The sequence below is a fragment of the Pseudomonas sp. BC42 genome (assembly GCF_021560055.1).
Classification (GTDB): Bacteria; Pseudomonadota; Gammaproteobacteria; order Pseudomonadales; family Pseudomonadaceae; genus Aquipseudomonas.
On record NZ_CP091067.1, the window covers coordinates 960,095 to 1,016,664 of the forward strand.

Annotated in this window: 48 protein-coding genes and 4 tRNA genes (1 of these 52 cut by a window edge); 25 read left to right on the top strand and 27 right to left on the bottom strand. The window is 62.5% G+C overall.

The genetic code is table 11. The annotated features are described in order from the left end of the window. Positions 1-61: 61 nt before the first annotated feature. Positions 62-340 carry a 30S ribosomal protein S20 gene (rpsT, locus tag L1O02_RS04500; protein ID WP_016967023.1) on the bottom strand — a complete coding sequence of 93 codons (279 nt, stop codon included), beginning with the start codon at positions 338-340 and terminating at the stop codon, positions 62-64. A gap of 251 nt (positions 341-591) precedes the next feature. Between rpsT and murJ the strand changes: the two genes are divergently transcribed. From murJ to ispH, 6 genes are all read left to right on the top strand, one after another. After that, the gene (murJ, locus tag L1O02_RS04505) at positions 592-2,130 is read left to right on the top strand and encodes a murein biosynthesis integral membrane protein MurJ (RefSeq protein ID WP_060841166.1); all 1,539 of its coding nucleotides are present in this window, start codon (positions 592-594) and stop codon (positions 2,128-2,130) included. 129 nt (positions 2,131-2,259) lie between these two features. Further along, entirely contained in the window at positions 2,260-3,204 is a 945-nt protein-coding gene (ribF, locus tag L1O02_RS04510; RefSeq protein WP_060841165.1) for a bifunctional riboflavin kinase/FAD synthetase, read from the top strand. A 13-nt stretch (positions 3,205-3,217) separates the two neighbouring features. Next, positions 3,218-6,049: an isoleucine--tRNA ligase gene (gene ileS, locus L1O02_RS04515; protein ID WP_060844675.1), complete on the top strand. Its 2,832-nt coding sequence runs from the start codon at positions 3,218-3,220 to the stop codon at positions 6,047-6,049. Beyond that, positions 6,042-6,554: a signal peptidase II gene (lspA, locus tag L1O02_RS04520; protein WP_016964296.1), complete on the top strand. Its 513-nt coding sequence runs from the start codon at positions 6,042-6,044 to the stop codon at positions 6,552-6,554. The genes ileS and lspA overlap by 8 nt, the downstream gene beginning before the upstream one ends. Then, positions 6,547-6,999: an FKBP-type peptidyl-prolyl cis-trans isomerase gene (fkpB, locus tag L1O02_RS04525; protein ID WP_060841163.1), complete on the top strand. Its 453-nt coding sequence runs from the start codon at positions 6,547-6,549 to the stop codon at positions 6,997-6,999. Before lspA ends, fkpB begins: the two co-directional genes overlap by 8 nt. A 103-nt stretch (positions 7,000-7,102) precedes the next feature. Next, on the top strand, positions 7,103-8,050 hold the full coding sequence (gene ispH / locus L1O02_RS04530; protein ID WP_108546214.1) for a 4-hydroxy-3-methylbut-2-enyl diphosphate reductase: 948 nt from the start codon (positions 7,103-7,105) through the stop codon (positions 8,048-8,050). On the opposite strand, the gene L1O02_RS04535 is transcribed toward ispH, so the two are convergent. Then, complete coding sequence (locus L1O02_RS04535) at positions 8,051-8,575, bottom strand: GspH/FimT family protein (RefSeq protein WP_060841161.1); 525 nt, start codon at positions 8,573-8,575, stop codon at positions 8,051-8,053. A gap of 401 nt (positions 8,576-8,976) precedes the next feature. On the opposite strand from L1O02_RS04535, the gene pilV reads away from it, so the two are divergent. Genes pilV through thiO form a run of 6 tightly spaced genes read left to right on the top strand, consistent with a single transcriptional unit; the run spans position 8,977 to position 12,639 of the window. Beyond that, on the top strand, positions 8,977-9,420 hold the full coding sequence (gene pilV / locus L1O02_RS04540; protein WP_108546215.1) for a type IV pilus modification protein PilV: 444 nt from the start codon (positions 8,977-8,979) through the stop codon (positions 9,418-9,420). Then, positions 9,417-10,127, top strand: coding sequence for a prepilin-type N-terminal cleavage/methylation domain-containing protein (locus L1O02_RS04545; RefSeq protein WP_108546216.1), 711 nt, complete (start codon positions 9,417-9,419; stop codon positions 10,125-10,127). The genes pilV and L1O02_RS04545 overlap by 4 nt, the downstream gene beginning before the upstream one ends. Beyond that, a complete protein-coding gene (locus tag L1O02_RS04550) occupies positions 10,127-10,609 on the top strand; it encodes a PilX N-terminal domain-containing pilus assembly protein (protein ID WP_232513182.1) in 483 nt (160 codons plus the stop codon). The genes L1O02_RS04545 and L1O02_RS04550 overlap by 1 nt, the downstream gene beginning before the upstream one ends. Then, positions 10,596-11,066 (top strand): hypothetical protein, encoded by a 471-nt coding sequence (locus L1O02_RS04555; protein ID WP_108546217.1) that lies wholly within the window; start codon positions 10,596-10,598, stop codon positions 11,064-11,066. The genes L1O02_RS04550 and L1O02_RS04555 overlap by 14 nt, the downstream gene beginning before the upstream one ends. A gap of 15 nt (positions 11,067-11,081) precedes the next feature. Then, on the top strand, positions 11,082-11,483 hold the full coding sequence (locus L1O02_RS04560) for a type IV pilin protein (protein WP_108546218.1): 402 nt from the start codon (positions 11,082-11,084) through the stop codon (positions 11,481-11,483). A gap of 55 nt (positions 11,484-11,538) precedes the next feature. Next, positions 11,539-12,639 (top strand): glycine oxidase ThiO, encoded by a 1,101-nt coding sequence (thiO, locus tag L1O02_RS04565; protein WP_108546219.1) that lies wholly within the window; start codon positions 11,539-11,541, stop codon positions 12,637-12,639. Here the strand turns inward: thiO and L1O02_RS04570 are convergent. The 3 genes from L1O02_RS04570 to L1O02_RS04580 all read right to left on the bottom strand — a co-directional run bounded on the left by L1O02_RS04570 (position 12,636) and on the right by L1O02_RS04580 (position 15,603). Further along, the gene (locus L1O02_RS04570; protein WP_108546220.1) at positions 12,636-13,964 is read right to left on the bottom strand and encodes a sigma-54 dependent transcriptional regulator; all 1,329 of its coding nucleotides are present in this window, start codon (positions 13,962-13,964) and stop codon (positions 12,636-12,638) included. The two genes, thiO and L1O02_RS04570, sit on opposite strands and share 4 nt — an antisense overlap. A gap of 255 nt (positions 13,965-14,219) precedes the next feature. Next, positions 14,220-14,453, bottom strand: a complete 234-nt coding sequence (locus L1O02_RS04575) for a PP0621 family protein (RefSeq protein ID WP_060841153.1) — start codon at positions 14,451-14,453, stop codon at positions 14,220-14,222. Positions 14,454-14,580: 127 nt separating this feature from the next. Continuing rightward, complete coding sequence (locus L1O02_RS04580; RefSeq protein ID WP_060841152.1) at positions 14,581-15,603, bottom strand: outer membrane protein assembly factor BamD; 1,023 nt, start codon at positions 15,601-15,603, stop codon at positions 14,581-14,583. Between the two features lie 150 nt (positions 15,604-15,753). On the opposite strand from L1O02_RS04580, the gene rluD reads away from it, so the two are divergent. From rluD to L1O02_RS04615, 7 genes are all read left to right on the top strand, one after another. Beyond that, a complete protein-coding gene (gene rluD, locus L1O02_RS04585; protein WP_016964308.1) occupies positions 15,754-16,716 on the top strand; it encodes a 23S rRNA pseudouridine(1911/1915/1917) synthase RluD in 963 nt (320 codons plus the stop codon). Beyond that, the gene (pgeF, locus tag L1O02_RS04590; protein ID WP_060841151.1) at positions 16,713-17,438 is read left to right on the top strand and encodes a peptidoglycan editing factor PgeF; all 726 of its coding nucleotides are present in this window, start codon (positions 16,713-16,715) and stop codon (positions 17,436-17,438) included. Before rluD ends, pgeF begins: the two co-directional genes overlap by 4 nt. A gap of 130 nt (positions 17,439-17,568) precedes the next feature. Continuing rightward, positions 17,569-20,133, top strand: a complete 2,565-nt coding sequence (clpB, locus tag L1O02_RS04595) for an ATP-dependent chaperone ClpB (protein ID WP_060841150.1) — start codon at positions 17,569-17,571, stop codon at positions 20,131-20,133. Positions 20,134-20,428: 295 nt separating this feature from the next. Continuing rightward, positions 20,429-20,504: transfer RNA gene (locus tag L1O02_RS04600), tRNA-Asn, on the top strand. Between the two features lie 9 nt (positions 20,505-20,513). After that, positions 20,514-20,590: transfer RNA gene (locus L1O02_RS04605), tRNA-Pro, on the top strand. A 5-nt stretch (positions 20,591-20,595) separates the two neighbouring features. Continuing rightward, positions 20,596-20,671: transfer RNA gene (locus tag L1O02_RS04610), tRNA-Lys, on the top strand. Between the two features lie 93 nt (positions 20,672-20,764). Beyond that, a tRNA-Pro gene (locus L1O02_RS04615) sits at positions 20,765-20,841 on the top strand. Positions 20,842-20,937: 96 nt separating this feature from the next. Here the strand turns inward: L1O02_RS04615 and L1O02_RS04620 are convergent. Both L1O02_RS04620 and L1O02_RS04625 read right to left on the bottom strand, forming a co-directional pair. Then, on the bottom strand, positions 20,938-24,588 hold the full coding sequence (locus L1O02_RS04620) for a transporter substrate-binding domain-containing protein (protein ID WP_348636705.1): 3,651 nt from the start codon (positions 24,586-24,588) through the stop codon (positions 20,938-20,940). A gap of 122 nt (positions 24,589-24,710) precedes the next feature. Next, entirely contained in the window at positions 24,711-25,886 is a 1,176-nt protein-coding gene (locus tag L1O02_RS04625; RefSeq protein ID WP_060841149.1) for an EAL domain-containing response regulator, read from the bottom strand. A 319-nt stretch (positions 25,887-26,205) separates the two neighbouring features. On the opposite strand from L1O02_RS04625, the gene L1O02_RS04630 reads away from it, so the two are divergent. Further along, positions 26,206-26,835, top strand: a complete 630-nt coding sequence (locus tag L1O02_RS04630) for a response regulator transcription factor (RefSeq protein WP_060841148.1) — start codon at positions 26,206-26,208, stop codon at positions 26,833-26,835. Between the two features lie 315 nt (positions 26,836-27,150). On the opposite strand, the gene L1O02_RS04635 is transcribed toward L1O02_RS04630, so the two are convergent. The 4 genes from L1O02_RS04635 to L1O02_RS04650 form a co-directional block, all read right to left on the bottom strand. Further along, entirely contained in the window at positions 27,151-28,362 is a 1,212-nt protein-coding gene (locus L1O02_RS04635) for a M24 family metallopeptidase (RefSeq protein ID WP_235759615.1), read from the bottom strand. 238 nt (positions 28,363-28,600) lie between these two features. After that, positions 28,601-29,899 carry an NAD(P)/FAD-dependent oxidoreductase gene (locus tag L1O02_RS04640; protein WP_060841146.1) on the bottom strand — a complete coding sequence of 433 codons (1,299 nt, stop codon included), beginning with the start codon at positions 29,897-29,899 and terminating at the stop codon, positions 28,601-28,603. Positions 29,900-29,959: 60 nt separating this feature from the next. Next, positions 29,960-30,133, bottom strand: coding sequence for a DUF3094 family protein (locus L1O02_RS04645; RefSeq protein WP_060841145.1), 174 nt, complete (start codon positions 30,131-30,133; stop codon positions 29,960-29,962). A 188-nt stretch (positions 30,134-30,321) separates the two neighbouring features. Continuing rightward, positions 30,322-30,951 carry a DUF1780 domain-containing protein gene (locus tag L1O02_RS04650; RefSeq protein WP_060841144.1) on the bottom strand — a complete coding sequence of 210 codons (630 nt, stop codon included), beginning with the start codon at positions 30,949-30,951 and terminating at the stop codon, positions 30,322-30,324. 146 nt (positions 30,952-31,097) lie between these two features. Between L1O02_RS04650 and L1O02_RS04655 the strand changes: the two genes are divergently transcribed. The 3 genes from L1O02_RS04655 to L1O02_RS04665 all read left to right on the top strand — a co-directional run bounded on the left by L1O02_RS04655 (position 31,098) and on the right by L1O02_RS04665 (position 32,530). After that, on the top strand, positions 31,098-31,565 hold the full coding sequence (locus tag L1O02_RS04655) for an FAD/FMN-containing dehydrogenase (RefSeq protein WP_235759617.1): 468 nt from the start codon (positions 31,098-31,100) through the stop codon (positions 31,563-31,565). Further along, positions 31,562-32,251: an energy-coupling factor ABC transporter permease gene (locus L1O02_RS04660; protein ID WP_235759619.1), complete on the top strand. Its 690-nt coding sequence runs from the start codon at positions 31,562-31,564 to the stop codon at positions 32,249-32,251. The genes L1O02_RS04655 and L1O02_RS04660 overlap by 4 nt, the downstream gene beginning before the upstream one ends. A gap of 63 nt (positions 32,252-32,314) precedes the next feature. Beyond that, positions 32,315-32,530: a hypothetical protein gene (locus L1O02_RS04665; RefSeq protein WP_016968161.1), complete on the top strand. Its 216-nt coding sequence runs from the start codon at positions 32,315-32,317 to the stop codon at positions 32,528-32,530. Between the two features lie 19 nt (positions 32,531-32,549). Here the strand turns inward: L1O02_RS04665 and yacG are convergent, their stop codons facing one another. Genes yacG through L1O02_RS04685 form a run of 4 tightly spaced genes read right to left on the bottom strand, consistent with a single transcriptional unit; the run spans position 32,550 to position 35,462 of the window. Next, complete coding sequence (gene yacG, locus L1O02_RS04670) at positions 32,550-32,753, bottom strand: DNA gyrase inhibitor YacG (RefSeq protein ID WP_060841142.1); 204 nt, start codon at positions 32,751-32,753, stop codon at positions 32,550-32,552. Next, complete coding sequence (gene coaE, locus L1O02_RS04675) at positions 32,750-33,373, bottom strand: dephospho-CoA kinase (protein ID WP_060841141.1); 624 nt, start codon at positions 33,371-33,373, stop codon at positions 32,750-32,752. Before coaE ends, yacG begins: the two co-directional genes overlap by 4 nt. Beyond that, entirely contained in the window at positions 33,370-34,242 is an 873-nt protein-coding gene (locus L1O02_RS04680; protein WP_235759621.1) for an A24 family peptidase, read from the bottom strand. Before L1O02_RS04680 ends, coaE begins: the two co-directional genes overlap by 4 nt. 2 nt (positions 34,243-34,244) lie before the next feature. Further along, complete coding sequence (locus tag L1O02_RS04685; RefSeq protein WP_235759623.1) at positions 34,245-35,462, bottom strand: type II secretion system F family protein; 1,218 nt, start codon at positions 35,460-35,462, stop codon at positions 34,245-34,247. A 321-nt stretch (positions 35,463-35,783) separates the two neighbouring features. On the opposite strand from L1O02_RS04685, the gene L1O02_RS04690 reads away from it, so the two are divergent. Further along, positions 35,784-36,200 (top strand): pilin, encoded by a 417-nt coding sequence (locus tag L1O02_RS04690; RefSeq protein WP_235759625.1) that lies wholly within the window; start codon positions 35,784-35,786, stop codon positions 36,198-36,200. A 241-nt stretch (positions 36,201-36,441) separates the two neighbouring features. Beyond that, on the top strand, positions 36,442-36,798 hold the full coding sequence (locus tag L1O02_RS04695) for a BON domain-containing protein (RefSeq protein WP_060841137.1): 357 nt from the start codon (positions 36,442-36,444) through the stop codon (positions 36,796-36,798). Between the two features lie 190 nt (positions 36,799-36,988). On the opposite strand, the gene L1O02_RS04700 is transcribed toward L1O02_RS04695, so the two are convergent. From L1O02_RS04700 to L1O02_RS04755, 12 genes are all read right to left on the bottom strand, one after another. Continuing rightward, positions 36,989-39,907: a DUF748 domain-containing protein gene (locus L1O02_RS04700; RefSeq protein ID WP_060844662.1), complete on the bottom strand. Its 2,919-nt coding sequence runs from the start codon at positions 39,905-39,907 to the stop codon at positions 36,989-36,991. 105 nt (positions 39,908-40,012) lie between these two features. After that, on the bottom strand, positions 40,013-41,029 hold the full coding sequence (locus L1O02_RS04705) for a class I SAM-dependent methyltransferase (protein WP_060841135.1): 1,017 nt from the start codon (positions 41,027-41,029) through the stop codon (positions 40,013-40,015). A 144-nt stretch (positions 41,030-41,173) separates the two neighbouring features. Continuing rightward, on the bottom strand, positions 41,174-42,352 hold the full coding sequence (locus L1O02_RS04710; RefSeq protein ID WP_235759627.1) for an acetyl-CoA C-acetyltransferase: 1,179 nt from the start codon (positions 42,350-42,352) through the stop codon (positions 41,174-41,176). A 161-nt stretch (positions 42,353-42,513) separates the two neighbouring features. Further along, complete coding sequence (locus tag L1O02_RS04715; protein WP_108546548.1) at positions 42,514-43,380, bottom strand: oxygenase MpaB family protein; 867 nt, start codon at positions 43,378-43,380, stop codon at positions 42,514-42,516. Between the two features lie 52 nt (positions 43,381-43,432). Continuing rightward, on the bottom strand, positions 43,433-45,370 hold the full coding sequence (acs, locus tag L1O02_RS04720; RefSeq protein WP_129406805.1) for an acetate--CoA ligase: 1,938 nt from the start codon (positions 45,368-45,370) through the stop codon (positions 43,433-43,435). A gap of 117 nt (positions 45,371-45,487) precedes the next feature. Beyond that, positions 45,488-47,152 carry a glucose-6-phosphate isomerase gene (pgi, locus tag L1O02_RS04725; protein ID WP_060841131.1) on the bottom strand — a complete coding sequence of 555 codons (1,665 nt, stop codon included), beginning with the start codon at positions 47,150-47,152 and terminating at the stop codon, positions 45,488-45,490. Positions 47,153-47,622: 470 nt separating this feature from the next. Next, the gene (gene panC, locus L1O02_RS04730; RefSeq protein WP_129406806.1) at positions 47,623-48,483 is read right to left on the bottom strand and encodes a pantoate--beta-alanine ligase; all 861 of its coding nucleotides are present in this window, start codon (positions 48,481-48,483) and stop codon (positions 47,623-47,625) included. Continuing rightward, positions 48,480-49,280 (bottom strand): 3-methyl-2-oxobutanoate hydroxymethyltransferase, encoded by an 801-nt coding sequence (gene panB, locus L1O02_RS04735; RefSeq protein ID WP_060841129.1) that lies wholly within the window; start codon positions 49,278-49,280, stop codon positions 48,480-48,482. Before panB ends, panC begins: the two co-directional genes overlap by 4 nt. A gap of 395 nt (positions 49,281-49,675) precedes the next feature. Continuing rightward, positions 49,676-50,155 (bottom strand): 2-amino-4-hydroxy-6-hydroxymethyldihydropteridine diphosphokinase, encoded by a 480-nt coding sequence (gene folK, locus L1O02_RS04740; RefSeq protein ID WP_060841128.1) that lies wholly within the window; start codon positions 50,153-50,155, stop codon positions 49,676-49,678. Between the two features lie 3 nt (positions 50,156-50,158). Then, entirely contained in the window at positions 50,159-51,556 is a 1,398-nt protein-coding gene (locus L1O02_RS04745) for a polynucleotide adenylyltransferase PcnB (protein WP_060841127.1), read from the bottom strand. Between the two features lie 745 nt (positions 51,557-52,301). Further along, entirely contained in the window at positions 52,302-53,729 is a 1,428-nt protein-coding gene (locus tag L1O02_RS04750) for a sigma-54 dependent transcriptional regulator (RefSeq protein WP_060844656.1), read from the bottom strand. A gap of 22 nt (positions 53,730-53,751) precedes the next feature. Then, positions 53,752-56,570, bottom strand: partial view of a sensor histidine kinase gene (locus L1O02_RS04755; RefSeq protein ID WP_161799193.1) — the 3' portion only. 136 nt of this gene lie beyond the right edge of the window; 2,819 of the gene's 2,955 nt are visible here — the last part of the coding sequence; its start codon lies beyond the right edge, outside the window — the gene reads right to left on this strand; it ends in the stop codon at positions 53,752-53,754.

Below are 56,570 nucleotides of genomic sequence, written 5' to 3' on the forward strand. Positions count from 1 at the left end.
GTGATAAATGGCAGGCAATAAAAAACCGACCCTTGGGTCGGTTTTTTAACAAGCGCGTCGCTTAGGCTGCAGCAGCAAGGTTCAGAGCCTTGATGTGGCCATTCAGACGACCTTTATGGCGAGCAGCTTTGTTCTTGTGGATGATACCCTTATCGGCCATGCGGTCGATAACTGGCACGGCCAGAACATAAGCAGCTTGCGCTTTAGCGGCGTCTTTGGCGTCGATGGCCTTAACTACGTTCTTGATGTAGGTACGAACCATGGAACGCAGGCTGGCGTTGTGGCTGCGACGCTTCTCAGCCTGTTTTGCACGTTTTTTGGCGGAAGGTGTGTTGGCCACCGTCGAGCTCCTCGAAAGACTTTTTGGGAAATAGCAAACAAAATAGGCCGCGAATCATGCCGATGAGTTGAAGTCTTGTCAAGGGCGGGTGATACGTTCCGCTGAGTGGTCGATCTGAAGAGGCGGGATATTTATTTCCGGCGCTTGACCTGTAAACTCGCGAGCTTTGGCTCTGTGCTGTTGCGGCGCGGAGTATCGCATAAGTGGGCGTCTTTTCGCCTGCTGTTTATCTACAGGCAAACAACCTTTTCATGAACCTGCTCAAGTCATTGGCCGCGGTCAGCTCTATCACGATGCTTTCCCGGGTGCTGGGGTTTGTCCGCGATACCATCATCGCGCGCACCTTCGGCGCCGGGATGGCGACGGATGCTTTCTTCATCGCCTTCAAACTGCCCAACCTGCTGCGACGGATCTTTGCCGAGGGCGCCTTTTCCCAGGCCTTCGTACCGATCCTCGCGGAGTACAAGAGTCAGCAGGGCGAGGAGGCGACCCGCACCTTTATCGCCTATGTCTCGGGGTTGCTGACCCTGGTCCTGGCGCTGGTCACGGCCCTGGGCATCATTGCCGCGCCCTGGGTGATCTGGGCCACGGCGCCGGGTTTCGTCGATTCGCCGGAAAAATTCGCCCTGACCTCCGATCTGTTGCGGGTGACCTTTCCTTATATATTGCTGATTTCGCTGTCCTCGCTGGCCGGGGCGATTCTCAATACCTGGAATCGCTTCTCGGTGCCGGCCTTCGTGCCGACGCTGCTCAATGTCAGCATGATCATCTTTGCGCTGTTCCTGACCCCGTATTTCGATCCGCCCGTGATGGCGCTGGGTTGGGCGGTACTGGCCGGTGGCCTGGCGCAACTGCTCTACCAACTGCCGCACCTGAAGAAGATCGGCATGCTGGTGCTGCCACGCCTGAATCTGCGGGACACCGGTGTCTGGCGGGTGATGAAACAGATGCTGCCGGCGATTCTCGGGGTGTCCGTCAGTCAGATCTCGCTGATCATCAACACCATCTTTGCCTCGTTCCTGGTGGCCGGCTCCGTGTCCTGGATGTATTACGCCGACCGGCTCATGGAGCTGCCGTCCGGCGTGCTGGGGGTCGCCTTGGGGACCATTCTGCTGCCGACCCTGGCCAAGACCTACGCCAGCAAGGATCGTCATGAGTACTCGCGGATCCTCGATTGGGGGTTGCGCCTGTGTTTCATCCTGGTGCTGCCGTGCTCCCTGGCCCTGGGCATACTGGCCGAGCCGCTGACGGTCTCGCTGTTCCAATATGGTGAGTTCAGCGCCTTTGATGCCTCCATGACCCAGCGTGCGCTGGTGGCTTATGCCGTGGGTTTGCTGGGGATCATCGTGATCAAGGTGCTGGCGCCGGGCTTTTATGCGCAGCAGAACATCCGTACGCCGGTGAAAATCGCCATTTTCACCCTGGTCGTCACCCAGTTGCTCAACCTGGCGTTTATCGGCCCCTTGAAGCATGCCGGCCTGGCCCTGGCCATCAGTGCTGGAGCCTGTATCAACGCGGGTCTTTTGTTTTATCAGCTGCGCAAGCAGCAGATGTTCCAGCCGCAGCCGGGCTGGGGGCGCTTTGCGCTGAAGTTGCTGGTGGCTGTGGCGGTCATGTCCGGTGTGCTTCTGGGGTTGCTGCACTTCATGCCGGCCTGGGACCAGGGGCTTATGCTTGCGCGTTTCCTGCGTCTGGGGGTTCTGGTGGTGGCTGGCGTGGTGGCCTATTTCGGCATGCTGGCCCTGTTGGGCTTCCGTTTGCGCGACTTCAATCGCAAAGCCTTGAACTGATGACGCTTTAATGGTCGGGGCAGGGCGGGCACCGGTTTTGTCGGTTCGATCACTTTGGGTTACGGTGTTGCCTGTCGTCGGCCGCCGGGTGTGGTTATAATCGGCCACTTTATGAGCAAGAAGCGCGTTATGCAGCTGGTTCGAGGCCTCCACAATCTGCGCCCCCAGCATCGGGGCTGCGTCGCCACTATTGGCAACTTTGACGGTGTTCACCGTGGTCACCAGGCTATTCTGGGGCGACTGCGTGAGCGTGCGCTTGAGTTGGGTGTGCCCAGCTGCGTGGTGATCTTCGAGCCGCAGCCGCGGGAGTTTTTCTCCCCGGAGACCGCCCCGGCCCGCCTGGCCCGCTTGCGCGACAAGCTGCAGTTGCTGGCTCAGGCAGGTGTCGATCGGGTCCTGTGCCTGGCCTTCAACCAGCGCCTGAGCAAGCTTGGCGCCAGCGAGTTCGTTGAGCGGATCCTGGTGGACGGCCTGGGTGTGCAGCACCTGGAAGTGGGGGACGATTTCCGCTTCGGCTGCGACCGGGTTGGCGATTTCGAGTTCCTGCAACAGGCCGGAGCCACCCACGGATTTACCGTGGAAGCCGCGCAGACCGTTGAGCTGGATGGCTTGCGCGTCAGCAGCACCCAGGTCCGCAATGCCCTGGCCGCTGCCGACTTTGATCTGGCCGAGCGGCTGCTCGGCCGACCGTACCGGATTGCCGGACGGGTCCTGCACGGGCAGAAGCTGGCGCGCCAGTTGGGTACGCCCACTGCCAACGTGCAATTGAAACGCCGCCGCGTGCCGCTGTCCGGGGTCTACCTGGTGAGCGTCGATATCGATGGCAAGACCTGGCCCGGTGTCGCCAATATTGGCGTGCGGCCCACGGTTGCAGGTGATGGCAAGGCCCACCTGGAAGTTCATCTTTTAGATTTTGCCGGCGATCTGTATGACCGGCGTTTGACGGTGGTTTTCCACCACAAGCTGCGTGAAGAGCAGCGTTTCGCCTCCCTGGAGGCGTTGAAGACGGCGATCAATGCGGATGTTGCCGCCGCCCGTGCCCAAGTGGCACGTATCCATAGCGCCAATCGCTAATGAAGAGCCTTAAATGACCGACTATAAAGCCACGTTAAACCTTCCGGACACCGCCTTCCCAATGAAGGCCGGCCTGCCTCAGCGCGAACCACAGATTCTGCAGCGTTGGGACAGCATTGGCCTGTACGGAAAGTTGCGCGAGATTGGCAAGGATCGTCCCAAGTTCGTCCTGCACGACGGTCCTCCCTATGCCAACGGCTCGATTCACATCGGTCATGCGGTCAACAAGATTCTCAAGGACATGATCATCCGCTCGAAAACCCTGGCGGGTTTCGACGCGCCTTATGTTCCGGGTTGGGACTGCCACGGCCTGCCGATCGAGCACAAGGTCGAGGTGACTCACGGCAAGAACCTGTCTTCGGACCAGACTCGCGAGCTGTGCCGCGCCTACGCGTCGGAGCAGATCGAAGGGCAGAAGGCCGAGTTCATCCGCCTGGGCGTGCTGGGTGACTGGGCCAACCCGTACAAGACCATGAACTTCGCCAACGAGGCCGGGGAGATCCGTGCCCTGGCGGAAATGGTCAAGGGTGGCTTCGTGTTCAAGGGCCTGAAGCCGGTGAACTGGTGCTTCGACTGCGGTTCGGCCCTGGCCGAGGCGGAAGTCGAGTATCAGGACAAGAAGTCCGCCACCATCGACGTGGCCTTCCCGATTGCCGACGAAGCCAAGCTGGCTGGCGCCTTCGGCCTGGCCAAGCTGGCCAAGCCCGCCGCCATCGTGATCTGGACCACCACCCCATGGACCATCCCGGCCAACCAGGCGCTGAACGTCCATCCGGAGTTCAACTACGCCCTGGTGGATGCCGGCGAGCGCCTGCTGGTCCTGGCCGAAGAACTGGTGGAGTCCTGCCTGGCTCGCTACAACCTGGAAGGCTCGGTGATCGCCACCGCCCCGGGTTCGGCCCTGGAACTGATCAATTTCCGTCACCCGTTCTATGATCGCCTGTCGCCGGTGTACCTGGCCGAGTACGTGGAACTGGGCGCCGGTACCGGCGTGGTTCACTCCTCGCCTGCCTACGGTGAAGACGACTTCGTGACCTGCAAGCGCTACGGCATGGTCAACGACGACATCCTCAACCCGGTACAGAGCAACGGTGTCTACGCGTCGTCGCTGGAGTTCTTCGGCGGCCAGTTCATCTGGAAGGCCAACCCGGCCATCGTCGACAAGCTGAGCGAAGTCGGCGCGCTGCTGCACACCGAAACCATCAGCCACAGCTACATGCACTGCTGGCGTCACAAGACCCCGCTGATCTATCGCGCCACCGCGCAATGGTTCGTCGGCATGGACAAGCAGCCGGAAGCCGGCGGCACCCTGCGTCAGCGCGCCCTGCAAGCCATCGAGGACACCCAGTTCGTCCCGGCCTGGGGCCAGGCGCGCCTGCACTCGATGATCGCCAACCGTCCGGACTGGTGCATCTCCCGCCAGCGCAACTGGGGCGTGCCGATTCCGTTCTTCCTGCACAAGGAAAGCGGCGAACTGCACCCACGTACCGTCGAGCTGATGGAAGAGGTGGCCAAGCGCGTCGAACAGCAAGGCATCGAAGCCTGGTTCAAGATGGACGCCACTGAACTGCTGGGCGACGAAGCCAGCCAGTACGACAAGATCAGCGACACCCTGGACGTCTGGTTCGATTCCGGCACCACCCACTGGCACGTGCTGCGCGGTTCGCACCCGATGGGCCATGAAAGCGGCCCGCGTGCCGACCTGTACCTGGAAGGTTCCGACCAGCACCGCGGCTGGTTCCACTCGTCCCTGCTCACCGGTTGCGCCATCGACAACCACGCGCCGTATCGCGAACTGCTGACCCACGGTTTCACCGTGGACGAGAACGGCCGCAAGATGTCCAAGTCCCTGGGCAACGTGATCGCCCCGCAGAAGGTCAACGACACCTTGGGCGCCGACATCATGCGCCTGTGGGTTTCGGCCACCGACTACTCCGGCGAGATGGCGGTTTCCGATCAGATCCTGCAGCGCAGCGCCGACGCCTACCGGCGTATCCGTAACACCGCGCGCTTCCTGCTCTCCAACCTGAGCGGCTTCAACCCGGCCACCGACCTGCTGCCGGCTGAAGACATGCTGGCCCTGGACCGTTGGGCCGTGGACCGTACCCTGCTGCTGCAGCGCGAGCTGGAGCTGCACTACGGCGAATACCGCTTCTGGAACGTCTACTCCAAGGTGCACAACTTCTGCGTGCAGGAGCTGGGCGGCTTCTACCTGGACATCATCAAGGACCGCCAGTACACCACCGGCGCCAACAGCCAGGCCCGGCGTTCCTGCCAGACCGCGCTGTTCCACATCTCCGAAGCGCTGGTGCGCTGGATCGCGCCGATCCTGGCCTTTACCGCCGACGAGCTGTGGCAGTACCTGCCGGGCGAGCGCAACGAATCGGTGATGCTCAACACCTGGTACGAAGGCCTGAGCGAGTTGCCGGAAGGCTTCGAGCTGGACCGCGCCTTCTGGGAGCGGATCATGGCGGTCAAGGCCGCGGTCAACAAGGAACTGGAGAACCAGCGCGCCGCGAAAGCGGTGGGTGGCAACCTGCAGGCCGAAGTGACCCTGTACGCCGAGGATTCGCTGTCGGCCGATCTGGCCAAGCTGAGCAACGAACTGCGCTTCGTGCTGATCACCTCCACCGCCAGCGTCGCGCCTCTGGCCCAGGCCCCGGCTGACGCGGTGGAAACCGAAGTCAGCGGCCTCAAGCTGAAAGTGGTCAAGTCGAGCTTCGTCAAGTGCGCCCGTTGCTGGCACTGCCGCGAAGACGTTGGTGTGCATCCGGAGCATCCGGAAATCTGCGGGCGTTGCGTGGACAACATCAGCGGCGCAGGCGAGGTTCGTCACTATGCCTAACGCCGCAGGCCGTTTCGGCCGTTTGGGCTGGCTGTGGTTGAGCGTGCTGGTCCTGGTCATCGATCAGGTCAGCAAGCTGCACTTCGAAAGTTCGTTGAGCATGTACCAGCAGATCGTGGTGATCCCGGACTACTTTAGCTGGACCCTGGCCTACAACACCGGTGCGGCCTTCAGCTTTCTTGCGGACAGCTCCGGCTGGCAGCGCTGGCTGTTTGCCCTGATCGCGATTGTGGTCAGCGCGGTGCTGGTGGTCTGGCTCAAGCGTCTGGGGCGCAATGAAACCTGGCTGGCCATCGCCCTGGCCCTGGTACTGGGCGGGGCTCTGGGCAACCTGTACGACCGCATCGCCCTGGGTCACGTGATCGATTTCATCCTGGTGCACTGGCAGAACCGCTGGTACTTCCCGGCATTCAACTTCGCCGACAGCGCCATTACCGTCGGCGCGGTGATGCTGGCCCTGGATATGTTCAAGAGCAAGAAAACCGGAGAAGCCGTTCATGACTGAACAGGTATTGACTGAACAACGTATCGGTCAGAACACCGAAGTCACTTTGCACTTCGCATTGCGCCTGGAGAACGGCGACACCGTAGACAGCACCTTCGACAAGGCCCCGGCGACCTTCAAGGTCGGCGATGGCAACCTGCTACCCGGGTTCGAAGCAGCGCTGTTCGGCTTCAAGGCTGGTGACAAGCGCCATCTGACGATCGAGCCGGAAAACGCCTTCGGCCAGCCCAACCCGCAGAACGTGCAGATCATCCCGCGTTCGCAGTTCCAGGACATGGAGCTGTCGGAAGGCTTGCTGGTGATCTTCAATGACGCGGCCAACACTGAATTGCCCGGTGTGGTCAAAGCGTTCGATGACGCTCAGGTCACCGTCGACTTCAACCACCCGCTGGCCGGCAAGACCCTGACCTTTGATGTCGAGATCATCGACGTCAAAGCGCTTTAACAGCATCGCCGGCACGCTGCCTCCTATTCTGTAGGAGCCGGTTTGCCGGCGATCCGCTGTCTACAACGATCTAACTTCTTGCGCGCAAGACACGAGGCACAGCATGCAAATCAAACTCGCCAACCCCCGTGGCTTCTGCGCCGGTGTGGACCGGGCGATCGAAATCGTCAATCGCGCCCTGGAAGTCTTCGGGCCGCCGATCTACGTCCGGCATGAAGTGGTACACAACAAATTTGTCGTCGAAGACCTGCGCAATCGCGGAGCGATCTTCGTCGAAGAGCTGGACCAGGTGCCGGATGACGTCATTGTCATCTTCAGCGCCCACGGTGTTTCCCAGGCGGTGCGCAGCGAAGCCGCCGGTCGTGGCCTCAAGGTGTTCGATGCCACCTGCCCACTGGTGACCAAGGTGCATATCGAAGTGGCGCGCTACAGCCGCGACGGTCGTGAATGCATCCTGATCGGCCACGCCGGCCACCCGGAAGTCGAAGGCACCATGGGCCAGTACGATGCTGGCAATGGCGGCGCCATCTACCTGGTGGAAGACGAGAAGGACGTGGCCGAGCTGCAGGTGCGCAACCCCGAGCGCCTGGCCTTCGTGACCCAGACCACCTTGTCCATGGATGACACCAGCCGGGTGATCGACGCCCTGCGTGCGCGCTTCCCGGCCATTGGCGGGCCGCGCAAGGACGACATCTGCTATGCCACGCAAAACCGCCAGGACGCGGTCAAGCAACTGGCCGACGAATGCGACGTGGTACTGGTGGTAGGCAGCCCCAACAGCTCCAACTCCAACCGCCTGCGCGAGCTGGCCGAGCGCATGGCCACCCCGGCCTACCTGATCGACGGTGCCGAGGATCTGCAGCGCAGTTGGTTCGACGGGGTCGAGCGGATTGGCATCACCGCCGGTGCTTCGGCGCCGGAGGTTCTGGTGCGTGGGGTGATCCAGCAGTTGCAAGCCTGGGGCGCCACGGGGGCCGACGAGCTGGCGGGACGCGAAGAGAACATCACCTTCTCCATGCCCAAGGAGCTGCGGGTTCGCTCCCTGCTCTGATCAGCCTGCTGTCGCACACAAGGCCTGCTCGGCGGCATCGCTGCGCAGGCTGACCCGCCCGCTGCGTGACAGCACCACCTGATGACGGCTGTGCTCCCGGTCTGCCTGGCAGATGTGCAGGGTGCCGGCCTGGAAGGCGCCACTGGGCAGCAACGGGTTGCCCAATGGGCTGAAACGCACGTAATGCTGCACCGGGCGATTACCCACTATCAGGACCTGCCCACCGCTGCGCCGCTCGATCAGCAGCGGATTCTCCGAATCCTCCGGCCCCTTGCCACTGATATCCAGAATGATGCGCCAGCCCCGGCTCCAGTCGTTGTCCAGGCCATGGATCAGCGCGGTGCGTTGATGCAGGATTGCCGCCGCCCGGGCATTGCGCAGGCCGCTGGCAAGCATCTGCGCGGAGTCCTGCTGGCGATTGGAGCGCAGCAGCTCACTGAGGGCGGCGCTGGACAGTGGCAGCAACAGTGCCAGCACCGCCAGCGCGCTCAGCAGTTCGATCAGGCTGAAACCCTTCTCATGCATGTGCTATCCCTCCCTGGAACGCCCGATTTCACACGATAGGTACCCGCCCTTGAGCCAAAGGGCCACAGTGCCAGTCTCCGACCGGCCAGGCGTTGAACTGTTATAGCCGAGGACGTTGCCAAGGCTTGCCATGAATTTGCGTACAAAGGGTTTCAGCTAGCGGCAACCGCACATCGCGCTGTGCGTTGTCGCTTGCGGCACATGCTGTGTGGGGGCGCAGGGCAATGTATTGCGGGGTGTTCCAGCCAGCGGCCTGGGGGCGACGCCGAGGCTAACCTCTGGAGGCGGCCGCATCGATTTGCGCCGTCCTGGCGCGGCTCGCCGAACTTGAGGGGCCGTCGCCTGCGGCGAGTGACCGGATCCTGTCGCAATCGAGCTGGGAGTCATGGAGGACATTACGGATGAACCGGTGGCATGCACAGGACGGCATGTCCTTGATCGAGGTGCTGGTGGCGCTGTCGATTCTGGCGCTGGGCCTGTTGGGAGCGGCGGCGCTGCAGATCAGGGCGCTGCAGCATACCGACAGTGCGCGAATGAGCACTCAGGCCAGCTTTATCGCCTACGACATGCTCGATCGCATTCGGGCCAACGTATCTGCCGATTACACCCTTGGTACTCCCTCTGAGGGCAACACGGGCACGGTGCGGGATCAGGACCTGGTGGACTTTGCCGGCAACGTCGCCAGCTTTGGCGGGCCCGGCGCCAAGGGGCGCATCAGCGTCAACCAGCAGGTCTACACCGTTCGCATCACCTGGGACGACTCCCGTGCCGCGGGCCGGGTTGCCAGCCAGCGCAGCCTGGAAATCAGCAGCCGAGTGGCGGTGGGGCCGGGAGGCACGCCGTGAAGCGAGGCAACTGCGGTTTTGCGCTGGTGGAGATGATGCTGGCCCTGCTCTTGGGGCTGGTGCTGGTGTTGGCCGCAACCCAGGTATTTATCGCGGCAAAACACACCTACCTCAGCCAGAGCGCCGCGGCCTACTTGCAGGAGGATGGGCGGTTTGTCCTGAGCAAGATGCTCCAGGAAATTCGCATGGCGGGGCTGGCAGGGTGTTTGCGGGACGTCGACGACGCGAGTATCGCCACGGAATTTTCTCGTTACCGGGCCACCCCGATTCAGTGGGACAGTGCCGAGCACAAGCTGACCCTGATCACCGCGGATGTCGGTGAGGATGGCGGGGCGCCGACCTGGAGCCTGGTCACCGACTGCCAGCGCAGCGCGGTGGCCTATTCGGGGGCTCATCCAGGAGGTGTCGGGCAGCAGGTGTTTGCCTTGCGACGAGTGTTCTACAGCTACAAGAACCATCAACTGTTGTTCGGCAGTGGCCTGGGCAAGCAGCAGGCGGTGCTGTTGGACAACGTCGAAGCCTTCGATGTCGGGTTCGGTGTGGCCCGCTCCGCAACGCATAGCGGGGTTGCTCGCTACAGCCCGCATCCGGGGGATCCGGCGCGGATCCGCAGCGTGCGATTGCGCCTGACCCTGGCCGATCCCGACGCTCGGGTCGGCCCACAGAGCTACGCGGTGGTGGCGGCCTTGCGCAATAGGTTGCCCTGATGAGGTACCCGGCAGGATTCAAGCCCGACGGCGAACGGGGCATGGCGTTGTTGGTGAGCCTGGTGTTTCTGCTGGTGCTGAGCCTGATCGGCCTGTCATCCCTGCAGAACGCCACCTTGCAGGAAAAGATGGCCGCCAGTCTGCTGCTGCACAATCGGGCTTTCCAGGCTGCGGAGGCGGCGCTGCGCCTGGGGGAAGGCGCGGTCCGCCGGGGTGATGACTCTTTGCCGCTGTGCGCGGATCCTGTGCGGTGTGCACCTCCCGCTGAATCGACGGTGGTCAGCGGTGCCGGCTTCAATGAGGCTTCGGCGGTGACCTGGGTCGCCACCGGCGAGGGTTTTTATGCGGTGCAGAACCTGGGGATTGTCCGGAATGCGCTCGGCCTGCCCCCCGACACTTCGGCCACTCTGTACCGAGTGACTGCAGTAGGGCTGGCGGGGCAGGCGCGCAGCGTGCTGGAGAGCATTTATGCCAAGTACTGATTCCGAGATGCTGCGGTGCCGGTGGCCGTTGGTGTTTGCGCTCGTGCTGCTGGGCAATGGGGGGCAGGTTGTCGCAAGCGACGTTCAGTCGCCGGTCAGGGTGGCTGATCAGATTCCGGAGCCCTCTGGCCTATCCGGTTCGTGGTCCTTGAGTGCTGGGTGGCTCGAAACTGGTGTGTGTGGCTCAGGCCAAGCCTGCGGGAAATTGATCGAGTTGCAGGCGTTCAGCGGTAAGATGCTCGACGCCGCGCCGCTGGACGCCGACGGTGCTGGAGTCGTGACGGATCAGGAAGCCTTCTCCACGGGCACCGGATTCGTCGATGGGCTCCCCGGCCGCGCGGGCGTTTCCAGCCATCAGCCCCGCAAGATCGTCAGCGCCCCTGGCGGCGCCAGCAGCTCCCTGGAGCAAAGGTCCAGCGGTGGCAGCCGGCGCATCCTGTGGCGACAAATTCAGTAAGCGAGATTCTTGACCATGCGCAGATCCAACCAAGGTTTTACCCTGATCGAAATCATGATCGTGATTGCGATCATAGGTCTGGTCCTGACCTTGAGCCTTCCCAGCATCACCGAATACCTGAAGAAGCCCCATCGCAGCGAAATCGCGGCGTTGCTCACCGAGCAGGCACAGCAGCTCGAACGCCACTTCTCCAAAGCCGGGGTCTACAGCAACGCTCCGGACCTGAGTGCCGGCAACGATTACTACAGCATCGCCCCGACCCTGACCGACACCGGCTTCTCGCTGACCGCATCGCCCAAGGCCGATACGCTGATGGCGGGGGACAAATGCGGCAGCTTCAGCATCGATCAAACCGGCGCCATCAGCGTCACAGGTCAAGCCGAAGGGCTGACGGCCAAGGACTGCTGGGGGCGTTGATCACGGGTTTCGGGGGCTGCGGCGCCCACTGTCTTTCTCTTGAATGGATCTGACTATGGTTGAACAACAGCAAGTGCTGGTGGTGGGCGGCGGGGTGATCGGTCTGCTCACGGCCTTCAATCTGGCGTCCTGGGGCCAGCGGGTACGACTTGTGGAGCGCTCGGACCTGGGGCGCGAGTCGTCCTGGGCCGGTGGCGGGATCGTTTCGCCGCTGTATCCCTGGCGCTACAGTCCGGCGGTCACGGCCCTGGCCCACTGGTCCCAGGATTTTTATCCACAGCTGGCGCAGCAACTGCTGAACGCCACCGGGGTCGATCCCGAGGTCCATACCACCGGGCTCTATTGGCTGGACCTCGAAGACCAGGCCCTGGCGCTGGAGTGGGCGCAACGCGAAGGCCGTCCCCTGAGTGCCGTGGACATCTCGGCGGTGCATGACGGAGTCCCGGTGCTGGGTGTCGGCTACCAGCGGGCGATCTACATGGCCAATGTGGCCAATGTGCGCAACCCGCGTCTGGTCAAATCCCTCAAGGCGGCTTTGCAGGCCTTGCCCAATGTGCGCATTGACGAGCAATGCGCGGTCAGTGGTTTTATCCACGACGGCCAGCGAGTGGCAGGGGTGCATAGCTCGCTCGGAGAGATTCGTGCCGACCAGGTGGTGCTTTGCGCTGGTGCCTGGAGTGGCGAGTTGCTCGGCAGCCTGGGGCTGGAGCTGCCCGTGGAGCCGGTTAAGGGGCAGATGATCCTCTACAAGTGCGCTGCCGATTTCCTCTCCTGCATGGTTCTGGCCAAGGGGCGTTATGCCATTCCACGACGGGACGGCCATATCCTGGTGGGCAGCACCCTGGAGCATGAGGGCTTCGACAAGACCCCGACCGCCTCGGCACTGGAAAGCCTCAAGGCCTCGGCCGTCGAGCTGATCCCTGCCCTGGCGGATGCCGAAGTGGTGGGGCATTGGGCTGGGCTGCGACCCGGCTCTCCCGAGGGGATTCCCTATATCGGACCGGTTCCCGGGTTTGCCGGCCTGTGGCTCAACTGCGGGCATTACCGCAACGGTCTGGTGCTGGCACCGGCTTCCTGCCAGTTGTTCTGCGACCTGTTGCTGGGGCATGCACCGATCATCGATCCGGCGCCCTATGCCCCTGAGGGGCGGGTCTAGTCCAGTCCGAGCTTCTTCATGCGATAGCGCATCGAACGCAGCGACAGGCTCAACCGCCGGGCCGCCTCCGTGCGGTTCCAGCGGGTTTGCTCCAGGGTCTGGAGCAGCAACTGGCGCTCCACCTGCTGCAGGTGCCGCGCCAGATCGAGATTGAGGGCGGGCCCCGGCGGGAGCTCGTTCTCAGGTTCGGGTGCCGGTAAGTTCAGGTCTGCCACCTCGATCCACGGACTCTCGCAAAGGGCCTGGGCCCGTTCCAGCAGGTTCTCCAGTTCACGCACATTGCCGGGGAAGTCGTAGCGCTCCAGGGCTTGCAGCGCTTGTGGGTGCAACTGTGGGGCTGGCCGGCCACTGCTGGCGGCCAGACGCTGGAGGATGTGCCGGGCCAGTAGCCCGATATCGTCCCGACGTTCGCGCAGGGCGGGAACCCGCAACTCGATGACATTCAGCCGATAAAACAGGTCCTGGCGAAAGCGTCCGGCTTGCACTTCGCTTTTCAGATCCTTGTGGGTCGCACAGAGGATTCGTACATCCACCGCCTGTTCTTCCTGAGCGCCTACTGAGCGCACTGACTTTTCCTGCAAGGTTCGCAGCAGTTTCACCTGCATGACCAGCGGCAGGTCGGCGATCTCGTCAAGGAACAGGGTGCCGCCATGAGCGGCCCGGAACAGTCCGGGCTGATCCATCAGGGCGCCGCTGAAGCTGCCCTTGCGGTGACCGAAAAACTCGCTCTCCATCAGTTCGCCGGGAATCGCTCCGCAGTTGACCGGGACAAAGGGCTGTGCGGCTCTGGGGCCTGACTGGTGGATCAATCGGGCCACTCGTTCCTTGCCGCTGCCGGACTCGCCGCTGATGTAGAGCGGCGCGAGGCTGGCGGCCAGTTTGGCAATATGCCGGCGCAGGATGACCATGGGCGGCGAATCCCCCGGCAGTTGCTCAGAGAAGCGAGTCGCCACACCCGAGTGTTGTCGTTTCAGGGCGGTGGCCACCCAGTCCCGCAGGCGCTTGAGGTCCAGAGGCTTTGGCAGCAGGTCGCAGGTTTCGGCATCCAGGGCGCTGGTTGGCGCGCAGGCCTCGTGGCTGAGCAGGGCCACCGGCAGTTGGGGATGGTGCCGGCGAATATGCTGCAGCAGCTCCAGGCCGCTGCCGTCCGGCAGGTGCAGGTCGGTCAGGCACAGGTCGAAATGCTCCCGGGCCAGGTGGCTGCGGGCCTCCTGCAGGCTGCGGGCGCTTTGGGTGTGCAGGCGCATGCGGCCCAGGGTGATCTCCAGCACAGAGCGGATTTCCCTGGTCTCATCGACCACCAGCGCTCTGTGCTGTGGATTCATGGTGGTGGCCGTCTTTCTCCGGGGGTGAGCAGCGGGCGACAGCGCTCGTGCTGAAGGCGAGAGATGAAGTCTAGGCCCGCGGGGAGGCGCGCGCAGGGGCTTGGGCGACGGTTATTTTGTCGCCAGTTGTGTGGGTTGGCGCCCCGAGTCCGGGGCTGGCAGGGCGAGGGGAAAGCAAGGGCTTTCGGTGCTGACGCAAGGGCTCAAGGTGCGCGTGTCGGGAATGGCTACGCGCTTGAGCCCATGTCGCAGCTGTCAGCGGTCCTGGCGGCCAGGGCCTTGCTCCAGATGTGCCTGGCTGCAGTACCACTGTTGCGACAGGCTCAGCGCCCGATCCTGAGGCAGGTGCACGCCGCAGTGGGCACAGCGCACCATTGGTGTAGTGGCCGGTTCGTGGGGGCTGCGGGGTGTGGCCGCGGGGCGCTTGAACTTGCGCCAGAACCATACCGCAGCGGCAATCAGGGCGATCCAGAACAGTAGACGAAGCATGGTGACCCGCTTTGTGGGGGGAGAGAGGCGGCAGTTTAGCCAAGCGCCTGGCAGGCGCACAGGCCCAAGAAGTGTCAGGCATGAAAAAGGGAGACTTGAAGTCTCCCTTTATTTGCTGCGCTGGCTGTCAGTCGAACACGCCGAAGGTCATGTAGCTGAACCAGGAACGGTCGCTGTTGTTGCCGGCGGCCTCGTGCTTTTCTTCCTCGATCGCATCGCCGTTGCTGTCTTTGGGCTTGAGCTCCGATGGGATCGCGTCCTTGGCGTCCTGGTACTGCTTCATCACGTCCTGGTTGGCGCGGGTTTCTCCCGGCGGCAGCGGTGGGCGAGACTCGATCAGGCCCAGGGTGGCCTTGCTCAGCCACGAACGGTTGTCGGCTTCCGCCACGCGCGGTACGAACTGGCCGTCCACCAGGCTTGGGTGATTCGGGTAGTTGAGCTTCAGGGTTTCCAGGCTGGTTGCAGCCAGCTCGTCCAGGTGCAGGCGCTGGTAGGCCTCGGTCATCACCGCCAGGCCGTCACCCACGGAAGGGGTTTCCTGGAAGTTTTCCACTACGTAGCGGCCACGGTTGGCGGCGGCGACGTAGGCCTGGCGGGTCAGGTAGTAGTCGGCCACGTGGATTTCGTAGGCGGCCAGCAGGTTGCGCAGGTAGATCATGCGCTGCTTGGCGTCCGGGGCGTAGCGGCTGTTGGGGAAGCGGCTGGTGAGCTGGGCGAACTCGTTGTAGGAGTCGCGGGCGGCACCCGGGTCACGCTTGGTCATGTCCAGTGGCAGGAAGCGCGCCAGCAGGCCGACGTCCTGGTCGAAGGAGGTCAGGCCCTTGAGGTAGTAGGCGTAGTCCACGTTCGGGTGCTGGGGATGCAGGCGAATGAAGCGCTCGGCAGCGGACTTGGCGGCTTCCGGCTCGGCATTCTTGTAGTTGGCGTAGATCAGCTCGAGCTGTGCCTGATCGGCGTAGCGACCAAAGGGATAGCGCGATTCCAGGGCCTTGAGCTTGGCTGTGGCGCTGGTATAGCTGTGGTTGTCCAGGTCGGTCTGCGCCTGCTGGTACAACTCGACTTCGCTCAGGTTTTCGTCAACGACTTCCTTCGATGAGCAAGCAGCGGTCAGTGCGAGGATGGCGATCAGCAGCAGGTGTTTCACTTGCATGGCGGCTTGCGTCCCTATGACGGCCGCTGTCTTGGGCGGGGCCGTCCTGTTATGATGAGCGCCCCGTTGAAAGCCTCGGGGCAAAAGACGCCGTATTTAACCACAAGCGCGCAGCCGAAACCAAAGGCTGTGCCGACGCCCAGTCCGAGCATGTCCGATAAAATTGAACTTCGCGCAGAGGTGCCGTCCGAACTGGGCGGTCAACGCCTCGATCAAGTCGCCGCCCAACTATTCGCTGAGCATTCGCGCTCGCGCCTTTCCGCCTGGATCAAAGACGGCCGCCTGACTGTGGACGGAGCGGTGATCCGCCCGCGGGACATCGTGCACGGCGGTGCCGTACTCGAGCTGACCGCCGAGCAGGAGGCCCAGGGCGAGTGGATCGCCCAGGACATCGAGCTGGACATCGTCTATGAGGACGACGACATCCTGGTGATCAACAAGCCCGCGGGCCTGGTGGTGCACCCGGCTGCCGGCCATGCTGATGGCACCTTGCTCAACGCCTTGCTGCATCACGTTCCCGACATTATCAATGTGCCTCGGGCCGGTATCGTCCACCGCCTGGACAAGGACACCACCGGTCTGATGGTGGTGGCCAAGACCATCCAGGCCCAGACCCAGCTGGTGGCCCAGTTGCAGAGCCGCAGCGTCAGCCGCATCTATGAATGCATCGTGATCGGTGTGGTCACCGCCGGGGGCAAGATCAACGCGCCCATCGGTCGTCACGGCCAGCAGCGTCAGCGTATGGCGGTGATGGAAGGCGGCAAGCAGGCCGTCAGCCACTATCGGGTACTGGAGCGTTTCCGTTCCCACACCCACGTGCGGGTCAAGCTGGAGACCGGTCGTACCCACCAGATCCGGGTGCACATGGCCCATATCAACTTCCCGTTGGTGGGCGACCCGGCCTATGGCGGTCGTTTCCGCATTCCGCCGGCGGCCAGCCAGACCATGGTCGAGTCGCTGAAAAACTTCCCGCGCCAGGCCCTGCATGCCCGTTTCCTGGAACTGGATCATCCGACCACCGGTGAACGCATGAGCTGGGAGTCGCCATTGCCGGATGACTTCGTCTGGCTGTTGTCGCTGCTCAAGCAAGACCGTGAGGCGTTCGTCGGATGAGTGACTGGCTGCTGCCTGACTGGCCCGCGCCGGCCGGGGTCAGAGCCTGTGTCACCACCCGCAGCGGCGGCGTCAGCCTGGCGCCGTTCGACAGCCTGAATCTGGGCGATCACGTTGAAGACCAACCTGAAGCGGTGGCCGAAAACCGACGGCGCCTGACCGAGCGTTTCGACATTGCTCCGGCCTGGTTGCAACAGGTGCACGGGATTGCCGTGGCCCACGCTGATCCGTCGGTGGTGGCAACGGCCGATGCCAGTTGGTCGGCGACTCCGGGCATCGCCTGTGCGGTGATGACTGCCGATTGTCTGCCGGCGCTGTTCTGCAACCGAAGCGGAACCCGGGTTGCGGCGGCTCATGCCGGTTGGCGCGGGCTGGCGGCCGGTGTGCTGGAAGCCACCCTCGACAGCCTGGATGCTGCACCCGCCGAAGTGCTGGTATGGCTGGGGCCGGCCATTGGCCCGGAGCGTTTTGAGGTCGGGGCTGAAGTGCGCGAAGCCTTCGTCAGCCAGTTGGCTGCTACCGAGCAAGCCTTTGTACCAAGCGTCAATGCCGGCCGCTTCATGGCCGACATCTACCAGCTGGCGCGCCTGCGCCTGGCGGCTCGGGGGGTAACGGCGGTCTATGGTGGCGGCTACTGCACCGTGACCGACCCACGCTTCTTTTCTTACCGACGCAGCCCGCGTACCGGACGTTTTGCCTCCCTTATCTGGCTAGAGCGCTAGACTCATCTGACTTGCGTCAAGCTGCTGGCGCTTGAATCTCCCAGAATCGACCGCATCTAGAGAAACATCTGGCAGGTTTCTCTATTTAGGTGTGTCCATCGCTCCGGCCTGCTCAAAAGGAAGGTGACTAATGCGTATAGACCGATTAACCAGCAAGCTTCAGCTGGCCTTATCCGATTCTCAATCTCTGGCGGTTGGCCTGGATCATCCGGCCATCGAGCCAGCGCACCTGATGCAGGCGCTGCTTGAACAGCAGGGCGGTTCGATCAAGCCCTTGCTGATGCAAGTGGGCTTCGACGTCAACAGCCTGCGCAAGGAACTGAGCAAAGAGCTCGATAAACTGCCGAAAATCCAGAACCCCACTGGCGACGTCAACATGTCCCAGGATCTGGCGCGCCTGCTCAACCAGGCCGATCGCCTGGCGCAGCAGAAAGGCGATCAGTTCATTTCCAGTGAACTGGTGCTGCTGGCGGCCATGGATGAAAACAGCAAGCTCGGCAAACTGCTGCTGGGCCAGGGCGTGAGCAAGAAGGCTCTGGAGAACGCCATCAACAACCTGCGCGGCGGCGAGGCGGTAAATGACGCCAACGTCGAGGAGTCGCGTCAGGCCCTGGATAAATACACCGTTGACCTGACCAAGCGCGCGGAGGAAGGCAAGCTCGATCCGGTGATTGGCCGTGACGATGAAATTCGCCGGACCATCCAGGTGCTGCAGCGTCGTACCAAGAACAACCCGGTGCTGATCGGTGAGCCCGGCGTGGGCAAGACGGCCATCGCCGAAGGCCTGGCCCAGCGGATCATCAATGGTGAGGTGCCCGATGGCCTGAAAGGCAAGCGCCTGCTGTCCCTGGACATGGGGGCCCTGATTGCCGGTGCCAAGTACCGTGGCGAGTTCGAAGAGCGCCTGAAATCCCTGCTCAATGAGCTGTCGAAGCAGGAAGGCCAGATCATTCTGTTCATCGACGAGCTGCATACCATGGTCGGCGCGGGCAAGGGCGAAGGCTCCATGGATGCGGGCAACATGCTCAAGCCGGCGTTGGCCCGTGGTGAGCTGCACTGCGTGGGTGCCACCACGCTCAACGAGTACCGCCAATATATAGAGAAGGATGCGGCCCTCGAACGGCGCTTCCAGAAAGTGCTGGTGGACGAGCCGAGCGAGGAAGACACCATCGCTATCCTGCGTGGCCTGAAAGAGCGCTACGAGGTGCACCACAAGGTGGCGATCACTGACGGTGCGATCATCGCCGCGGCCAAGCTCAGCCATCGTTACATCACTGACCGGCAACTGCCGGACAAGGCCATCGACCTGATCGACGAGGCCGCCAGCCGCATCCGCATGGAGATCGACTCCAAGCCGGAAGTGCTGGATCGCCTGGAGCGGCGCCTGATTCAGCTCAAGGTTGAATCCCAGGCCCTGAAGAAAGAAGACGATGAGGCCGCGATCAAGCGCCTGGAAAAACTCCAGGAAGAGATCGTCCGCCTGGAGCGTGAATACGCTGACCTGGAAGAAGTCTGGACCTCGGAGAAAGCCGAAGTGCAGGGTTCCGCACAGATTCAGCAGAAGATCGAGCAGTCGCGTCAGGAACTGGAAGCGGCCCGACGTAAAGGCGACCTCAATCGCATGGCCGAACTGCAGTACGGGGTGATCCCGGATCTGGAGCGCAGCCTGCAGATGGTCGATCAGCACGGCCACAGTGAGAATCAGTTGCTGCGCAGCAAGGTCACCGAGGAAGAAATTGCCGAAGTGGTGTCCAAGTGGACCGGCATCCCGGTGTCGAAAATGCTCGAAGGCGAGCGGGACAAGCTGTTGAAGATGGAAAGCCTGCTGCATCAGCGGGTGATCGGCCAGAACGAGGCCGTGGTGGCGGTATCCAACGCGGTACGCCGCTCTCGGGCCGGGTTGTCCGATCCGAACCGTCCCAGCGGCTCGTTCATGTTTCTCGGCCCAACCGGGGTCGGCAAGACCGAACTGTGCAAGGCCCTGGCGGAATTTCTCTTCGACACCGAAGAGGCCATGGTGCGGATCGACATGTCCGAGTTCATGGAGAAACATTCCGTGGCTCGCCTGATCGGTGCGCCACCGGGCTATGTCGGTTACGAAGAGGGCGGCTATCTGACCGAAGCCGTGCGTCGCAAGCCGTACTCGGTGATCCTGCTGGACGAAGTCGAGAAGGCGCACCCGGATGTGTTCAACATCCTGCTGCAGGTGCTCGAAGATGGTCGCCTGACGGACAGCCACGGACGTACTGTGGACTTTCGCAACACGGTGATCGTCATGACCTCCAACCTGGGCTCGGCACAGATCCAGGAACTGGTGGGGGACCGTGAAGCACAACGGGCAGCGGTGATGGATGCGGTGTCCACTCACTTCCGGCCGGAATTCATCAACCGTGTCGACGAAGTGGTGATCTTCGAGCCTCTGGCGCGGGATCAGATCGCGGGCATCACGCAGATCCAGCTGGGGCGCCTGCGCAGCCGTCTGGCGGAGCGCGAGCTGAGCCTGGTGCTGAGCGACGAAGCCTTGGACAAGCTGATCGCCGTGGGTTACGACCCGGTGTATGGCGCGCGGCCGTTGAAGCGGGCCATTCAGCGCTGGATCGAGAACCCGTTGGCCCAGTTGATCCTGTCCGGTGGTTTCTTGCCGGGCGCAACAGTTACCGCCTCGGTGCAGGACGACGAAATCGTCTTTGCCTGAACCTTGGGTGGCCGCTGAGTAAAAAGGCCTCGCCTGGCGAGGCCTTTTTTTTCACTAGGGTGTTGAACTGTAAGGAAAAGGCTTGTAAAGTGCGCCCCGCAGTCAGTCACCCCCCTAGGTTTTTTCTGATGTAGAAGAAACCGGCAATGAAGTCGCAAATCATTGTCTTAAAAGCAATTTAAGGGGTTGACAGGTAGTTTGAAGATTGTAAAATAGCGCGCCTCAGAGGCATGAACGTAGCGATACGGACAAGCCGAAGAGGATGAAGTAAAAGTTGTAACTTGAAATATGTAGTTCCGTGATAGCTCAGTCGGTAGAGCAAATGACTGTTAATCATTGGGTCCCAGGTTCGAGTCCTGGTCACGGAGCCAATTTCAAACCGGGGTATAGCGCAGTCCGGTAGCGCGCCTGCTTTGGGAGCAGGATGTCAGGAGTTCGAATCCCCTTACCCCGACCATTTTTGGGTCGTTAGCTCAGTTGGTAGAGCAGTTGGCTTTTAACCAATTGGTCGTAGGTTCGAATCCCACACGACCCACCATTTTTGAGACCAGTTCGCTGGAATCGAATCTTAAGATCAGACGCCAAAAGCTCTGTTCGCAGAAGGCGCCTTTTAAAGGTGCCTTTTTTTTACCGGGGTATAGCGCAGTCCGGTAGCGCGCCTGCTTTGGGAGCAGGATGTCGGGAGTTCGAATCCCCCTACCCCGACCATATTCACGAAGAAGGGCACCTCTTGAGGTGCCCTTTTTCGTTTGTCTGCAAAAATGTCGTGCCCCGGGGCGGCAAGCCATGCTACGCCCCTTGTGCTCATTCGACGGGCAACGCCTCCCAGACCCTGCGCTGTTCCAGCAGACGCCGCTCCAGGGTCACGATTGCCTGTTTCACCTGCTCTACGCACTCCCTGACCGTCTCCAGAGCCAGCTCCGGGCTTAGGCAGGCGTCTTCCAGCTGGCGACAGCTCTCGACCAATTGTTCGCCCTTGACCACTCGCGCAGCGCCCTTGATGCGGTGCGCCAGCTCTGCCAGTTCCACGGTGGCCTGTTCCTGGAGCAAGGTGTCGAGGCTCTGCATGTCCATGCGATTGTTGCTCAGCAACTCACTGAGAATGTGGTGCAGCATCGTCGGCTCGCTGCCCACCAGGGTGTGCAAGGACTCCAGATCGAATACCCGGGAGGAGCGGGGGCTGGCGGGCTTCGAACTGGCGAGGCTTTCCTGCTCGCCCTCATCGGCCTGCCCCATGGCCAGCAGGCGTTCTTCCAGCTCGTCCAGGCTGATGGGCTTGATCAGGCAGTCGTTCATTCCCGCCTGGATGCAGCGTTCCACCTCCTCCTGCTGAGCGTCAGCGGTCAGGCCGATGATCATCATCGGCTCCGCGGCATTGTCCCGTTCATCCTGGCGAATCGCCCGGGTCATCTCGGCCCCGTTCATGATGGGCATGTGGCAGTCGGTGATGATCACGTCGAAGTCCTGCTCACGCCAGATGTGCAGGGCCTCCAGACCGTTTTCCGCCTCGAACACGTCATGTCCGAGGAAGCACAGTTGCTGCTGCAGGACCTGGCGGTTCACCGGATGATCGTCCACCACCAGGATCTGCAAGCGGTACATGTGACGCTTGTTGACCGGCGGCAGGCGCTCGGCTGCGGCCACGCGCTCCAGTGTCTGCAGACGCAACTCCACATTCACTCGGGTGCCGTGTCCCACAGCGCTGCTCATCGATACCTGGCCCCCCATCATTTCGCACAGGGAACGGCAGATCACCAGGCCCAGGCCTGTGCCTTCGATGTTCTGCACATTGCGTTCCACCTGGGCAAAAGGCTGGAACAGATGCTGCTGGCTGCAGGGCGAGATGCCGATCCCCGAGTCCTCGACACAGAGCCGTACCCGCAGCACTGCGTGGTCCAGCAGATCGCCGCTGATGCTCACCTTGATAAACCCGGCCTCGGTGAATTTGATGGCGTTGCTCACCAGATTGGACAGGATCTGCTTGAAACGCAGGCCGTCCACCAGTACGTCACCGTTGATGCTGGAATCGATCTCGAGGATCAGGCTCAGGCATTTCTGCCGGGCCAGTCCTTCGAACACCCGCGCCACCGACTCCACCAGTTCGCGCAGATTGGCCCGTTTGGGCGAGAGACTCAGGCGCCCCGACTCGATACGGGCGATATCCAGAATGTCGCCGATCAGCTCCAGCAGGCTGTGCGCCGAGCTGTAGGCAATTTCAATGCTGGAGCGTTCGATCCGGTCGCTGTCGGCGCGTTTGAGCGCCAGCTCCAGAATGCCGATGATCGCGTTCATCGGCGTGCGGATCTCATGGCTCATGGTGGCCAGGAACGTGGTCTTGGCCCGGCTGGCCTCGTCCGCGAGGTTCTTGGCTTCCTTCAGCTCCTGGACCAGATGCCGATGCTTGGTGATGTCCAGCCAGCCGCAGATCACGCCCTTGGTGACGCCATTGGCATCCTTGAATGGCTGAATCCAGTGTTCGATCCAGACCTCCTTGCCCTGCAGCTTCACCGCATAGACCGATGTGATGGTCTGGCCGTCGTTGATTGCCTGCAGGTAGTTCTGATGCAGATCGGGTTGCGCCGCGAAGTGCTCGGGCGGCAGTTGCTGCACGGTGCGGTTCAGCACCTCTTCGGCGCTGAGCCCGACGCTCTCCAGGTAACTGCGGTTGCAGGACAGCATGTTGCCGTCGACATCGCGGATATAAAGCGCAGGCGGCATGTTTTCCGCCAGCGTTTCGATAAAGCGCAATTGGTCGTTGAGGGTTTGCTCGGCCTTGACCCGGCGACGCAGGTAGAAGACCCAGGCCAGTGACAGCAGGAGCAGCAGTGAGGCCCCGGCGATGATCTCGGCGATCATCAAGGCGTAGTCGCGCCAGGTTTGGCTGCTCATCCCCGGGGGCGAGCGCCAGTGGCTGGCGATGGCGTTCAGGTCGTCCGCCGGGAGGCTGAGCAGGGCCTTGTCGAGGATGGACTGCAGCTCCGGGTCGCTGCGGCGCAAGGCAAAGTTGGCAGTGGCCTGGGTGGTGTGAATCAGGTCGGAGACGGCCAGGCGGTTCTGAAACAGACGGACAATGTAGTAACGCGAGGCCGGTAGGGACACCACCGCAGCATCGGCAGCGCCTTCATAGACCTTGTTCATGGCATCCAGCGAGGCACCGGCTTCGATTATCCGGGTTTGCGGATAGAGCTCGCGCACCTGTTGCAGCGTGACATGGCCGCTCGGTATGGCCAGGCGCTTGCCGATCAGTGCTCCGGCGAGCAGTGCCTTGCCGTTCTTGTCGGTTTGGGTGACGAGGACGAAGGGGCTGCTGAGAAAGGGCCGGGTGAAGCGCAGATTGTTCTCGCGTTGTGCGCTGGCGGTCATGATGGCCAGGTCCGCTTCCGATTTACGCAGGGCTTCAATCTGTTCCGGGTAGCCGCCGTTGCGGGCGGTCACCTGGAAACGCAGGCCGGTACGTTGGGCAATCAGCTCCAGCAGTTCGGCGGTGACTCCGGAGAAAATGCCGTTGGCGTCGAAAAAGGCCACGGGTGCCAGGTCATCGTTGATCACCAGGCGGACCACCGGATTGCGGGCGATCCAGCGCGACTCCTCCGGCGTCAGCACCACCTTCTCGTCCGAGGGAATGAAGCCGCTGCCGACCCAGCGGCGACTGAGGCTGGTGAGTTTTTCCCGGCCAATGGCTTCGATGCACTGGTCGACGATGCGCAGCAGGCGCTGGTTGTCCTCTTTGAGGGCAAAGCCATAGCCACCTTCGGAAAACGCAGCGAAACGTTCGAACTTGAGGTAGCTGTAGTAGGCGCGGTTGATGCGGAAGTAGGCACTGAGCACGTCGTCCAGGTACAGATCGGCATGGCCGAAGGCCGCCGCGGCGATGGCTTCGTCGGGGTTGGGGTAGATCATCGCGTGGGCGAGCGGAAAGCGTGACAGCAGTTCGGCGCTGTGCTCCTGAGGGACGGCTACCCGCAGCCCGGCCAGGTTGGCGGACACAGGCTTCAGGTCGTCGTTGCGCCTGAACAGCGCCAGGCGACCCTCGGCGAAGGGGCGGCTGAACCTGATGCTGTCGGCAGTGGCTGGCGCGGAACTGTAGCTGCCCAGCAGATCGATGTTGGCCGTCTGCAAGGCCTGCAAGGCGGCGTCCCGGGTGGCAAACGGCACGACCTTGATGCGTATCCCGAGCATCTGCCCGATCAGGGCGCTGACGTCGGCGGAAATGCCTTCGTAGTAGTTGTCGTTGTAGCTGACATTGAACGGTGCCGACTCGGTGGCGACGGCGCCGATTTTCAACTCCGACTTGTGACGCAGCCAATGCCAGTCTTCATCCTCCAGGGCCAGATCGTGGTGATCGAGGTGAACCGTGCTGTGCAGGGTATTGGGCAATGTCGGGGGCTCGGCCGCTGCCGGTTGCACAGCGGTGAGCGCCAAGCAGAAAAACAGCCAGATAAATCGTGAATGCATGATCGCGTCGAAAGTAGGAGGGCAGGAGGGCTTGAGCCGGGAGTCGTAGCGCAAGGCGCGCCGGGCGGACGGTACATGAAGCAGGGTCATGGGTCGCCACCTTGAACGGCCGTCATGAGGGGCTAGCGGCTGCAATAGGCGATGAAATGATTTTCCGGCATGGGCCGCGCGAACAGAAAACCCTGGGCGGTCTCGCACCCCAGTGCCAGCAAGCGCTCCTGCTGCTCGCGGGTTTCCACCCCTTCGATGATCAATGACATGCCCAGCGAGCGAGCCAGTGCCACGGTGTAGCTGATGACCGCATTGCTCCTGGGTTGGTGCCCCATCTTGCGCACGAAGGCTCCATCGAGCTTGATCTGACTGAAGGGCAGTTCACACAGGCGATCCAGGCTGGCGTAGCCGGCGCCGAAATCGTCCATGGCCAGGCCGCAACCCATCACTCGCAGGCGCACCAGGTTTTCCAGACTGATGGCGGGAGCGCTGACCAGACTGCTCTCCGTGATCTCGAAAGTGATGCAGGCGCACGGCACCTGAAACAGCGTGAGCAACGAGGCAATGGATTCGGTCAGGGTCTGGGACGTCAGTTGCGAGGGGTGCAGGTTGAAGGAAAATCCCAGGGCGGTTCCTTTCTCCGCCAGTTTGCGACGCAGGGCCAGGCCTTGATCGAGCAGTTGCCAGAACAGGCGGTCCAGCAGGTGGTGGTGTTCCATGAGGCACAGAAAGTGCGAGGGCGGCAGGACGCCTAGCTGGGGGTGGTTCCAGCGAGCCAGAACTTCCACCCCCAGTAGAGACGCGTCTTCGAGGGCGACCTTGGGCTGGTAATAGGGTTCGAATTCACCGTTGTCCAGGCCTCGAAGGACATCCTTCAGGGCCGGTAGCCTGGATTGTTCCAGCGGCCTGACCAGTCCGGGACGCTGGGACGGATAGCGTTTGAGCAAAGTGGTCAGCCGCTCCAGATCGAAGGGCTTGCCCAGGTCACCCAGGAAGTTGAAGCCCAGGTGCTTGATCATGGACGCGGTAGTGTGCCGCAAAATCGAATCGATCTGGCTGCAGAGAATGACCGAGTGCAGCTTGCCGCTGTGACTGGCGTTACGCAGGAAGGCCAGGCCGTCCATGCCGGACATCTTCAAGTCGCAGATGGCGATGTCCATCTTCTCGCTGTTCTCCAGCAGCGCCAGGGCCTCGCGGCCGCTGGCGGCCTGATGCACCTGCCCCGACATCACCTTTTTCAAGGCCGTCACGGTGACCAGGCGCTGCAGCGGTTCATCTTCCAGAACCAGAACATTCAAATGTTGCATTTCCGGCTCGCGTCATTATTTGTCGAGCATCTTGCTTAACAATCTGGATCGGGAGCCATAAGGCAAATCCCCACGTGTGGTGAGAAATTTCCTAGTGAAAAATCAGACTGTCTGATTCCTTTGGGAGAAGTGATTAACCTCTTGTATCGTCCCTTGTTTGTCAGGAGTCTGAAATTCACCGGGCATCGCGCAGGCAACGCCTCCGTGGCAACAGTGGTTACCCAAATACGAACGTCGCATCTGATCGGGGTGCGATTGCGTTTATCTTCCGAGCGACAAGGCCGGCCCCAAGGCCAGGTTTTTAAGGTGAAGTGACAACATGCACAGCGTATTGATAGTTGACGATCATCCTGTTGTCCGGCTCGCCGTTAAGGTCTTGCTGGAAAAAAACAACATGCGGGTTGTGGCCGAAACAGACAATGGACTGGATGCGCTGGAACTGGTTCGTGAACATGAACCGGCGGTGGTGATCCTCGATATCGGCATTCCCAAGTTGGACGGCCTCAAGGTGCTGTCACGGATCAAGGCCTTGGGCATATCCACCGAAGTGCTGGTGCTGACCTCGCAGTCCGTCGAGAGCTTCTGCAGGCGCTGCATTCAGTTGGGCGCGCGTGGGTTCGTCAACAAGGAGGAGGACCTGAGTAATCTGGTCGTGGCCATTAATGCGGTGTTGGCCGGCTATACCTTTTACCCGTCCCTGGCCGTGGATGTATCCATTCCTGCCGCGGAACAACAGACCGAGAGTGAACAGATAGGTTCGTTGACCGATCGGGAAATGATCGTGCTGCAGTATCTGGCCCAGGGTTATTCGAACAAGGCCATTGGTGAAAAACTGTTCTTGAGCAACAAGACCGTCAGTACTTACAAAACCCGTTTATTGCAGAAACTAGGCTTGGGTTCACAAGTCAGTCTGGCGGAGTTTGCCAAGCGCAATGCGTTGATTCCCTGAATTGAATCCGGCCGGCCAGTTGTAGCTTGCTCACTGGTTTGCCTGAGTCTCGATCCTTGAAGACGAGCGACACAATAGTGCGTTCTTTGTACATGACTTCAGATGTCCCGGGATCGTTCTCCAGATGGTTTACAGCACGATCTACCGAACTTCGTGGCCCATCTTGCATGGGCCACTGATACATTCTGGTGTTTGAGAGGGTTCTTGTTGCAGGTGCCTCAGCACCCTGCCAGGTGGGGCAATGGAGCTTGCAGGCGCGACGGCGCATCGGGCCCACGGTGGTGATCCGTGTTGCCCCGGTCCAGGGGCGCAGGTTCAGGCGCCGATGATGTTGTGCTCTGGCCCAAAGGGCAGAGCGGTGATGTTTTCCGCCCCCTGGGCATTGACGATCAGGATGTCGTGCTCCCGATAGCCGCCGGCACCAGGCAGGCCCTGAGGCAGCCGGATCATCGGTTCCATGGACACCACCATGTCCGGCTCCAGCACGGTGTCCACGTCCTCGCGAAACTCCAGGCCGGTTTCCCGGCCGTAGTAGTGGTTGAGGATGCCGAACGAGTGGCCGTAGCCGAAGGTGCGGTATTGCAGAAGGTCGTGCTCCAGGTAGATCTGGTTCAACTGCCGGGCAATCTCGCTGCAGCGGGCGCCGGGCCTGATCAGTTGCAACCCGGCCTGGTGCACCTTGACGTTGATTTCCCAGAGCCGCAGATGGGCATCGGGACAGTGGCCGAGGAACAGCGTGCGCTCCAGCGCGGTGTAGTAGCCGGCGATCATCGGGAAGCAATTGAGGCTGAGGATCTCCCCCGGCCTGACCCGGCGCGACGTCACCGGGTTGTGGGCGCCGTCCGTGTTGATTCCGGATTGAAACCAGGTCCAGGTGTCCATCAGTTCGGCGGCGGGAAAGGTGCGGGCGATTTCCCGCACCATGGCCTGGGTGGCGTGCAGCGCCACTTCGTACTCCGCCACCTGATCGTGCAGCGCCTCGATCGCGGCGGCGCCGCCAATGTCGGCGATGCGCGCGCCCTGGCGGATCAGCGCTTGTTCCTCGGCGGACTTGAGCATGCGCAGGTTCATGCAGGGTCCGGCGATGTCCAGCAGTTGCGCCTGTGGATAACGTTCGGCCAGGGCCCGGTAATGGGGCAGGCTCAACTGATCGAACTCCAGCCCCAGTCGCGAAGCTCGGGGCAGGGCCTGTTTGACCGCGACGAGGAAGTTGCCCCGTTGCCAGTCGGTGTAGATCACTTGAGCGTCACAGATCGCCCGGCGCCCCGGCTGACCGCCGTCGATGTTGGCGCTGATCAGCACCGTGCGCTCCTGGGTCACCGCCAGTGCGTACTGACGGCCGAAGGAGCAGTACAGGTAATCGGCGTAGTAGTTGATGTTGTGGTACGAGGTGAATAGCACCGCGTCCAGGCCTTCTTGGGCCATGTGAGTCCGCAGGGCACTCAGGCGCCGGGCGTATTCTGCGGCAGAGAAAGTGGAGGGGGCTTTTTCGCCATTGCGCAACTCAAGCGTCTGGGGCATCTGCATGGCATGGGTCCTTGCTGCTATGAACGATGCGTGGCGCCACACTCGGGTGGGCCGAGACACAGCATTGCAGCAGATCGCGCAGTAGCGGGCATGTGCAGTACCGACCCCGGGTTGGCTGCAAGCGCTGTTTTGACCGCGCGCTGCCCCAGGAGCCAGGGCGCTGGCGATCCGGGCGAGCAGCATCGAAGACTGGCCCCCCGCTACATTGCGTAGCGGGGGGCCAGGGACACGCGGGGACTCAGTGCAGCTTCAAGCGTGGGTCGGTGCCGCGTCCGATGCGGCTGCCGAGCATCAGCATCGCCGTGCGGAAGACTCCGTACAACGCCATCTGATGCATGCGGTACAGCGAGATGTAGAACATCCGCGCCAGCCAGCCTTCGAGCATCACACTGCCGGTGAGATTGCCCATCAGGTTGCCCACCGCCGAGAAGCGTGACAGCGAGATCAGCGAGCCGTAGTCGGTGTACTTGTAGGTCGGCAGGTCCTTGCCTTCGATGCGCAGCTTCAGCGACTTGGCCAGCAAGGACGCTTGCTGGTGCGCAGCCTGGGCCCTGGGCGGCACGTTGCGGTCGCTGCCCGGTTGCGGGCAGGCGGCGCAGTCACCGAAGGCGAAGATGTTCTCGTCGCGGGTGGTCTGCAAGGTGGGCAGGACCTGAAGCTGGTTGATGCGGTTGGTTTCCAGGCCGTCGATGTCCTTGAGAAAACCCGGCGCGCGAATGCCTGCCGCCCAGACCTTGAGGCTGGCGGGAATGGTCTGGCCGTCGGCGGTGATCAGGCTCTCGGCGGTCACTTCGCTGACCGCGGCATTGGTCAGAACCTTGACCCCGAGTTTCTCCAGGGTCTTGTGCACCGGGCCGCTGATGCGCTCGGGCAGGGCCGGGAGTACCCGTGGTCCGGCTTCGATCAGGGTGATGTGCATGTTCTCCGGCTGGATACGATCCAGGCCATAGGCCGCCAGCTCATGGGCCGCGTTATGCAGTTCGGCGGCCAGTTCCACGCCGGTGGCTCCGGCGCCGACGATGGCCACGCTGATCTGCTCCACGGCATCGGTCTGCCCGGCGTGAGCCCGCAGATAGTGGTTGAGCAACTGCTGGTGGAAGCGTTCGGCCTGCTTGCGGGTGTCGAGGAACAGGCAATGCTGGGCCGCGCCCTGGGTGCCGAAGTCGTTGGTGGTGCTGCCCACGGCAATCACCAGGGTGTCGTAGCCCAGTTCCCGGGCTGGCAGCAGTTCCACGCCGGCTTCGTCATAGGTTGCCGCCAGCTGGATTCTCTTGCTTTGACGATCGAGCCCGCTCATGCGCCCCAGCTGGAACTCGAAGTGGTTCCATTTGGCTTGGGCGACGTAGTTGAGTTCGTCTTCGGAGGAGTTCAGCGAGCCGGCGGCCACTTCGTGCAGCAGGGGTTTCCAGATATGGGTCAGGTTGGCGTCCACCAGCATCACACTGGCGGTGCCGCGCTTGCCCAGAGTCTTACCCAGGCGGGTCGCCAACTCCAGGCCGCCGGCGCCGCCGCCAACGATGACAATACGATGAGTCATGGGGATATCTCGCAAGGCTAAAAGAAATCGGTGCAGTCAACCGAGCGAGCGCGAAGCGGCTCATAGCGTCAGGTAACTGATAAAACGGCTCAACAGGCCGAGGGCGACGGTCACGGCAACCACCACCACGAGGAGCGTCCACGGCCGGAAGGGCCGGCGCTCGACTCGGTGCTGGGGCAGTTGCAGATATTCTTCGACATGGCGTTGGTCGTCGGGGTTCAGGCGGCTGCTCATAAAGGGCCTCGTCAGGTAGACGTCGCAACACAGGGGAATGTTACAGCGCGATGCAATCGGGCATGAGTCGAGCATAGCCGCTGCCGTGCGGGGGGCGATGACGAGGTCCCGGCGTTGGCAGGCAGGACGCTTTTTTACCATTGCCGGGGGGTAATGCGCCATGCCCACGCATGGCGGATTGACGACCGTTACAAACTGATGCCGACGTCGAAGAGGATGCTGCGCCCCAGATTGCTGCGCAGGAACTCCGGTGCGTCGGGATGGGCAAACAGCACCCGGGCGAAGGTCGGCCCCACCAGGGACAGTGAGCGCCAGCCCTGGCGCAGGTATTCGGTGGGCGGCGGGAAGTGGCTGTTCAGATCCAGCACCTCACGCTTCAGGGCGGCGAAGGCAATGATGTCCAGCTCGCCGAGGTTCATCCCGCGTTCCTTGTAGTTGTGAGCTTTCTTGCGCAGGGTTGGCCCCAGGCGCAGCAACAGTTCGTTGGCCGGGATGCGTTTGGGCTTGGCTTCGCGGCGCACCAGCTGGCTCAGGGAAAACGCACTGCGCCGCCGCTGCAGTTCATCGCGCCATTCGTCGTTGAGACGGCGGCCCTCATCGAGGACGAAAAACACCTCGAAGCTGGCCTCGCGAAACAACACATCTGGCGGCTCTTGGCCGGCGGCGGTGAATTCGTCATTGCGATAGGGAATGTTCAGGCCTTGCAGCAGGCGCTGGCAGACCCAACGCTCACGCTCCCATTTGCGGGCATTGGACAGGAACGCGTTGGCTTGTTCGGCCTGGATGGTAAGCAGGCGCAAAAAATCTGAGTCATCCATAACTTCAAGCTTAGCGCCCAAATATGACCTTTAGCAGCAGGCTTCCGGAAAAACCTTGGTCAGGGGGCCGCAGGCGCGCTTGCTGGAGCCCGGCCAAGGGCGGTGTAGACTGTTCGCCGTCCTCCCCCTCGATTTAGGAGCGTGCAGTGAAACCCTGGTCAATTCTGTTGCTGAGCCTGTTGCCTCTGTGGGCCCAGGCCCTGGAAATCGGTGAGCGTCTGGCCCCCTGGACCTTGCTGGATCAATTCGATCAAGCCTACAGCCTCGACTCCCAGGCGCGGTTCCTGCTGGTGGCTCGCGGTATGGATGCGGCCAAGGTGGTGAACGGCGCGCTCAAGGACAAGCCCAAGGATTATCTGCAGGCGCGTCATGGGGTGTTTGTCGCGGATATCCAGCGCATGCCGGCGCTGATCGCCAAGATGTTCGCGGTGCCTGCCATGCGTGATTATCCCTACCGGGTGATGCTCGATCGGGAAGGGCGCGTGGCCTCGCGTTACCCCGCTGCCGAGGACAAGGTCCTGTGGCTGCAATTGCAGGATGGCCAACTGGTGTCCCGGCACGAGTTCGCCACGGTCGAGCAATTGAAGGCAGCGCTGGAGAACATCCAGCCATGATCAGCGCGGCGCTGCTGTCGCCGGAAAGCCTGAGCGTCGGGTGGCTCCTGTATGTCCCGGTGCTGGCCTGGGCGGTGTTGCGAGCGCCGTGGGTCGAGCTGTTCACCGACAGCCGCCGTCAGCATCTGTTGTTCGGTACGGTGTTTGCCCTGTTTCTGCTGTGGCTGGTGCGTCGGGACTTCGACACCGGCGTGTCCTATCACTTCATCGGCATGACCGCGGTGACCCTGCTGCTGGATTGGCCATTGGCGATCGTGGGGGGCTTGATCGCGCAACTGGGGCTGCTGGCCCTGGGCCGCCAGGATCTGGCGGCATTGGGGGTCAACGGGGTCTTGCTGATCCTGCTGCCGGTGGCGGTTACGGAAGCCTGCGCCTGGCTGGTGGAACGGGCCCAGCCGCGCAACCCCTTCGTCTATATCTTTTGTTCGGGCTTCTTTGCCGCGGCCTTGTCGGCGCTGCTGTGCCTGCTCTGCGCGCTGGGCCTGTTGTGGTTCGACGAGCGTTTCGCCATGCCCGAGTGGCTGGAGGATTTCGTCGGTTACCTGTGGCTGATCATCTTTCCCGAGGCGTTCATCAACGGCATGGTGATCAGTGCCCTGGTGGTGTTTTGCCCGGAATGGCTGGAAACCTTCAATCGCACCCGCTACCTCTCGGCGCCCTGGAAAGACGAGGATCCGCGCTCTTGATCCATATCAACGCCGAGCCTGGGGCCCCGCTGCATGCTCGGCAAAAATCCCAGGAGTGCGGTCATGAGTGTCTATCAGTGGGCCCGGCAGGAAGTGCGCGACAGCCTGCACAGCGCCCAGCAGGAAGGGTTTGAACCGGGCTTGAGCCTGCGAGCGCTGCTCAGCGCGGTGGTGCAGCAGAGCAAGAGCGTGCGCAGCATCGAGGATCTGGCAGACGAACTGCAGTTCCTCGCGGAGAACCTCGACGACGATCAGGACTACAGTTTCATGCGGCCCTGACCGGCGTCGGCTTGAGCACTCAGTGTGCGCGGGGCGGCAGTTCTTCCGAGAACAGTTCGTCCTCGGCATCCGGGCTCACCGGAATCTTGTGTTCCTCGGCGGCCCAGGCCCCCAGGTCAATCAGTTTGCAACGGTCGGAACAGAATGGCCGATTGGTGTTGGCCGCGGTCCATTCCACGGGGGCGCCACAGGTTGGGCATTCGACGGTCAGGGGTTGGCTCATGACTGGCCTCCACGCAAAGTTAAGTAAAAGTGATGCAGGCGCTCGACTTCGCTGCGCAACCAGGCCTGGTCGCGGTCGTTGACCAGTACATCGTCGGCGTGACGCAGGCGCTCCTCCCGGCTGGCCTGGGCCTGGAGAATCGCCCGGACCTGCTGTTCGCTGGTCCGGTCCCGTTGCAGGGTGCGTTCAATCTGCAACTGTTGCGGCACATCGATCACCAGGATCCGCTGGGTCATCCGTGACTGGCCCGATTCGATCAACAGCGGTGACACCAGAATCGCATAGGGCGATTCGGCGCGGGCCAGATGCTTGGCAATCTCCTCGGCGATCAGCGGATGCAGCAGCGCTTCCAGCCAGCGCCGTTGCTCGGGGATCTCGAAGATCAACGTGCGCAACGCGGCGCGATCCAGTTGGCCATCGGCCTGTAGCACGCCCTGGCCAAAGTGGCGGGCAATCTGTTCCAGGGCCGGGCGCCCGGGTTCCACCACCCAGCGTGCGGCGTGATCGGCATCGATCACATGCACGCCCAGGTCGATGAAATGCTGGGCGGCAGCGCTTTTGCCACTGCCGATGCCGCCGGTCAGGCCAAGAGTCCAGGGTGTGTGAGGGGAGCGAGTCATTGGAAGCCGACAGCCTGCAGATAGAAGTCGGTCATTTGACCACCCCAGAGCAAGGCAATCCAGCCGGCAATGGCCAGAAAAGGGCCAAAGGGGATCGGCGTCGAGGTTTTGGCCCGGTTCAGGCGCAGCATGAGGGTGCCGATGATGGCGCCCACCAGTGAGGAGAGGAGCAGGGTCAGCGGCAGCACCTGCCATCCGCCCCAGGCTCCCAGCATCGCCAGCAGCTTGAAGTCGCCGTGCCCCATGCCGTCCTTGCCGGTCAGCAGCTTGAACAGCCAGAACACCGACCACAGGCTCAGGTAGCCGAGTACCGCCCCCCACAGGGCATCGCCCAGGCTGACCAGCAGCCCGAAGCTGTTGGCGATCAGTCCCAGCCACAGCAACGGCAACACCAGTACGTCGGGCAGCAGTTGGTGATCGGCATCGATCAGACTCATGGCGATCAGCCCCCAGCTGAGGATCAGCAACAGGCCCGCTTGCCAGCCGAAGCCGAAGTGCCAGGCAACGAAGGCCGAGATCAACCCGCAGGCCAGCTCGGTCAGCGGGTAGCGGGGGCTGATGGCGGCCTTGCAATGGCGGCAACGGCCCCGCAGGCACAGATAGCTGAGCAGGGGAATGTTCTCCCAGGGGCGGATTGGCTGTGTGCAATGCGGACACTGGGAATGGGGCAGCAGCAGGTTATAGGGCGCCCCTGCCGGCTCCGGGGGCAGCCCCAGCACTTCGTGGGCCTGGGCGCGCCAGTCGCGCTCGAGCATCTTCGGCAGGCGCCACACCAGCACATTGAGGAAGCTGCCGACCAGCAGCCCCAGTATCAGGGCGGCCAACACGAAAGCCAGGGGGTTGAGGGTCAGGACTTTAGTCAAGGACATGTTCAGATCGCTGTACCGAGTTGAAAGACAGGCAGGTACATGGCCACCACCAGGGCGCCGACGATACTGCCCAGAAGCACCATGATCAACGGCTCCATGAGACGGGTCAGGCTGTCCACCAGGTGGTCCACCTCGACTTCATAGTGGGTCGCGACCTTTTCCAGCAAGTGGTCCAGGGTTCCGGACTCTTCACCGATGGCGGTCATCTGGACCGCCATGCCGGGGAAGACCCCGCTGGCGCGCATGGCAAAGTGCAATTGCATGCCGCTGGCCACCTGTTGGCGAATGCGCTCCACCGCTTGCTTGAAGACCCGATTGCCACTGGTTCCGGCCACCGAGTCCAGAGCCTGCACCAGGGGCACCCCGGCAGCGAAGGTGGTCGCCAGGGTTCGGGCATAGCGCGCCACGGCGGATTTTTGCAGCAAGGGGCCGGCCAGGGGCAAGCGCAGCAGCCCCACATCCACCGTGTCCCGCAGGCGTGCCGAGCGTCGATAGGCCTGGATCAGGCCGACACCGACCAGCAGGCTGGCGGCGAGCAAGAGTCCGCCGTGGCGCTGGAGCACCTGGGAGAGGTTGATCACCCATTGAGTGAGCGGCGGCAACTCGGCGTCGAACCCGGCGAACAGGCTCTGGAACTGGGGAACCACTTTGAGCAACAGGATGCTGCTGACGACGACTGCCACGCCGATCACCGCCAGCGGATAGACCATGGCTTGCTTTACCCGGGTCTTGAGGTTTTCGCTCTTTTCCTTGTGGGTCGCGACACGTTCCAGCAGCGTGTCCAGGGCCCCGGCCTGCTCGCCGGCATCCACCAGGTTGCAGTACAGCGCATCAAAGTGGCGTGGATGCCGGCGCAGTGCGCTCGCCAGGCTGGAACCGGCCTCGATTTCGCGCTTGAGGCTGGCCAGCAGCTGGCGCATCAGGGGCTGTTCAAAGCCTTCGGCAATGATGTCGAAGGCCTGCAGCAGCGGCACCCCGGCCTGCATCAACGTGGCCAGTTGGCGAGTGAACAGGGCGATCTCCCGGGGGCTGATCCCTTGGCCCAGTCGAGGCCAGGCCCTTGGCTTGCGGCGCACCCGGGTCGGGGTGATGCCCTGCTTGCGCAACCGGGCCCTGATCAGTCCCGGGTTGGCAGCGCTCAGTTCGCCGTGCATCACCTGGCCCTGGCCGTCGATGCCGTGCCAGAGATAGACACTCGTCGTGGGAGCTTTTGCCGCCATGCTTCGATCCTTGGGCAGTGGAGGAGTCTGGTCAGGAGGGTCATCGAACGGCTGATCGATGATCCGCGACCGCGGATGTGGCCTGGGCGCAAACGCGGTTGGGACGCTCCGGCCGGCGGCACCTGTTGAAGCCTAGCTGCCGGGTGCCTGTCGGACAGGGTCACGAGCTGACGAAATTTGTCAGTTTGTGCGACTTCTTGCGCTCAAGGCCAAGGGCTATCACCTCTGCAGACCGGGGATTCCGTGGGTCGGGCCCTGGCACAGGGAATGCTTCAAGTCTTGCTGACGACCCACAGAGCATTATTGCCAGGAGGCACATCCATGAAACATCAATCCGCTTTTACCCTGATCGAATTACTGGTGGTGGTGGCCATCATTGGCGTTCTCGCCATGGTGGCGATGCCGCTGTACGCCCAGTATCAGGCCCGGGCCAAGGTAATTGCCGCGTTGGCCGAGGTCTCGGCGCTCAAGGTGAATGTCGAGGACCTGCTGAACCAGGGGACCGACCCGACCATGGCCTTGATTGGAGGCTCGGCCCAGACCTCCAACTGCCGGATGAGCGTCGGTGGCACAGCGGTCTCCGGTGAAGGGAGCATTGGCTGCACCATCCTCAATGCGCCGGGAGCGGTGCTGAACAAGACCCTGCTGCTGACCCGCTCCGCAGCTTCCGGATGGACCTGCAGCACCACGGTGGAGGCCGATTATGCGCCCAAGGGCTGCATGGCGCAGGACGCTTGAAGCCTGATCTGGCGTTTCGGCGCGGGCCGCTCGGATTGCTCCGGGAAAAAACCGCAACTTGCATGCAGATTGTCGAGCCGTCGTGCATTTTGCATGCTGCCGATTTTTCGAGTTTTCTATAAGTAATTGTTTTATAACGAATAATTATGATCTTCAGACTTGGCACAGCACCTGCAACATCCCCAGTAACCCTGCTGCCAGGACTCGGAGCAGGCTTTCTAAAAGAACAGGAGTTATTCGTATGAAGAAGTTTGCTATCGCTGCTGCAACTGCTACCGCTCTGACCCTGACCATGGCTAACGCAGCTTTTGCGCAGACTACTCAAGGCACCCAGTCGCCCATGGTTGTGGCTGCCGGTGAAGTGACCAAGGCCAAAGAGGCGACTTCCGATACCTGGATCACCACCAAAGTGAAAAGCGATCTGGTTACCGAGAAAGGCATTCCTGGCACCGACATCAAGGTCGAAACCAACAAGGGCGTGGTGTCGCTGTCGTCCACCGTCGCGATCACCGAAGCGCAGAAAGCCACTGCCGTGGCAATCACCAAGAAAATCAAAGGCGTCAAGGCAGTCTCCGCTGACGGCCTGAAAGCCGAGTAAGACTCCAGCTTCTCGCCTGGACAGGGAGAGGAAGCGGCAGACGGGCCCAATGGCACGGTTGCCGCTTCTTTCATGAGTTCATGCGGAAGATCACAAGGATGTGATCATTACAGGCCCCGGCATTGCGTGTCGGGGCCTGTTCTATTGTGGGGGGGGTTGTTGTGGACCCGACGGCGTCGCCGGGCGCAGTTTATTCGCTGTCCAGATGCAGCGGCGTGATCACCTTGCCGTCGCTCTCGGCCTGGCCCAGGTTGGCATCGATGAAGTAAACGCGGTCGTCGGCCAACTGGCCCTTGTCCACCAGGAAGTCCTTGATGCTGCTGGCTCGTTCCTGGCCCAGCTGGCGCAGCAGAACGTCGCTGCCGCTCCAGAACTTGATCAGGCCTTCACGCAGCTTGGCGCTGCGTTCGTCGCGGCTGAGCTGCGCCCATTCCGCCGGAGGCTGCTGCTTCAGGCGGGTACGGTAGATGCCTTCCAGCAACGGTGCCTTCTCGCCTTCGGGAACCTGCAGCAGGGACGCCTGGGCCGGAACCTTGTCGCCGCGGCGCTGGAGGATCTTGTAGTAGTTGTACTGGTATTCCCGCTCCAGGCGCTGCTCGGCGATCAATGGACCGTCGCTGCTCTGGGCGCTGGTGCCTTCGATTTCCAGGCGCAGGGTCGGACGTTCCTTGAGGGCCTTGGCCAGGGTGGTCAGGGCCGATTCCGACTCTTTGCTCAGCTCGCTGGAACCGGGGGCGAAGGAAACGTTGCTCAAGTCTTCCGAACCGCCACCGGAGATCAGGCCGCCGATGAACTTGAAGGGCGCTTCGGCCGCGCGTAGCACCAGATTGCGCAAGGTCTGCCAGACGATCGGCATGACGCTGAACTGCGGGTTGTTCAAGTCGCCGGAGATCGGCAATTCGATGGAGATCTTGCCGTCGGTGTCCTTGAGCAAGGCTACGGCCAGGCGGATCGGCAGGTCCACGGCATCCGGACTGTCGACCTTCTCGCCCAACTGCAACTGCTCGACCACCAGCTTGTTCTCGGCCTTGAGCTGGCCCTTGGTGATCATGTAGTGCAGGTCGAGGTTGAGCCGGCCCTTGCGAATGCGGAAGCCCGCGAACTTGCCGGAGTAGGGGGTCAGGGTGGTCAACTCCACCCGTTTGAAACTGGTGGCGATATCCAGGGCGGCCATTGGATCGAACGGGTTGACGCTGCCCTTGATGGTCACTGGCGCGTAGCGGTCGACCTTGCCCTTGACGTCGACTTCCGCCGGTTTGGCCTGCCGGCTGTCGATGGTGCCGACATGCCCGTTGAGTTGCTGGATGGCAGTGGCGAAGTTGGGCGTCAGGCTTAGGTCGGCGAAGTTGGCCGAACCGTCATTGATGGCGATTTCACCAATGTGGATGCCCAGCGGCTTGCTGGAGCCGGGGGCGGATTTGCCCGAGGGTTTTCCGCCCGCGCCTGCCGGTTGTGGAATCAGCAGGTCGTCGATATTGGTGGTGCGGTCATCGTTGATGATGAAGCGCGCATAGGGCTGCATCAGGTTGACCCGGCTGATGCTCAGGCTGTCACCGTGCTGATAGTTCAGGCCTTCGACCACCACCTGCTTCCACTTGACGAAGTCGCGGGTCTTGAGGGTGTCCAGGGTGTGCAGTTGGTCCACTTCGGCGCGGCCGGTGATGCTGAAAGTCAGCGGCTCGACTTTCTTCAGGTCCACGGCCAGGTCGCTGCCAAGCATGCCGCTCCGCAATTCCAGGCGAATGAAGGGGCTGATGTAGGACTGGGCGATCCGCAGGTCGATGTCCTTGGTCTGCACCTTGAGCTTGGCGGTGATGGGGTTGAGATTGACCTCGCCGCTGGCGGTGACCTTGCCTTGCTTGCCCAGGCCGGTATCGAGCTTGAGGCTGAAAGGCGACTGGTTGAGGCTGTCGAAATTCTTCAGGTCGAGGTTCAGTGGGCCCACATCCAGGGCCACGGCCGGCTTGGCCTTGCGGTCGGCCAGGTGCACCTGGTAATTGCGCAGCTCTACGTCCTTGAGCAGTACCTGCCAGGGCTTGCCGGGTGGTGCAGGCTCCTTGGGGGAATCGGCGGCGGCCGGTTGTGGCTTGGGCGCCGGCTTGGCGGGTTGGCTGGCAAACAGTTTCTGCCAGTCGAGCTGGCCATCGGCTTCAAGGGCGGCCCAGGTTTCCAGCTTCTGGCTGCGGATCTTGCCGACAATCACCTGCTGCTTGGCCAGGTCCACGGTGGTTTCGCTCACCTCCAGCCGCTCCAGGCGCGCCAGTGGCCGTCCATCCGGAGCCTTGATGGCGAAGGGCGCGACACTGATGGACGTGTTGTCCAGCAGCAGCTCTGTTTCCTTGGCCAGGCTGAATGTGTAATGGGTGCTGAGGTTGACCACCCCGTCTTCGAGGACCAGTGGCACTGCGTCGCGCACGTAGGGCCACCAGGCTTTCATCTTGCCGTCGCTGACCTTCAGGGTGCCTTGGGACGTCAGCGGGATGACGCTGAAGTTGCCGCGCCAGTCGATCTGTCCGCCTTCGGGACCAGTGGCGACCAGGGTCATGTCGGCGCTGTCGTCTGGCAGGGTGCTGAGGTTCTTCAGTTCGAAATCGAGCTTGTTGTAGATGAACTCGATGGGTTCGCTGGGGCGCAGGTCCCGAAAGTGCAGGTAGCCGCCGGCCAGCTTGATGCGCTCGATGCGCACCGGAAACGGTTTGGCGTTGGGATCGCTCGGGGTCGGCTCGCTGGCGGGCAGCTTGAACAGAGCCAGGAGGTTGAGCTTGCCGTCCTTGTCAAAGAGGATTTCGGTCTTGGGCTGGTCCAGCTCGACATCTGCCAGATGCAGTGCGCGGGTCCACAGGCTGTCCAGTTGCAGGTTGGCGTAGAGGCGTTCGAAGGCCACCTGCTCCTTGCCCGGCTCGCCGATGTTCAGGCCCCAGACGGTCAGCTCCAGGCTGAAGGGGTTGAGTTCGATGCGTTGGATATGGGCCGGGGTCGTGGCGTAGTTGGCCAGTTGCTGATTGGCCACCCGCAAGGCGATGCCCGGCAGAATCAGAAAGCCCAGCAGACTGTAAAGGGCGAGAGCGGTCAACAAGGCGCAAAGAGCGCGAATCAATCCTTTGGTCATGCGAGGCTTCATCTATCTGAATCGGAAGTGCCTTGGAGTATGGCACGCGTTTACGGTTCCGAAACCCATCCAGTCTTCAGGAATATTCAGATTTCCTGCGCTCGATCAAAGTTGCAGGATCAGGGTTTTCAACGGCGGCTGGCCGTCATGGGAAGGGAAGTCCGCGGCAGGTGCCAGGACCTGGCAATCGCGCACCGGGCGCCCGGCCTTTTCGGCACAGCGCAACACTTGCTCGCGCCATTGCGACATCGGCACCTTGGCCAGATTGTTACAGCAGATCAACACACCGTCTTCGGCCGTGGCCAGCAGCGCGGGCTTCAGCAGGCTCTGGTAGTCGCGCAGCAGGTCGACGGTGCCGAACGCACTCTTGGCCCAGGCCGGCGGGTCCAGCAGCACCAGGTCATATTGGCGTTGCTCCAGACGGGGGTAGCCAGGCAGTTTCTGTCCGCGTCGCTGGCTGATGGGCAGGCCCGCCAACTGGCGGATCGCCGGGAAGTAGTCCGACTGCACGAACTGCATGTCGGGCAGATGCGGGTTGAGCCGGCCGTTCTCCCGACCCACCGCCAGGTTGCCTTCGGCGAAGTCCAGGTTGCACACCTCCCGGGCACCACCGGCTGCGGCACTGAGGCCGACGCCGCAGGTATAGGCAAACAGATTGAGCACGCTCTTTCCGGCGCTGTGCTGCTTGACCCAACCGCGGGCGTTGCGCAGATCGAGAAACAGCAATGGGTCTTGTCCGGCATGGCGACCACGGACCCGGTAATTCAGCCCCCACTCGTGTCCGATCAGGTCTTGCAGGGCCGGCTCTTCGGCGCGGTACACGCTGTCTTCGCGATCGATGCGCGAGTTGCCTCGGGAGCGGTCGTTGTAGACCAGCAGGGTCGACAGGTTCAGCTGCTGATTGATGGTGTCGTGCAATTGCAGCAGGTCGTCGCGTTCCAGCGTCTGGTGAAAGCTTTGCACCAGCAGTTGGGGGCCGTAGCGGTCGATGGCCAGGCCTCCCGCACCTTCCTGGCTGCCATGGAACAGACGGTAGCAGTCGGTGCCTTGCTGATGCAGCTCGGCGAGCAGTTCCTGGCGGTGAACGAGGGCGGCGCGCAGCGCCTGATTCAAGGAAGACATGCAGGGCGCCTTGGAGGAGAGGAGTAAGGCGCCGCAGTCTACCAGCGTCCCGCCTTCTGTAGGAGCCGGCTTGCTGGCGAAGACGCACTTACGAACGCCTTCGCTGGCAAGCCCGCCACAGGGGGCGGGGGGAGGGGCGCGGGGTTAGCGTTCGATGGCCAGTGCCACGCCCTGGCCGCCGCCGATGCACAGGGTCGCCAGGCCTTTTTTGGCATCGCGCTTGAGCATTTCATGCAGCAGGGTCACCAGCACCCGGCAACCCGACGCGCCGATCGGGTGGCCGATGGCAATCGCGCCGCCGTTGACGTTGACCTTGCTCGCATCCCATTCCAGCTCCTTGCCGACCGACAGCGATTGCGCGGCGAAGGCTTCGTTGGCTTCGATCAGGTCCAGCTGGTCCAGGGTCCAGCCGGCCTTGTCCAGGCAGCGGCGGGTCGCCGACACCGGGCCGATGCCCATGATCGCCGGGTCGACCCCGGCGTTGGCGTAGGCGGCGATCCGGGCCAGTACCGGCAGGCCCAGGGCCCGGGCCTTGCTGGCGCTCATCAGCATGACCGCGGCGGCGCCGTCGTTCAGCGAGGAGGCGTTGCCGGCGGTCACCGTGCCGTCTTTCTTGAACGCCGGCTTGAGCTTGGCCAGGGCCTCGGCGGTGGTGCCGGGGCGCGGTTGTTCGTCGGTGGCGAAACTCAGCGGCTCGCCCTTGCGCTGGGGAATCAGGATCGGGGTGATCTCGTCGACAAAACGCCCGGCCTCGATGGCGGCCACGGCTTTTTGCTGGGACGCGGCGGCGAAGGCGTCCTGGGCTTCACGGCTGATGGCGTATTTGTCCACCAGGTTCTCGGCGGTGATGCCCATGTGGTAGTCGTTGAAGGCGTCCCACAGGCCGTCGCTGATCATGGTATCGATCATCGGGCTATGGCCCATGCGCAGACCGGTGCGGGCGCCGGGCAGCACGTAGTTGGACAGGCTCATGTTTTCCTGGCCGCCGGCGATCATCACCTCGGCATCGCCGCAGCGGATGGCCTGGGCGGCCAGGTGCAGGGCCTTGAGGCCGGAGCCGCAGACCTTGTTCAGGGTCATGGCAGGCACGGCGTGGGGCAGGCCGGCCTTGATCGCGGCCTGGCGTGCGGGGTTCTGCCCGGCGCCGGCGGTGAGCACCTGGCCCATGATCACTTCGTCGACCTGGGCCGGGTCGATGCCGGTCTGGGCCAGCAGCTGGCGGATCACCGCGGCGCCCAGGTCAACGGCGGGAATGCCCGCCAGGGAGCCCTGGAAACTGCCCACGGCGGTACGGGTGGCGGCAACGATGACAACCTCTTGCATGCTCGAATCCTCTGGTTAGGGGGGGAGGGGCCCGTGAAGGTGCGGGCTCGTGGAGCGACCGGCGCAGGCGCCTGAAATTGGGGAAATCATGGTTGCACACAAGCCCTGGGACCGGCCAATCGCGAACCGGCCGGTCGGGTTGTGCTTGAGCGGTCGTGTTTCTACAGGCCCATGCGCCGTTTTGCCCGGTGCACCGAACTGTCGCGCACCGCCCAGCGCAGCATCGGCGTACTGCGTTTGACACTGGCGCGAATCAACTGGCGCTGCAGTGGGTTCTGATTGACCTTGAGCATGGCGCTGGCCCAGTCCGGCAACAGGTCGATACCGGCCTGCATCATCAGTGAGCCAAAGGGCTTGGCCAGTCGGCTGGGGGCGGGGGCGGCCTGGAGCAGACGCAGCACTTCGTGGCTGCGCTCGTCGCACAGCAGCTGTGGACGCATGGCTTGCAGGTAATCGGCGACTGCCCGCCGTGAGCGGGGCACGTCCCGGGCTCCGAGGCGTTCGGCAATCAGGGCGATCTCGTCGTAGTAGCGATCCTGGTCAGCCCCGGACAGGCGAGGGTTGAGGTAGCGCAGGTGCGCGGCGAGAAAACTGCTGACTTCCGCCACATGCACCCAGGTCAGCAGGTCCGGATCGCTGGCGGCATAAGGGCGGCCATCCGGGGCGGTGCCGACGATGTGCAGGTGGATGCTGCGCACTTTGTCGATCAGCCACTCGGCGTCCTGACGGGAGCCAAAGGTGGTGCCGGAAATGAACTGCCCGGTGCGGCGCAGACGACCAATCATGTCCTGGCGAAAATTCGAATGGTCCCAGACTCCGGCCAGGGCCAGGGGATGCAGGGCCTGCAACAACAGGGCGCTGATGCCGCCGATCAGCATGCTGCTGAAGTCGGCGTGCACCTGCCAACTGACCGATCCCGGCCCGAACAGGCCGGGGTCGCCCTTGGGGTTTTCCAGATCCAGTTGGCCCAGCGAGAGGCCGGACAGGCTCATGACCTGGCTTTCGATACGGCTGCGAATGAATTCCATGACAGCTCGGTGCGGAGAGTGAAAAAAGGGCGCGGCCTTGGCCGCGCCGGTCTCAAGCGTTCAGGCGCTTGTCGATCAGGCCTTCCACCACGCTGGGGTCCGCCAGGGTCGAAGTGTCGCCCAGGGTGTCCAGCTCGTTGCAGGCGATCTTGCGCAGGATACGCCGCATGATCTTGCCCGAGCGAGTTTTCGGCAGGGCCGGGGCCCACTGGATCAGCTCCGGTTTGGCAAAGCTGCCGATCTCGCGGCTGACCAGGGCCAGCAGTTCCTTCTTCAGTTCCTCGCTGGGTTCGACACCCTGCATGGGCGTGACGAAGGCGTAGATCCCCTGGCCCTTGAGGTCGTGGGGGTAACCGACCACGGCGGCCTCGGCGATGCTGTCGTGGAGCACCAGCGCGCTTTCCACTTCGGCGGTGCCGATGCGGTGCCCGGAGACGTTGATCACGTCGTCGATGCGTCCGGTGATCCAGTAGCTGCCATCCTCGTCGCGCCGGGCGCCGTCGCCGGTGAAGTAGTAGCCGGGGTAAGGCGCGAAGTAGGTTTCGACCATGCGCTTGGGATCGCCGTAGACGCCGCGGATCTGCGCCGGCCAGCTGGCCTTGATCGCCAGGATGCCGCTGCCGACGCCCTGGATCTCCTTGCCCTGGTCGTCCAGCAGCACCGGTTGTACGCCGAACATCGGGGTCGAGGCGCAGCCGGGTTTGACCTGTCGGGCGCTGACCAGGGGGCTGAGCATGATGCCGCCGGTCTCGGTCTGCCACCAGGTATCGACAATCGGGCAGCGCTGCTCGCCCACAACATTGAAATACCACTCCCAGGCTTCCGGGTTGATCGGCTCGCCGACGCTGCCCAAGAGCCGCAGGCTGCTGCGGGAGGTGCGCTGCACGGGGTCGCTGCCTTCGCGCATCAGCGCTCGCAAGGCGGTGGGGGCGGTGTAGAAGATGTTGACCTGGTGCTTGTCCACCACCTCCCAGAAACGCGAGGTGCTGGGGTAGTTGGGTACGCCTTCGAAGATCAGCGTGGTCGCGCCGTTGGCCAGGGGGCCATAGAGGATGTAGCTGTGGCCGGTGACCCAGCCGACGTCGGCGGTGCACCAGAAGATCTCGCCATCACGGTAGTCCAGCACGTACTTGAAGGTCATGGCCGCCTGCAGCAGATAGCCGCCGGTGGTGTGCAGCACGCCCTTGGGTTTGCCGGTGCTGCCGGAGGTGTAGAGGATGAACAGCGGATCTTCGGCGTCCATCGGTTCGGCGGGGCACTGGTCGCTGGCCGCGGCCACGGCCTGTTCGTAGTGGATGTCGCGACCTTCTACCCAGTTCACCGAGCTGCCGGTGCGTTCGACCACCACCACGCTGCTGACATCGGGGCAACTGAGCAGGGCCTTGTCGACGTTGTTCTTCAGCGGGACCCATTTGCCGCCACGCACGCCTTCATCGGCGGTGATCACGGTGCGGCAGTCGGCATTGAGAATCCGGTCGCGCAGAGCCTCCGGTGAGAAGCCGCCGAACACCACCGAATGCACGGCGCCGATCCGGGTGCAGGCAAGCATGGCGTAGGCTACTTCGGGAATCATCGGCATGTAGATGCACACCCGGTCGCCTTTCTTCACGCCGCGGCTTTTCAGCACGTTGGCCAGGCGGCAGACATGCCCGTGAAGTGCTTTGTAGGTGATGCGCTTGGAGTCGGCGGGGTTGTCGCCTTCCCAGATGATGGCGGCCTGATCGCCGCGTTTTTCCAGATGACGATCGATGCAGTTGTAGCTGACGTTGAGCTGGCCGCCGCTGAACCAACTGGCCTCGCCGGTGCGCATGTCATGCCTGTGCACGCTGTCCCACGGGCTGCTCCAGTGCAGGAAGCGCTTGGCCTGCTCGGCCCAGAACTGGTCCGGATGTTCTATGGATTGACGGTAGAGGTGCTGGTAGTCGTCCTGACTCATTTGTGCCGCCCGGCGGACGGCATCGGCTTTGGGAAAAGTGCTGATATCGAACATGACGGTTCCTTATTCTTGTTTTGCGACAAGTCATAAGGTTGCGCACAAGTGTCAGGAAGGTTCAAGAGGGGCCCGGACGGGAGCCGGCGTGGCGGCTCCCGGGGCAGGAAAGGCTGATCAGCCGCGGTGACGACCGCGGAAGTAGTTGATCAGGCCTTGGGTCGAGGCGTCGTCGGCCAGGGTTTCATCGCTGCCGACCAGGCGGTTGTAGACGCCTTTGCCCAGCTCCTTGCCGAGCTCTACGCCCCACTGGTCGAAGGCGTTGATGCCCCAGACCACGCTTTGCACGAAGACCTTGTGTTCGTACAGTGCCACCAGGGCGCCCAGGCGCCGCGGGCTGATGCGCTCGACCACCAGGGTGTTGCTCGGGCGGTTGCCGGGGATGACTTTGTGCGGCGCCAGCCTGGCCACGTCGGCTTCGCTCAGGCCCTTATCGCGCAATTCGCTCTCGGCTTCGGCGCGGGTCTTGCCCAGCATCAGTGCCTGGCTCTGGGACAGGCAGTTGGCGTACAGCCATTGATGGTGGTCGGCCACCGGGTTGAAGCTGACGATCGGCACGATGAAGTCGGCCGGAATCAGCTGGGTGCCCTGGTGCAGCAACTGGTGATAGGCGTGCTGGCCGTTGCAACCGACGCCGCCCCAGATCACCGGGCCCGTGTCGGTGGCCACCGGCGTGCCGTCCTGGCGCACGCTCTTGCCGTTGGACTCCATGTCCAACTGCTGCAGGTGCTTGGTGATGTTGCGCAGGTAGTGGTCGTACGGCAGGATCGCGTGGCTTTGCGCGCCCCAGAAGTTGCCGTACCACACCCCCAGCAGGGCCAGCAGCACCGGCATGTTCTGTTCGAACGGCGCGCTCTGGAAATGCTGGTCCATGGTGTAGGCACCGGACAGCAGTTCCTTGAAGTTGGACATGCCGATGGCCAGGGCGATCGGTAGGCCGATGGCGGACCACAGCGAGTAGCGCCCGCCGACCCAATCCCACATCGGGAAGATGTTCTCTTCGCGAATCCCGAAGGCCACCGCGGCGGCGTTGTTGCTCGACACGGCGATGAAGTGGCGATGCAGTTCGGCTTCGGAGCCGCCTTGCGCCAGATACCAGGCCCGCGCTGCTTGGGCGTTCTTCAGGGTTTCGAGGGTATTGAAGGACTTGGAGGACACAATGAACAGCGTGGTTTCCGCGCGGATCTTCGCCGAAAGCTCATGGAACTCACTACCGTCGATGTTCGCCAGGTAGTGGCAGCGCACGCCTTTCTGGGCGTAGGACAGCAGGGCTTCGGATACCAGTTCCGGTCCGAGGAAGGAGCCGCCGATGCCGATGTTCACCACGTCGGTGATGGGCTTCTCGGTGTAGCCGCGCCACAGGCCGTCGTGGATGCGCCCCACCAGCTCGGTGATCTGGTTCAGTACCTTGTGCACTTCCGGCATCACGTTGACGCCGTTCACCGACAGCTTGTCGCCAACCGGACGGCGCAGCGCGGTGTGCAGGGCCGGACGGCCTTCTGAGGCGTTGACCAGCTCGCCGGTGAGCATGGACTTGATGGCATCGGCCAGGCCGACTTCCTTGGCCAGGTTCACCAGCAGGTCGCGGGTCTGGCTGGTGATCAGGTTCTTCGAGTAATCGAGAAACAGTCCGCAGCTGCTCAGGGTGAATTGGCTGAAGCGCTGTGGATCGGCATTGAACGCCTCGCGCATGCTGAAATCCTGCATGGCTTGGCGGTGGTCTTTCAACGCTTGCCAGGCGGGCAGAGCGGTAACGTCGTGAGGAGTGCGGTAGTACGCCATCGCTGCGGTTTTCCTTTTGCTTGAACTGCCTTTTGGACACTGAAAAGCCTGGAACGTCCTGCATGGTCCCGAGGACCTCGTTCGCTCAGCCCTGTGCTGATTCGATTAATCACCCAGGGCGATAACAGTAACCCCGGCGTGCTGTTCTGTCTTGGCTTTGTCCGACTTGTGGCCGGTACTATTTTGTACTTGCGCAGCCAATCAGGGCGGCAAAGGGGTTTTCAGTGGGAATAATAGGGGGTGAATCGGCTGGCCTGGGCCGGGAGCCCGGTTCTGGCAAGGTCCAGTGCATCACCGGGGGAGTATCCGCAACCGGGGCGGTTGAAGCTTGAGCCGCTCGGTTGCACCTTGGGCAAGATGGCATGCATGGACATTCCTCGGTCGGGTCCTCGAACGGGGCTTGCAGTATTGGCTGCAGGCCCCAGCCGGCGGCAGTTTGCCCGAAGGTTGGGGTTCGGGCAATCAGGTGCTTATGCCGGTGTATCGAGGTCCAGATGCAGGTTGTCGATCAGACGGGTGGAGCCCAGATAGGCTGCGACCAGAATCACCAGATCGCGGTCTTCGGCGGTGGCGGGACGCAGGTTTTTCGCGTGACGGATTTCCAGGTAGTCCCGGCGCAGGCCGGCGTCTTCCAGTTGCTGCTGTTGCTCGGCCAGCAGCTTCGGATAATCGCGTTCGCCACCGCGGATGGCCTGGGCAATCTGCTGCAGGCTCCGGTACAGCGCCGGGGCGATGGCACGCTGTTCCGGGCTCAGGTAACCGTTGCGCGAGGACAGCGCCAGGCCGTCATCGGCGCGTACGGTCGGTTCACCGATGATCTGGATTGGCATGTTCAGGTCATGCACCAGGGCGCGAATGACGGCCAGTTGCTGGTAGTCCTTCTGGCCGAATACCGCCAGATCGGGCTGGACCATGTTGAACAGCTTGCTGACCACCGTGGCCACGCCCTCGAAATGGCCGGGACGGCTGGCACCGCACAGGCCCTCGGACAGTTGCGGCACGCTGACCCGGGTCTGTCCGGCCATGCCGTCGGGATACATTTCTTCGACGCTGGGGGCGAACAACAGATGGCAGCCGGCGTCGAGCAGTTTTTCCTGATCGGCAGCCAGGGTCCGCGGGTACTTGTCCAGGTCTTCGCCGGCGCCGAATTGCAGCGGGTTGACGAAGATGCTGGCCACCACGAAATCCACGCGCTGAGCGGCCTTGGCCACTAGCGCGGCGTGGCCGCTGTGCAGGTTGCCCATGGTGGGCACGAAGCCGATCCGCTTGCCGTCGCTGCGGGCGCGAGCGACCGCTGCGCGCAATTCGCGCACGGTTTTAACTGTATTCATGCGGAGAACCCGTGTTCGGCGCCTGGAAAGGTAACGGCTTTGACTTCTGCGACGTAGGCGCTCAAGGCCGCCTGGATGCTGTCTTGGCCGGCCATGAAGTTTTTCACGAACTTGGGCGAGCGACCGCTGAGGGACAGGCCCAGCATGTCGTGGAGCACCAGCACCTGGCCGTCGGTGGCGCTGCCGGCACCGATGCCGATCACCGGGATCTTCACCGCCTGGGTGATTTCCGCCGCCAGCTCGCTGGGCACGCATTCCAGCAGCAACATGGCCGCACCGGCCTGCTCCAGGGCAATGGCGTCGGCACGCATCTGCCGCGCCTGGCTCTCGTTGCGCCCCTGGACCTTGTAGCCGCCCAGGACATTCACGGTCTGTGGCGTCAGCCCCATGTGCACGCACACCGGAACACCGCGTTCGTTCAGCAGGCGTACCGATTCGGCCAGCCAGGCCGCGCCTTCGATCTTGACCATGTGCGCGCCGGCCTGCATCAGCTGGGCGGAACTGCTCAGCGCCTGTTCGGGGGTGGCGTAGGACATGAAAGGCAGGTCGGCGAGGATCAGTGCCCCGTTGTTGCCGCGTTTGACCGCTGCGACGTGATAGGCCATGTCGGCGTTGCTGACGGGCAGGGTGCTGTCGTGCCCTTGCAACACCATGCCCAGGGAGTCGCCTACCAGCAGGACTTCGACACCGGCCTCACAGCAGGTGTGGGCGAAGGTCGCGTCATAGCAGGTCAGCATGGTGATTTTTTCACCTTTCTGCTTGAGGCTTTGCAGGGTGGTCAGAGTGATGTCTGGCATGAAAAGGGGTCCTCATTTCAGGCGCTTTGGAAACTACTGCGAGTAACGCGCGTGATTCTTCGTTTTTCAGGCGCACGGTCTTTTGTCGTGCTTATACAGCCTGGTTCCAAGCGATTTGAAAGTGCGGCCGGGACTCGTCTTGGCGCTCTTGCGCACATCATTCTGTGCCCAGAAGGTGCTCTGTACCAGCGGGTGCCACCGCCGTTGCATAAGCGCCTTGGCCTAACGTTTCCTGGGGTCGCCGCGAACAAGCCTCGCTTGAATTGCGCCCTTTAACGCCGGGATGGCGGCAACGGGACGCCTATAGTCGTGATGAGGACTCGGGAAGTCAATTAGATGTGTTACCGCCTTGTTACGCCGCGAGTGTTACCGCCGTTACTGATCCGTTTCAGCCCTCAGGCCAGGCGTTCCAGGCCGACAAATGGGCAAGCGTCGAGCAGTGCCTTGAGGCTGCGCCCATCGGCCAGCCGCAACTCGGCAGGGGCCAGTTCCGCCAGGGGATAGAGGACAAAGGGGCGGGCGTGCATGTGGTAATGAGGCACCTTGAGACGGGGTTCGTCGAGCAGACGGTCACCGAACAGGAGGATGTCCAGGTCCAGGGTGCGTGGCCCCCAGCGCTCGTTGCGCTCGCGCCCCTGCTGGTTTTCAATCGCTTGCAGGGCATCGAGCAGCGCCAGGGGTTCGAGGTTGCTGTCCAGCGCCGCCACGGCATTGGTGTAGCGCGGTTGGCCCGGAAGCAGGGAGTCGCTTTGATAGAAGGCCGAGACGCCGCGCAGTTGGCTGTCGGGCAACTGCGCCAGGGCCTCGACGGCGCTGCGCAGTTGCTCTTCAGGGGCAGCCAGGTTGCTGCCCATGCCGATGTAGATACGTTCCATCCACTATTCGCCCGAAGCGTTGGAGCCGCCGGCACGCTTGCGCTTGGCGCCGCTGCTGCGCCGGCGTTTGCGAGGGGCACCGCTGGCATCTTCCTTGCCGCTCAGTTCGCGGATCATGTCCCGACGTTCGGCATCGTTGGCGTCCTGGTAATCGGTCCACCATTCACCCAGGCCATCGGTCTGCTCACCGGCGCTTTCCCGCAGCAGCAGGAAGTCGTAGCCGGCACGGAAACGCGGGTTATCCAGTAGCAGGTCGGCGCGCTTGCCGCTGCGGCGCGGCAAGCGCTCTTGCATATCCCAGATCTCGCGGATCGGCATGGTGAAGCGCTTGGGAATGGCAATGCGCTGGCACTGTTCGGCGATCAGCTCGTGAGCCGCTTCCTGCATGGCCGGGATCGGCGGCATGCCACGTTCCTGCAGGCGCAGCACCCGTGCCGGCAGGGCCGGCCAGAGCAGGGCGGCGAACAGGAAGGCCGGGGTCACCGGCTTGTTCTGCTTGATCCGCAAGTCGGTGTTGATCAGGGCTTCACTGATCAGCGTGTGGGTGTAGGTCGGGTTGTATTCCAGGGCTTCGGCGCTGGCCGGGAACAACGGATCGAACAGTTGCAGGTCCACCAGCATTTCGAAGGTGTCGGCAGCGTAGCCGGAGAGGAACAGCTTGAGCACTTCCTCGAACAGGCGCGCCGAGGGGATCTCCCGCAGCATGGGCGCCAGTTCACGGATCGGCGTCGCGGTGTGCTTTTCGATACCGAAGTTCAGTTTTGCCGCGAAGCGCACGGCCCGCAGCATCCGCACCGGGTCTTCCTGGTAGCGCTGGCGAGGATCGCCGATCAGGCGGATCAGGTTGTTGCGAATGTCGTGTACGCCATTGGCGTAGTCGAGGATGCGCTCGCTGACCGGATCGTAGTACAGGGCATTGATGGTGAAGTCACGGCGTTGCGCGTCTTCTTCCAGGGTGCCGTAGACGTTGTCACGCAGGATTCGCCCGCTTTCGTTGCGGGAGGATTGGTTGCTGTCCTCCTCGTCGTCGTTCTGCGGGTGGTTGGCGCGGAAGGTCGCGACCTCGATGATTTCGCGACCGAAGTGAATGTGCACCAACTTGAAACGACGGCCAATGATCCGCGCGTTACGAAACTCGGCCTTGACCTGTTCCGGTGTGGCACTGGTGGCGACGTCGAAGTCCTTGGGGGTGATGTTGAGCAGCATGTCGCGCACGCAGCCACCCACCAGGTAAGCCTGGTAGCCGGCGTTCTGCAGGCGCTCGACGATATTCACCGCATACCGGCTGAATTGGGCACGTTGCAGCGAATGTTGGCTGCTATTGAGCACTTCAGGGGTGCTGCGTTGGTGTTGCGTACGACGCAAGGGAGAACGGAATGACTGGAACAGCTTCTTCAGCATGGGATGCACTGTTTGAAGGAATGTTCGGCCAAAACGAAGAATGACCGCATGATGGGCCGGGATTCTAGCATTTAGTCGAAGGATGGTGTAGGAAGCTGCCGCGACTTGTGTAGGTCTGGCCAAAACCGCGTGTTACTGGGGCGGCGAGGGTTGCGTCGGGGGGGGAATACGAATTGCACAAACCACAAGGGGAGCCGAAGCTCCCCCAGAATAGTTGCGTGCTCTATTTTTATTATTGGTTTTGGGCTTCTTGTTTTTGTTGATCGCCCTCGTCACCTGGTTTACCCAGTGTGACGCTCCCAATCGGGAGCCAAGAGCAAACGGATTGCTTTGATCGCTGAGTTGCAATGACCTTTCGATCCAACCAGTTCAGGCTCTGCCTTAGGGCAGTTTTTGTTGTTCTCGGCCTGGTTGTGGGGCAAGCCCCAAATACAACGCCTCTCCAAAAGAATCAGTTAGCTGCGCCTCCGCCGTGTTGTTTTTATTGTGCGTGAGTCGATTCGTCTTATTTTTATTGTCTTGTGCATTGCTTGTTATTGTTCTTGTACCAAACATATAGCAGGTGCCGTGCCAACTTTTGCGATCCCCAGTAAAACAAGGGGTTAGGAGCCTCTGGCACTGTTATTCAGACGAAAAAAAACCGGGGCTTCGTTACCTTTAGCCCCGGCTTTTGTTACGTCCAATGATGTGGGTAACAGTTTTTTGCATTTTGTCGAATGTCACCCGCACATTCGACAGCCTCGGTTCAGCTTTCGCTGGCGACCCCGCTCTTGCGGCGCGGGATGCCCAGACGCTGGCGCCGCTCCCACAGGCATTTGCGGCTGACCCCAAGCTTGCGTGCCAGCTCGGTCTCGGTCATGTGGTCCTGGTGCTCAAGAACGAAATGCTGGAAGTAGTCCTCCAGGGACAGGTCTTCCGTAGGTTCGTGGCTGGTGTTACCCGGTTGTGGCGCCAGGCCGACGAAGTCGTCGTCTTCCAGGTCGCTCAATTCGATATCGATGCCCAGCAGGTCAGCTGAGATCTCCGGGCTTTCGCACAAGATCACCGCACGCTCGACCGCGTTCTCCAGCTCACGCACGTTCCCCGGCCAGGAGTAATGACGGATCGCCTGTTCGGCGTCGGCGGCGAACCTCAGGTCCGAACGACCGATGCGCGCACTCTGTCGAGCCAGGAAGGCGTTGGCGATTTCATTGACGTCGGCCCCCCGCTCGCGCAGGGCTGGCAGTTTCAAGGCGATCACGTGCAGGCGGTAGTACAGGTCTTCACGGAACTGGCCGATTTTCGACAGGCTCTTCAGGTCGCGGTGAGTCGCTGCTATCAGGCGCACGTCGACTTTTTGCGACTGCACCGAACCTACCCGGCGGATCTCGCCTTCCTGCAGGACGCGCAGCAGGCGGGCCTGGGCTTCCAACGGCAGCTCGCCGATTTCGTCAAGGAAGAGGGTGCCGCCGTCTGCCGCTTCCACCAGGCCGGCACGACCGGCACTGGCGCCGGTGAAGGCGCCTTTCTCGTGGCCGAACAGTTCGGATTCGATCAGGGTTTCCGGGATGGCAGCGCAGTTCACCGAGATCATCGGCGCCTTGGCGCGCTTGGACAGGTTGTGCAGCGCCCGGGCCACCAGCTCTTTGCCGGTGCCTGATTCGCCCTGGATCAGGACATTGGAGTCTGTCGGCGCGACCTTGCGGATCTTGCTGTACATGTCCTGCATGGGCGGACAGGAACCGATGATGCCGATTTCACCGTTGCTGTTGCCGGCAACGGCCTTATCCGCGGTCGCCCCGGCCTTGCCCGCTGGGCGATCTGGCGCTGCGTTCTCGGCGCTTTGCCGATCCCGAAGGATTCGCGCCACGGCCTGGAGCATCTCATCGTGGTCGAAAGGCTTGGCGATATAGTCCACCGCGCCCATCTTCATCGAGTCCACGGCTGAGCGCAGGCTGGCGTAGCTGGTCATGATCAGCACCGGAGTGCCCTGGCCGAGCTTGATCAGTTCGGTGCCCGGAGCACCCGGCAGGCGCAGGTCACTGACGATCAGATCGAACGTGGGGATGCTGAAGCGTTCCTGGGCTTCCTGCACTGAGCCGGCTTCGCTGACCTGATACTGGTTGCGTTCCAACAGACGGCGCAGGGCGGAGCGGATAATGGTTTCGTCTTCGACGATCAGAATATGCGGCATTGATTCAATTCTCTCGACGGTCTCAGTTCACAGCGGACGTCGCTTCGACATGACGCGGCAAGGTCACCCGGATACGGGTGCCGCGCTGGCTTTGTAGATCGGCCGGGCTGTCGATGGTGATTTGTCCATAATGCTCTTCAACGATGGAATAGACCAGTGCAAGGCCCAGTCCGGTGCCTTCTCCAGGGTCCTTGGTGGTGAAAAACGGTTCGAACAACCGGTCCATGATGTTCTTGGGAATGCCGCTGCCTTCGTCCTCCACGATCAGGTCGACCGTGTGCTCGAAAGCCTCGCTCTTGACGCGTACCGCGCTGCCGGGAGGGGAGGCGTCGCGGGCGTTGGAAAGCAGGTTGATCAGCACCTGGGCGAGGCGCTGAGGATCGCCATCGACCCAGTGGTCGGGATCGCACAGATTGAAGAACTGCACTTCGAAATTGCGTCGGTTCAGGGCCAGCAGGCCAATGGCATCCTGAGCGACTTCGGCCAGGCACACGGCTTCGTCGTTGTGCTGGTGGCTGCCGGCGTGGGCGAAGCTCATCAACGACTGCACGATGCGCGAGATGCGTTTGGTCTGTTCGAGAATCTGCTCGCTGATCTCCGTCAGTTCGCCGTCCTCCTCGCGCTCTTCCCGCAGGTTCTGCGCCAGGCAGGCAATGCCGGTGATCGGGTTGCCGATCTCGTGAGCGACCCCGGCGGCCAGGCGCCCGATGCTGGCCAGGCGCTCGGAGTGCACCAGTTTGTCTTCCAGGGTCTGGGTTTCGGTGAGGTCTTCCACCAGCAGCACCAGGCCGCTGTTGCCCGGGGCCAGGGGCTCGTCGATGGCCGCCTTGTGCAGGTTCAGCCAGCGGGTCTGGCCATCGAGGGCCAGGTGCTGCTTGTGCAAGTGTTCGTCCGGCAGATTGATGAAGCCTTGCAGCAAATCCTTCCATGGGTTGGCGATGGTGCTCAGGCGCGACCCCACCACGTGTTGCGCAGGAATGCCGGTCAGTTCCTCCATGGCCTTGTTCCACATCAGGATTTCTTGGTCCTTGGCCAGGGAGCAGACACCCATCGGCAGTTCCTGCAGGGTTTGCCGGTGGTAGCGACGCAGGGCATCGAGTTCGGCTGCCAGGCCGGTCAGGCGCGAGTGATAGTCCTCCAGCCGGCTTTCGATGAAGTGGATGTCCTCGGTGACGTAGTTTTCTCCGCCAGCCTTGTAGGGCAGGAAGGTCTCCACCATGTCCTGGGCAACACTTGGTCCCATCAGCCCCGAGAGGTTGGCTTCGATGCGGTCCCGCAGGCGCCGCAAGGCGTAAGGCCGACGCTCGTCGAAGGGCAGGTAGAGGTCGCGCAGGGCCTGTTCCACTTCCTTTTGCGCGGCCTTGGCTCCCAGCGGCTTGGCCAGTTGGGTGGCGAACTCCTGGGGCGAGGCGGCATGCAGTTCCCGTCGTTGCGGGCGCCGCACGTTGTCCACGGCGCAGGCTTCGGCGGCGCTGGCTTCCTCGCTACTGGCGTTGGTGAACAGCGAGATCAGGGTGAACATCAGCACGTTGGCGGCCAGCGAAGCGATGGCTGCCATGTGCCAGCTGGTGTCGTCGAGGACGTAGATCATGTTCAGCAGCGGGATATAGAAACCCTGCAGGTTGCCGATCAACGGCAGCAGCATGGTCACCAGCCACACCAGGATCCCGGCCAGTAGCCCGGCGATGAAACCACGCCGGTTGGCGGTCGGCCAGTACAGCACCGACAGCACGCCCGGCAGAAATTGCAGGGTGGCGACGAAGGCGACGATTCCCAGATTGGCCAGGTCCTGCTCGGCCCCCAGCAGCAGATAGAAGGCATAGCCGGCCATGATGATGGCGACGATCAGGGCGCGGCGGGTCCATTTCAGCCAGCGATAGATGTTGCCTTCCGCCGGCGGCTGATAGAGCGGCAGCACCAGATGGTTCAGGGCCATCCCCGACAAGGCCAGGGTGGTGACGATGATCAGGCCGCTGGCGGCGGAAAGGCCGCCGACATAGGCCAGCAGGGCCAGGGCCGGGCTGTTGGCGGCAATGCCGATGCCCAGGGTGAAGTATTCCGGATTGGTGGTGGCGCCGAGTTTGAGTCCGGCCCAGAGAATCAGCGGCACCGCCAGGCTCATCAGCAGCAGGAACAGCGGCAGGCCCCAACTGGCGCTGACCAGGGCTCGGGGGTTGAGGTTTTCGGTAAAGGTCATGTGGTACATGTGCGGCATGACGATGGCCGAGGCGAAGAACACCAGTAGCAGAGTGCGCCATGGACCTTCTTGCAGGGGCGTGTGCAGCGCAGCGAGGGCGGTCTGGTTCTGCAGCAGCCAGAGCTCCAGCTGTTGCGGCCCATCGAAGACCCCGTACAACGCATAGAGGCCGACGCCGCCGATGGCGATCAGTTTGATCACCGATTCAAAGGCGATGGCGAACACCAGGCCTTCGTGCTTTTCCCGGGTCGCGATGTGCCGGGAGCCGAAGAAAATCGTGAACAGGGTGATCAGCGCGCAGAAGCTCAGCGCCACGCGGTGCTGCACCGGCTCATGGGTGAGGATGCCGATGGAGTCGGCCACCGCCTGGATCTGCAGGGCCAGCAGGGGCAGGACCCCCACCAGCATGAAGATGGTGGTCAGGGCGCCGGCCCAGGTGCTGCGAAAACGGAAGGCGAACAGATCCGCCAGGGATGACAGCTGGTAGGTGCGAGTGATCTTGAGGATCGGATAGAGCAGCACCGGCGCCAGCAGGAAGGCACCGGACACCCCCAGGTAGCTGGAGAGAAAGCCGTAGCCGTATTGATAGGCCAGGCCCACTGTGCCGTAGAAGGCCCAGGCGCTGGCATAGACCCCCAGCGACA

Coding starts and splice junctions, on each gene's coding strand:
- murJ (WP_060841166.1), top strand. CDS start 592: ATGAACCTGCTCAAGTCATTGGCCGCGGTCAGCTCTATCACGATGCTT.
- ribF (WP_060841165.1), top strand. CDS start 2,260: ATGCAGCTGGTTCGAGGCCTCCACAATCTGCGCCCCCAGCATCGGGGC.
- ileS (WP_060844675.1), top strand. CDS start 3,218: ATGACCGACTATAAAGCCACGTTAAACCTTCCGGACACCGCCTTCCCA.
- lspA (WP_016964296.1), top strand. CDS start 6,042: ATGCCTAACGCCGCAGGCCGTTTCGGCCGTTTGGGCTGGCTGTGGTTG.
- fkpB (WP_060841163.1), top strand. CDS start 6,547: ATGACTGAACAGGTATTGACTGAACAACGTATCGGTCAGAACACCGAA.
- ispH (WP_108546214.1), top strand. CDS start 7,103: ATGCAAATCAAACTCGCCAACCCCCGTGGCTTCTGCGCCGGTGTGGAC.
- L1O02_RS04535 (WP_060841161.1), bottom strand. CDS start 8,575: ATGCATGAGAAGGGTTTCAGCCTGATCGAACTGCTGAGCGCGCTGGCG.
- pilV (WP_108546215.1), top strand. CDS start 8,977: ATGAACCGGTGGCATGCACAGGACGGCATGTCCTTGATCGAGGTGCTG.
- L1O02_RS04550 (WP_232513182.1), top strand. CDS start 10,127: ATGAGGTACCCGGCAGGATTCAAGCCCGACGGCGAACGGGGCATGGCG.
- L1O02_RS04555 (WP_108546217.1), top strand. CDS start 10,596: ATGCCAAGTACTGATTCCGAGATGCTGCGGTGCCGGTGGCCGTTGGTG.
- L1O02_RS04560 (WP_108546218.1), top strand. CDS start 11,082: ATGCGCAGATCCAACCAAGGTTTTACCCTGATCGAAATCATGATCGTG.
- thiO (WP_108546219.1), top strand. CDS start 11,539: ATGGTTGAACAACAGCAAGTGCTGGTGGTGGGCGGCGGGGTGATCGGT.
- L1O02_RS04570 (WP_108546220.1), bottom strand. CDS start 13,964: ATGAATCCACAGCACAGAGCGCTGGTGGTCGATGAGACCAGGGAAATC.
- L1O02_RS04575 (WP_060841153.1), bottom strand. CDS start 14,453: ATGCTTCGTCTACTGTTCTGGATCGCCCTGATTGCCGCTGCGGTATGG.
- L1O02_RS04580 (WP_060841152.1), bottom strand. CDS start 15,603: ATGCAAGTGAAACACCTGCTGCTGATCGCCATCCTCGCACTGACCGCT.
- rluD (WP_016964308.1), top strand. CDS start 15,754: ATGTCCGATAAAATTGAACTTCGCGCAGAGGTGCCGTCCGAACTGGGC.
- pgeF (WP_060841151.1), top strand. CDS start 16,713: ATGAGTGACTGGCTGCTGCCTGACTGGCCCGCGCCGGCCGGGGTCAGA.
- clpB (WP_060841150.1), top strand. CDS start 17,569: ATGCGTATAGACCGATTAACCAGCAAGCTTCAGCTGGCCTTATCCGAT.
- L1O02_RS04620 (WP_348636705.1), bottom strand. CDS start 24,588: ATGCATTCACGATTTATCTGGCTGTTTTTCTGCTTGGCGCTCACCGCT.
- L1O02_RS04625 (WP_060841149.1), bottom strand. CDS start 25,886: ATGCAACATTTGAATGTTCTGGTTCTGGAAGATGAACCGCTGCAGCGC.
- L1O02_RS04630 (WP_060841148.1), top strand. CDS start 26,206: ATGCACAGCGTATTGATAGTTGACGATCATCCTGTTGTCCGGCTCGCC.
- L1O02_RS04635 (WP_235759615.1), bottom strand. CDS start 28,362: ATGCAGATGCCCCAGACGCTTGAGTTGCGCAATGGCGAAAAAGCCCCC.
- L1O02_RS04640 (WP_060841146.1), bottom strand. CDS start 29,899: ATGACTCATCGTATTGTCATCGTTGGCGGCGGCGCCGGCGGCCTGGAG.
- L1O02_RS04645 (WP_060841145.1), bottom strand. CDS start 30,133: ATGAGCAGCCGCCTGAACCCCGACGACCAACGCCATGTCGAAGAATAT.
- L1O02_RS04650 (WP_060841144.1), bottom strand. CDS start 30,951: ATGGATGACTCAGATTTTTTGCGCCTGCTTACCATCCAGGCCGAACAA.
- L1O02_RS04660 (WP_235759619.1), top strand. CDS start 31,562: ATGATCAGCGCGGCGCTGCTGTCGCCGGAAAGCCTGAGCGTCGGGTGG.
- L1O02_RS04665 (WP_016968161.1), top strand. CDS start 32,315: ATGAGTGTCTATCAGTGGGCCCGGCAGGAAGTGCGCGACAGCCTGCAC.
- yacG (WP_060841142.1), bottom strand. CDS start 32,753: ATGAGCCAACCCCTGACCGTCGAATGCCCAACCTGTGGCGCCCCCGTG.
- coaE (WP_060841141.1), bottom strand. CDS start 33,373: ATGACTCGCTCCCCTCACACACCCTGGACTCTTGGCCTGACCGGCGGC.
- L1O02_RS04680 (WP_235759621.1), bottom strand. CDS start 34,242: ATGTCCTTGACTAAAGTCCTGACCCTCAACCCCCTGGCTTTCGTGTTG.
- L1O02_RS04685 (WP_235759623.1), bottom strand. CDS start 35,462: ATGGCGGCAAAAGCTCCCACGACGAGTGTCTATCTCTGGCACGGCATC.
- L1O02_RS04690 (WP_235759625.1), top strand. CDS start 35,784: ATGAAACATCAATCCGCTTTTACCCTGATCGAATTACTGGTGGTGGTG.
- L1O02_RS04695 (WP_060841137.1), top strand. CDS start 36,442: ATGAAGAAGTTTGCTATCGCTGCTGCAACTGCTACCGCTCTGACCCTG.
- L1O02_RS04700 (WP_060844662.1), bottom strand. CDS start 39,907: ATGACCAAAGGATTGATTCGCGCTCTTTGCGCCTTGTTGACCGCTCTC.
- L1O02_RS04705 (WP_060841135.1), bottom strand. CDS start 41,029: ATGTCTTCCTTGAATCAGGCGCTGCGCGCCGCCCTCGTTCACCGCCAG.
- L1O02_RS04710 (WP_235759627.1), bottom strand. CDS start 42,352: ATGCAAGAGGTTGTCATCGTTGCCGCCACCCGTACCGCCGTGGGCAGT.
- L1O02_RS04715 (WP_108546548.1), bottom strand. CDS start 43,380: ATGGAATTCATTCGCAGCCGTATCGAAAGCCAGGTCATGAGCCTGTCC.
- acs (WP_129406805.1), bottom strand. CDS start 45,370: ATGTTCGATATCAGCACTTTTCCCAAAGCCGATGCCGTCCGCCGGGCG.
- pgi (WP_060841131.1), bottom strand. CDS start 47,152: ATGGCGTACTACCGCACTCCTCACGACGTTACCGCTCTGCCCGCCTGG.
- panC (WP_129406806.1), bottom strand. CDS start 48,483: ATGAATACAGTTAAAACCGTGCGCGAATTGCGCGCAGCGGTCGCTCGC.
- panB (WP_060841129.1), bottom strand. CDS start 49,280: ATGCCAGACATCACTCTGACCACCCTGCAAAGCCTCAAGCAGAAAGGT.
- folK (WP_060841128.1), bottom strand. CDS start 50,155: ATGGAACGTATCTACATCGGCATGGGCAGCAACCTGGCTGCCCCTGAA.
- L1O02_RS04745 (WP_060841127.1), bottom strand. CDS start 51,556: ATGCTGAAGAAGCTGTTCCAGTCATTCCGTTCTCCCTTGCGTCGTACG.
- L1O02_RS04750 (WP_060844656.1), bottom strand. CDS start 53,729: ATGCCGCATATTCTGATCGTCGAAGACGAAACCATTATCCGCTCCGCC.